At 71.3% G+C, this 56,394-nt stretch carries 52 protein-coding genes, 1 tRNA gene and 1 pseudogene (2 of these 54 cut by a window edge); 23 read left to right on the top strand and 31 right to left on the bottom strand.

Translation table 11 applies throughout. The annotated features are described in order from the left end of the window. Positions 1-25: the beginning of an MFS transporter gene (locus N7925_RS30040; protein WP_274345725.1), read on the bottom strand. It extends 1,235 nt beyond the left edge of the window; the window shows 25 of its 1,260 coding nt (coding positions 1-25); the start codon lies at positions 23-25; its stop codon lies beyond the left edge, outside the window. A 133-nt stretch (positions 26-158) separates the two neighbouring features. Here N7925_RS30040 and N7925_RS30035 point away from each other — a divergent pair, with 133 nt between their 5' ends. Then, positions 159-1,193: a LacI family DNA-binding transcriptional regulator gene (locus N7925_RS30035; RefSeq protein WP_274345724.1), complete on the top strand. Its 1,035-nt coding sequence runs from the start codon at positions 159-161 to the stop codon at positions 1,191-1,193. 57 nt (positions 1,194-1,250) lie between these two features. On the opposite strand, the gene prcA is transcribed toward N7925_RS30035, so the two are convergent. The 6 genes and pseudogenes from prcA to arc form a co-directional block, all read right to left on the bottom strand. Then, positions 1,251-2,063 (bottom strand): proteasome subunit alpha, encoded by an 813-nt coding sequence (gene prcA / locus N7925_RS30030; RefSeq protein WP_265602520.1) that lies wholly within the window; start codon positions 2,061-2,063, stop codon positions 1,251-1,253. A 56-nt stretch (positions 2,064-2,119) separates the two neighbouring features. Beyond that, positions 2,120-2,965: a proteasome subunit beta gene (gene prcB / locus N7925_RS30025; RefSeq protein WP_265602519.1), complete on the bottom strand. Its 846-nt coding sequence runs from the start codon at positions 2,963-2,965 to the stop codon at positions 2,120-2,122. Then, positions 2,917-3,109: pseudogene (locus N7925_RS30020) on the bottom strand (endonuclease domain-containing protein); the annotation flags it as partial. The pseudogene N7925_RS30020 and the gene prcB, both read right to left, overlap by 49 nt. Positions 3,110-3,270: 161 nt before the next feature. Next, positions 3,271-3,489, bottom strand: coding sequence for a ubiquitin-like protein Pup (locus N7925_RS30015; RefSeq protein ID WP_018515354.1), 219 nt, complete (start codon positions 3,487-3,489; stop codon positions 3,271-3,273). A 130-nt stretch (positions 3,490-3,619) separates the two neighbouring features. Next, complete coding sequence (gene dop / locus N7925_RS30010; protein WP_265602518.1) at positions 3,620-5,131, bottom strand: depupylase/deamidase Dop; 1,512 nt, start codon at positions 5,129-5,131, stop codon at positions 3,620-3,622. 237 nt (positions 5,132-5,368) lie between these two features. Beyond that, positions 5,369-7,135 (bottom strand): proteasome ATPase, encoded by a 1,767-nt coding sequence (arc, locus tag N7925_RS30005; RefSeq protein ID WP_274345723.1) that lies wholly within the window; start codon positions 7,133-7,135, stop codon positions 5,369-5,371. A 240-nt stretch (positions 7,136-7,375) separates the two neighbouring features. Between arc and N7925_RS30000 the strand changes: the two genes are divergently transcribed. Further along, entirely contained in the window at positions 7,376-7,687 is a 312-nt protein-coding gene (locus tag N7925_RS30000; protein ID WP_265602516.1) for a ferredoxin, read from the top strand. Between the two features lie 51 nt (positions 7,688-7,738). Here the strand turns inward: N7925_RS30000 and N7925_RS29995 are convergent, their stop codons facing one another. The 3 genes from N7925_RS29995 to N7925_RS29985 form a co-directional block, all read right to left on the bottom strand. Then, positions 7,739-8,320: a hypothetical protein gene (locus tag N7925_RS29995; RefSeq protein ID WP_265602515.1), complete on the bottom strand. Its 582-nt coding sequence runs from the start codon at positions 8,318-8,320 to the stop codon at positions 7,739-7,741. A gap of 178 nt (positions 8,321-8,498) precedes the next feature. Continuing rightward, positions 8,499-9,416: a tRNA (adenine-N1)-methyltransferase gene (locus tag N7925_RS29990; RefSeq protein WP_265602514.1), complete on the bottom strand. Its 918-nt coding sequence runs from the start codon at positions 9,414-9,416 to the stop codon at positions 8,499-8,501. 72 nt (positions 9,417-9,488) lie between these two features. After that, entirely contained in the window at positions 9,489-10,739 is a 1,251-nt protein-coding gene (locus N7925_RS29985) for a site-2 protease family protein (RefSeq protein WP_274345722.1), read from the bottom strand. A 177-nt stretch (positions 10,740-10,916) separates the two neighbouring features. Here N7925_RS29985 and N7925_RS29980 point away from each other — a divergent pair, with 177 nt between their 5' ends. Both N7925_RS29980 and N7925_RS29975 read left to right on the top strand, forming a co-directional pair. Continuing rightward, positions 10,917-11,762, top strand: coding sequence for a RecB family exonuclease (locus tag N7925_RS29980; protein ID WP_322784846.1), 846 nt, complete (start codon positions 10,917-10,919; stop codon positions 11,760-11,762). 9 nt (positions 11,763-11,771) lie between these two features. Continuing rightward, positions 11,772-12,443, top strand: coding sequence for a response regulator (locus tag N7925_RS29975; protein WP_265602511.1), 672 nt, complete (start codon positions 11,772-11,774; stop codon positions 12,441-12,443). 121 nt (positions 12,444-12,564) lie between these two features. On the opposite strand, the gene N7925_RS29970 is transcribed toward N7925_RS29975, so the two are convergent. The 3 genes from N7925_RS29970 to metH all read right to left on the bottom strand — a co-directional run bounded on the left by N7925_RS29970 (position 12,565) and on the right by metH (position 18,862). Beyond that, on the bottom strand, positions 12,565-14,163 hold the full coding sequence (locus N7925_RS29970; protein ID WP_274345720.1) for an ABC transporter substrate-binding protein: 1,599 nt from the start codon (positions 14,161-14,163) through the stop codon (positions 12,565-12,567). Positions 14,164-14,488: 325 nt separating this feature from the next. Continuing rightward, positions 14,489-15,199 carry an HAD family hydrolase gene (locus tag N7925_RS29965; RefSeq protein ID WP_274345719.1) on the bottom strand — a complete coding sequence of 237 codons (711 nt, stop codon included), beginning with the start codon at positions 15,197-15,199 and terminating at the stop codon, positions 14,489-14,491. 144 nt (positions 15,200-15,343) lie between these two features. After that, positions 15,344-18,862 (bottom strand): methionine synthase, encoded by a 3,519-nt coding sequence (gene metH, locus N7925_RS29960; RefSeq protein WP_274345718.1) that lies wholly within the window; start codon positions 18,860-18,862, stop codon positions 15,344-15,346. 239 nt (positions 18,863-19,101) lie between these two features. Between metH and N7925_RS29955 the strand changes: the two genes are divergently transcribed. From N7925_RS29955 to N7925_RS29935, 5 genes are all read left to right on the top strand, one after another. Continuing rightward, on the top strand, positions 19,102-19,866 hold the full coding sequence (locus N7925_RS29955) for an IclR family transcriptional regulator (protein ID WP_265602507.1): 765 nt from the start codon (positions 19,102-19,104) through the stop codon (positions 19,864-19,866). A gap of 339 nt (positions 19,867-20,205) precedes the next feature. Continuing rightward, positions 20,206-20,997, top strand: a complete 792-nt coding sequence (locus N7925_RS29950; RefSeq protein WP_265602506.1) for an MIP/aquaporin family protein — start codon at positions 20,206-20,208, stop codon at positions 20,995-20,997. A gap of 55 nt (positions 20,998-21,052) precedes the next feature. Continuing rightward, the gene (gene glpK, locus N7925_RS29945) at positions 21,053-22,597 is read left to right on the top strand and encodes a glycerol kinase GlpK (RefSeq protein ID WP_265602505.1); all 1,545 of its coding nucleotides are present in this window, start codon (positions 21,053-21,055) and stop codon (positions 22,595-22,597) included. A gap of 14 nt (positions 22,598-22,611) precedes the next feature. Next, positions 22,612-24,222, top strand: coding sequence for a glycerol-3-phosphate dehydrogenase/oxidase (locus N7925_RS29940; protein WP_265602504.1), 1,611 nt, complete (start codon positions 22,612-22,614; stop codon positions 24,220-24,222). A gap of 198 nt (positions 24,223-24,420) precedes the next feature. Next, a complete protein-coding gene (locus N7925_RS29935) occupies positions 24,421-25,473 on the top strand; it encodes a PAC2 family protein (RefSeq protein ID WP_265602503.1) in 1,053 nt (350 codons plus the stop codon). An 88-nt stretch (positions 25,474-25,561) separates the two neighbouring features. Here the strand turns inward: N7925_RS29935 and mshC are convergent, their stop codons facing one another. The 4 genes from mshC to N7925_RS29915 form a co-directional block, all read right to left on the bottom strand. Next, positions 25,562-26,791, bottom strand: a complete 1,230-nt coding sequence (gene mshC / locus N7925_RS29930) for a cysteine--1-D-myo-inosityl 2-amino-2-deoxy-alpha-D-glucopyranoside ligase (RefSeq protein WP_274345717.1) — start codon at positions 26,789-26,791, stop codon at positions 25,562-25,564. A gap of 121 nt (positions 26,792-26,912) precedes the next feature. After that, positions 26,913-27,752, bottom strand: a complete 840-nt coding sequence (locus N7925_RS29925; RefSeq protein ID WP_265602501.1) for an SCO1664 family protein — start codon at positions 27,750-27,752, stop codon at positions 26,913-26,915. After that, on the bottom strand, positions 27,716-28,306 hold the full coding sequence (locus N7925_RS29920; RefSeq protein ID WP_265602500.1) for a DUF3090 domain-containing protein: 591 nt from the start codon (positions 28,304-28,306) through the stop codon (positions 27,716-27,718). Before N7925_RS29920 ends, N7925_RS29925 begins: the two co-directional genes overlap by 37 nt. A 70-nt stretch (positions 28,307-28,376) precedes the next feature. Next, positions 28,377-29,099 carry a histidine phosphatase family protein gene (locus tag N7925_RS29915; RefSeq protein ID WP_265602499.1) on the bottom strand — a complete coding sequence of 241 codons (723 nt, stop codon included), beginning with the start codon at positions 29,097-29,099 and terminating at the stop codon, positions 28,377-28,379. 63 nt (positions 29,100-29,162) lie between these two features. Here N7925_RS29915 and corA point away from each other — a divergent pair, with 63 nt between their 5' ends. Then, positions 29,163-30,146: a magnesium/cobalt transporter CorA gene (gene corA, locus N7925_RS29910; RefSeq protein ID WP_265602498.1), complete on the top strand. Its 984-nt coding sequence runs from the start codon at positions 29,163-29,165 to the stop codon at positions 30,144-30,146. A 106-nt stretch (positions 30,147-30,252) separates the two neighbouring features. On the opposite strand, the gene N7925_RS29905 is transcribed toward corA, so the two are convergent. Both N7925_RS29905 and N7925_RS29900 read right to left on the bottom strand, forming a co-directional pair. Beyond that, entirely contained in the window at positions 30,253-31,041 is a 789-nt protein-coding gene (locus tag N7925_RS29905; RefSeq protein WP_274345716.1) for a ferritin-like domain-containing protein, read from the bottom strand. A 236-nt stretch (positions 31,042-31,277) separates the two neighbouring features. Beyond that, positions 31,278-32,327, bottom strand: coding sequence for an LLM class F420-dependent oxidoreductase (locus tag N7925_RS29900; RefSeq protein WP_265602496.1), 1,050 nt, complete (start codon positions 32,325-32,327; stop codon positions 31,278-31,280). Positions 32,328-32,466: 139 nt separating this feature from the next. Between N7925_RS29900 and N7925_RS29895 the strand changes: the two genes are divergently transcribed. Together N7925_RS29895 and N7925_RS29890 are read left to right on the top strand one after the other, a co-directional pair. Further along, positions 32,467-33,450, top strand: coding sequence for an aldo/keto reductase (locus tag N7925_RS29895; protein ID WP_265602495.1), 984 nt, complete (start codon positions 32,467-32,469; stop codon positions 33,448-33,450). Continuing rightward, entirely contained in the window at positions 33,447-35,804 is a 2,358-nt protein-coding gene (locus N7925_RS29890) for a helix-hairpin-helix domain-containing protein (protein ID WP_274345715.1), read from the top strand. The genes N7925_RS29895 and N7925_RS29890 overlap by 4 nt, the downstream gene beginning before the upstream one ends. A gap of 90 nt (positions 35,805-35,894) precedes the next feature. Here N7925_RS29890 and N7925_RS29885 read toward each other — a convergent pair whose 3' ends face one another. Beyond that, positions 35,895-36,560, bottom strand: a complete 666-nt coding sequence (locus tag N7925_RS29885) for a hypothetical protein (protein ID WP_265602493.1) — start codon at positions 36,558-36,560, stop codon at positions 35,895-35,897. Between the two features lie 47 nt (positions 36,561-36,607). Here N7925_RS29885 and N7925_RS29880 point away from each other — a divergent pair, with 47 nt between their 5' ends. Then, entirely contained in the window at positions 36,608-36,796 is a 189-nt protein-coding gene (locus N7925_RS29880) for a DUF5703 family protein (RefSeq protein ID WP_003970138.1), read from the top strand. 73 nt (positions 36,797-36,869) lie between these two features. Here the strand turns inward: N7925_RS29880 and N7925_RS29875 are convergent, their stop codons facing one another. The 3 genes from N7925_RS29875 to N7925_RS29865 all read right to left on the bottom strand — a co-directional run bounded on the left by N7925_RS29875 (position 36,870) and on the right by N7925_RS29865 (position 39,498). Beyond that, on the bottom strand, positions 36,870-37,637 hold the full coding sequence (locus N7925_RS29875) for a chaplin (RefSeq protein ID WP_274345713.1): 768 nt from the start codon (positions 37,635-37,637) through the stop codon (positions 36,870-36,872). A gap of 139 nt (positions 37,638-37,776) precedes the next feature. Further along, the gene (gene chpH, locus N7925_RS29870; protein ID WP_018959554.1) at positions 37,777-38,010 is read right to left on the bottom strand and encodes a chaplin ChpH; all 234 of its coding nucleotides are present in this window, start codon (positions 38,008-38,010) and stop codon (positions 37,777-37,779) included. A 153-nt stretch (positions 38,011-38,163) separates the two neighbouring features. Beyond that, the gene (locus N7925_RS29865; RefSeq protein ID WP_018959555.1) at positions 38,164-39,498 is read right to left on the bottom strand and encodes a M20/M25/M40 family metallo-hydrolase; all 1,335 of its coding nucleotides are present in this window, start codon (positions 39,496-39,498) and stop codon (positions 38,164-38,166) included. 184 nt (positions 39,499-39,682) lie between these two features. Here N7925_RS29865 and N7925_RS29860 point away from each other — a divergent pair. Continuing rightward, positions 39,683-39,770: transfer RNA gene (locus N7925_RS29860), tRNA-Leu, on the top strand. A gap of 62 nt (positions 39,771-39,832) precedes the next feature. Continuing rightward, positions 39,833-40,771 carry an RluA family pseudouridine synthase gene (locus tag N7925_RS29855; protein ID WP_274345712.1) on the top strand — a complete coding sequence of 313 codons (939 nt, stop codon included), beginning with the start codon at positions 39,833-39,835 and terminating at the stop codon, positions 40,769-40,771. Positions 40,772-40,783: 12 nt separating this feature from the next. On the opposite strand, the gene N7925_RS29850 is transcribed toward N7925_RS29855, so the two are convergent. From N7925_RS29850 to N7925_RS29840, 3 genes are all read right to left on the bottom strand, one after another. Further along, a complete protein-coding gene (locus N7925_RS29850; protein WP_265602491.1) occupies positions 40,784-41,413 on the bottom strand; it encodes an MBL fold metallo-hydrolase in 630 nt (209 codons plus the stop codon). Then, on the bottom strand, positions 41,413-42,498 hold the full coding sequence (locus tag N7925_RS29845; protein ID WP_274345711.1) for an S-(hydroxymethyl)mycothiol dehydrogenase: 1,086 nt from the start codon (positions 42,496-42,498) through the stop codon (positions 41,413-41,415). The genes N7925_RS29850 and N7925_RS29845 overlap by 1 nt, the downstream gene beginning before the upstream one ends. A 71-nt stretch (positions 42,499-42,569) precedes the next feature. Then, positions 42,570-43,271, bottom strand: a complete 702-nt coding sequence (locus tag N7925_RS29840) for a FadR/GntR family transcriptional regulator (protein WP_274345710.1) — start codon at positions 43,269-43,271, stop codon at positions 42,570-42,572. 150 nt (positions 43,272-43,421) lie between these two features. Between N7925_RS29840 and N7925_RS29835 the strand changes: the two genes are divergently transcribed. Next, positions 43,422-43,931, top strand: a complete 510-nt coding sequence (locus tag N7925_RS29835; protein WP_274345709.1) for a gluconokinase — start codon at positions 43,422-43,424, stop codon at positions 43,929-43,931. An 11-nt stretch (positions 43,932-43,942) separates the two neighbouring features. After that, positions 43,943-45,340, top strand: coding sequence for a GntP family permease (locus tag N7925_RS29830; RefSeq protein WP_274345708.1), 1,398 nt, complete (start codon positions 43,943-43,945; stop codon positions 45,338-45,340). Positions 45,341-45,418: 78 nt separating this feature from the next. Here the strand turns inward: N7925_RS29830 and N7925_RS29825 are convergent, their stop codons facing one another. Together N7925_RS29825 and N7925_RS29820 are read right to left on the bottom strand one after the other, a co-directional pair. Further along, positions 45,419-46,990 (bottom strand): APC family permease, encoded by a 1,572-nt coding sequence (locus tag N7925_RS29825; RefSeq protein ID WP_274345707.1) that lies wholly within the window; start codon positions 46,988-46,990, stop codon positions 45,419-45,421. Positions 46,991-47,083: 93 nt separating this feature from the next. Then, positions 47,084-48,055 carry a hypothetical protein gene (locus N7925_RS29820; protein ID WP_265602485.1) on the bottom strand — a complete coding sequence of 324 codons (972 nt, stop codon included), beginning with the start codon at positions 48,053-48,055 and terminating at the stop codon, positions 47,084-47,086. Between the two features lie 204 nt (positions 48,056-48,259). Here N7925_RS29820 and N7925_RS29815 point away from each other — a divergent pair, with 204 nt between their 5' ends. After that, on the top strand, positions 48,260-48,685 hold the full coding sequence (locus N7925_RS29815; RefSeq protein WP_274345706.1) for an ASCH domain-containing protein: 426 nt from the start codon (positions 48,260-48,262) through the stop codon (positions 48,683-48,685). A gap of 107 nt (positions 48,686-48,792) precedes the next feature. Here the strand turns inward: N7925_RS29815 and N7925_RS29810 are convergent, their stop codons facing one another. Continuing rightward, positions 48,793-50,448 carry an FAD-binding dehydrogenase gene (locus N7925_RS29810; protein ID WP_274345705.1) on the bottom strand — a complete coding sequence of 552 codons (1,656 nt, stop codon included), beginning with the start codon at positions 50,446-50,448 and terminating at the stop codon, positions 48,793-48,795. 145 nt (positions 50,449-50,593) lie between these two features. On the opposite strand from N7925_RS29810, the gene N7925_RS29805 reads away from it, so the two are divergent. The 3 genes from N7925_RS29805 to N7925_RS29795 all read left to right on the top strand — a co-directional run bounded on the left by N7925_RS29805 (position 50,594) and on the right by N7925_RS29795 (position 51,933). Further along, on the top strand, positions 50,594-51,148 hold the full coding sequence (locus N7925_RS29805) for an NUDIX domain-containing protein (RefSeq protein WP_265602483.1): 555 nt from the start codon (positions 50,594-50,596) through the stop codon (positions 51,146-51,148). A 78-nt stretch (positions 51,149-51,226) separates the two neighbouring features. Further along, complete coding sequence (locus N7925_RS29800; protein ID WP_215106810.1) at positions 51,227-51,622, top strand: YidH family protein; 396 nt, start codon at positions 51,227-51,229, stop codon at positions 51,620-51,622. Then, positions 51,619-51,933 carry a DUF202 domain-containing protein gene (locus tag N7925_RS29795; protein ID WP_265602482.1) on the top strand — a complete coding sequence of 105 codons (315 nt, stop codon included), beginning with the start codon at positions 51,619-51,621 and terminating at the stop codon, positions 51,931-51,933. The genes N7925_RS29800 and N7925_RS29795 overlap by 4 nt, the downstream gene beginning before the upstream one ends. A gap of 193 nt (positions 51,934-52,126) precedes the next feature. On the opposite strand, the gene N7925_RS29790 is transcribed toward N7925_RS29795, so the two are convergent. Both N7925_RS29790 and N7925_RS29785 read right to left on the bottom strand, forming a co-directional pair. Continuing rightward, entirely contained in the window at positions 52,127-53,062 is a 936-nt protein-coding gene (locus N7925_RS29790) for an NADP-dependent oxidoreductase (RefSeq protein ID WP_265602481.1), read from the bottom strand. A 116-nt stretch (positions 53,063-53,178) separates the two neighbouring features. Beyond that, positions 53,179-54,468, bottom strand: a complete 1,290-nt coding sequence (locus tag N7925_RS29785) for an enolase C-terminal domain-like protein (RefSeq protein ID WP_274345704.1) — start codon at positions 54,466-54,468, stop codon at positions 53,179-53,181. 165 nt (positions 54,469-54,633) lie between these two features. Between N7925_RS29785 and N7925_RS29780 the strand changes: the two genes are divergently transcribed. After that, entirely contained in the window at positions 54,634-55,656 is a 1,023-nt protein-coding gene (locus tag N7925_RS29780) for a phosphotransferase family protein (RefSeq protein WP_265602479.1), read from the top strand. Positions 55,657-55,661: 5 nt separating this feature from the next. After that, a protein-coding gene (locus N7925_RS29775) for an acyl-CoA dehydrogenase family protein (protein ID WP_274345703.1) crosses the window boundary here: on the top strand, positions 55,662-56,394 show its 5' portion. 482 nt of this gene lie beyond the right edge of the window; the window shows 733 of its 1,215 coding nt (coding positions 1-733); it begins with the start codon at positions 55,662-55,664; its stop codon lies off the right edge, out of view.

The following is a 56,394-nucleotide window of genomic DNA, read 5'->3' as shown; positions in this document are numbered from 1 at the left end:
GGATGTCCAGATATCCCGCGGCCATGTCCGCCCCTCTCCGCCCCGGCCGGCTGCGCCGCCCGAGGTGTTACGTATAACGTCGAGGTTCATACGTACCATGTGCGCAGTTCGCGGGTCCACCTCGCGGCGTTACGGAAACATCCCGCACGGAGGCACGAGTGACCAGCGCGCAGCAGCCCGTCCCCGCCCGGCCCACCAGCCGCGACGTGGCCCGTGCGGCGGGCGTCTCCCAGGCGACGGTCTCCCTGGTGCTCGGCGAGAAGTGGCCGGGCAGGGTGTCGGAGACCACGGCCCAGCGGGTCCGCGACACCGCGGCGGAGATCGGCTACCGGCCCAATCTGGCGGCGCGCAGTCTGCGGCTCGGCCGCACCAGGACCGCGCTGCTGGTGGTGCCCGCGCTCACCAACGAGTTCTTCGCGCGGGTGTACGCCGGGGCCGCGGAGCTCGCCGCCGGGCACGGCTTCGGCGTGGTGCTCTACCCCTCGCCCGACGGCACGGGCCCGGCCCGCGACCCGTTCGCCTCGGCCCGCGCCGCGCTCGACGGGGTCATCGCGTCCTCGATGGCAGCCGACGCGCTGGGAGCGCTGCACGGAGCCGATCTGCCGCTGGTGATGCTGGACAGCGACCCGTCGGACACCGGGCCCGCCGCCCATGTGAACCTCGACATCGCCGACGGGATGAGGCAGGTGACGGACCATCTGCTGGGGCTCGGCCACCGCCGCTTCCTGCATCTGGCGTCCGCCGTGGACACTTGGACCTTCGCGGTGCGCGCCCGGGCGCTGCACGGCGCGCTGGGAGCGGCGGGGGACGCGACGGTGCGCACGGTGCGCGCCCCGCTGGAGGTACGGGCGGGGCGCGAGGCGGCCGAACAGGCCCTGTCCGTCTCCGGTGACCGGCCCACCGCAATCATCTGCGACGACGACATCCTGGCCGCCGGGGCCTGCAAGGCGGCCCGCAGGCTCGGCCTGCGGGTGCCGGACGAACTGTCGGTCACCGGATTCGACGACCTGGCCCTGGCCACCGCGCTGGAGCCGGAGCTGACCACCGTGCGGCTGCCGGCGGAGCAGGTCGGGGAGCGCGGCATGGAGGCGCTGCTCGCGGTGCTGGACGGCCGCCCCGTCGAGCGGGGCGGTCTGCCGGTCCGGCTCGTCGTACGCGGCTCCACGGCGCCGCCGCCCGCCGCCCGGACATGACGGTGCCCCCGGGCCGGGACCCGGGGGCACAGCGCCCCGAGGGGCGCCGCTCGTCCCCTACTTGTCCGTCTCCTCCGTGGAGTCGGGAGCGTTGTCGGCACGGTCCGTGCCGTCCGCGATGTCGGTGTCCTCGGTGTCGGACGGGGCGTCCGTCGGCGTGCTGCCGGCGGCCTCCGTGTCCAGCAGCCGGGCCAGCTGGCGGCCGACGATCCGCTTGAACTTGCGCTGCTGGGGGCGGGTGCGGTCCAGGACCGCGACCTCCAGGCGCTCCGCGGGGATCTCCCGCTCGCCGCCGCCCGGCTCCCGCGAGAGCGCCTGGACGGCCAGCTTGAGCGCCTCGGCCAGCGTCATGCCGTCGCGGTGGCGCTGGTCGAGGAAGGTGCTGATCTGTTCGGAGTTGCCGCCGACCGCGACCGAGCCGTGCTCGTCCACGATCGAACCGTCGTGCGGCAGCCGGTAGATCTGGTCGCCCTCGGCCGCGCTGCCGACCTCGGCGACCACCAGCTCCACCTCGTACGGCTTCTCGGCCGCGCTGGAGAAGATGGTGCCGAGCGTCTGGGCGTAGACGTTGGCCAGCCCACGGGCCGTCACGTCGTCCCGGTCGTAGGTGTATCCGCGCAGATCGGCGTAGCGCACTCCGCCGATGCGGAGGTTCTCGTACTCGTTGTACTTGCCGGCGGCCGCGAAGCCGATCCGGTCATAGATCTCGCTGAACTTGTGCAGTGCGCGGGACGGGTTCTCGCCGACGAACACAATGCCGTCGGCATACTGCAGCACAACGAGGCTGCGACCACGGGCGATGCCCTTGCGGGCGTATTCCGCCCGGTCGGCCATGGCCTGCTGGGGTGAGACATAGAACGGCGTCGACACCGGCTATCCGTCCCTTTCTGTCAGTGACGAGTGCGTCTGGAGGCTAGGGGTCCGGATCAGAGCAGCGCGGCGCGCGGGCCGTCGGGCTGCTCGAGTCGGCGTTCCAGGATGGAGCGCGCGATCTCGGAGGACTCCTGGTCGGTCAGCCTCCGGAAGCCTTCGTCGGTGATGACGGTGACGATCGGATAGATGCGGCGGGCCACGTCGGGGCCGCCGGTCGCCGAGTCGTCGTCCGCCGCGTCGTACAGCGCCTGCACGACCAGGGTGAGGGCCTGCTCCTCCGTCAGGTCCTCGCGGTAGAGCTTCTTCATCGCGTTGCGGGCGAAGATCGACCCGGAGCCGGTGGCCGCGTAGCCGCTCTCCTCGCTGCGCCCGCCGGTGACGTCGTAGGAGAAGATGCGGCCCTTCTCGCGGTCGACGTCGTAGCCGGCGAAGAGGGGCACCACGGCGAGGCCCTGCATGGCCATGGCGAGGTTGCTGCGGATCATGGTGGAGAGGCGGTTGGCCTTGCCCTCCAGGGAGAGCTGGGCGCCCTCGACCTTCTCGAAGTGCTCCAGCTCCAGCTGGAACAGCTTGACCATCTCCACAGCCAGTCCTGCGGTGCCGGCGATGCCGACCGCGGAGTACTCGTCGGCCGGGAAGACCTTCTGCATGTCGCGCGAGGCGATCATGTTGCCCATGGTGGCGCGCCGGTCGCCGGCCAGGACCACGCCACCGGGGAAGGACGCCGAGACGATGGTCGTCCCGTGCGGCGCCTCGATGGCCCCCTGGAGCGGCGGCAGGCTCCGGTTGCCCGGGAGCATCTCGGGCGACTGGTCGGACAGGAAGTCCATGAACGAGGACGAACCCGGCGTCAGGAAGGCAGCTGGTAGACGCCCGGTGCTACGAGTGTTGGCTTCCACGCGTTTCCCTCCAGGTATGCGGTGGCCCTGCGCAGGAGAGTCAGGATCATCCCCCGACTTGCCGATGGCCGGATTGCCGTTGAAGCAAGTACGTACGCCACGGACCCTACCCGCCCGACGGGAGTGATCCACATGTTCGGAGGGGGTTATCCGCACCGATCCGGCGGGACCGGGAAACGGCCCCCGGATCGGCGGGCGGGGGGTGGCGACGCACGCCGTGGCGAACGCCGGCACCCCCTCCCCCGTTGTCTGCGCGTATGTCCGCGTGAGCTCCCGGAACACATCCGGGCGTTCACACTGACGAACTACTGTCCACCCTTTTGAACGAACGACCGAACGAAGTCCTCGGCGTTCTCCTCCAGGACGTCGTCGATCTCGTCCAGGACCGAGTCGACGTCGTCGCTCAGCTTCTCCTGGCGCTCCGCGAGGTCCTCGGACGCCTGCGCGTCCTGCGCCTGCTCCTCGGTCTCCTCGGTGGAACGTGTCGCCTTCTGCTGTCCGCCGCCGGTGTCCTTGGTCGCCATGTAGCTCACCCCGCTCGGTTCGAAGCAATCGAAGCTCTTGATCAGACCCTACCCACGGGGTCCGACATTTGACCCGGTAGTTGAGGCAACGCCCGCGCCTCAGGTGATTGATTCCCAGCCCGGAGGCCTTTCAGCCGCCCGACAGCACCCGGACCAGCTCCTCCGCCGTCCGGCACCGGTCCAGCAGGTCCTTGACGTGTTCCTTCGTGCCGCGCAGCGGTTCCAGGGTGGGCACCCGCTGCAGGGAGTCGCGATCCGGCAGGTCGAAGATCACCGAGTCCCACGAGGCCGCCGCCACATCGTCGGCGTACTGCTCCAGGCAGCGCCCGCGGAAGTACGCCCTGGTGTCCTCCGGGGGCTTCGTACGGGCCCTGGTGACCTCGTCCTCGTCCAGGAGGCGCTTCATCTTCCCGCGGGCCGCCAGACGGTTGTAGAGGCCCTTGTCGGGCCGTACGTCCGCGTACTGGAGGTCCACCAGGTGCAGCCGGGACGCGTCCCAGTCCAGCGCGTCGCGGCGGCGGTAGCCCTCCATGAGCTCCCGCTTGGCGATCCAGTCCAGCTCGCCCGACAGGCTCATCGGATCGGTCTCCAGCCGGTTGAGGGTGTCCTCCCAGCGGACCAGGATGTCCTTGGTCTGCTCGTCGGCGTCCGCCCCGTACCGCTCGTCGACGTACTTGCGGGCCAGCTCGAAATACTCCATCTGGAGCTGGACCGCGGTGAGCGTCCGGCCGCTGCGGAGCGTGATCAGCTGCCGGAGGTCCGGGTCGTGGGAGACCTGGTGCAGGGTGCGCACGGGCTGGTCGACCGCGAGGTCGACATTGATGAAGGCGTCCTCGATCATGGCCAGCACCAGGGACGTGGTGCCGAGCTTGAGATAGGTGGAGATCTCCGAGAGGTTGGCGTCGCCGATGATCACATGGAGCCGGCGGTACTTCTCGGCGTCCGAGTGCGGCTCGTCCCGAGTGTTGATGATGGGACGCTTGAGCGTGGTCTCCAGCCCGACCTCGACCTCGAAGTAGTCGGCGCGCTGACTGATCTGGAAGCCGTGCTCCTTGCCGTCCTGACCGATGCCGACCCGGCCCGCGCCCGTGACGACCTGGCGCGAGACGAAGAACGGCGTCAGATGGCGCACGATGTCCGAGAACGGCGTCTCCCGCTGCATGAGGTAGTTCTCGTGCGTGCCGTAGGAGGCGCCCTTGTTGTCGGTGTTGTTCTTGTAGAGGTGGATCGGCTGCGCGCCGGGGATCGCGGCCGCCCGCTCGGCGGCCTCCGCCATGATCCGTTCCCCGGCCTTGTCCCAGAGCACCGCGTCACGCGGATTGGTGATCTCCGGGGAGCTGTACTCGGGGTGCGCGTGGTCGACGTACAGCCGGGCGCCGTTGGTGAGGATGACATTGGCCAGGCCGATGTCCTCGTCGGTCAGCTGACTGGAGTCGGCGGTCTCGCGGGCGAGGTCGAAGCCTCGCGCGTCACGCAGCGGGTTCTCCTCCTCGAAGTCCCAGCGGGCGCGGCGCGCCCGGTGCATCGCCGCCGCGTAGGCGTTGACGATCTGGGACGAGGTGAGCATGGCATTGGCGTTGGGGTGGCCGGGGACGGAGATCCCGTACTCCGTCTCGATGCCCATTACTCGCCGTACGGTCATGCGGCCCTCCTTGCCCGGCGTCGGCCCCCTGCGGGGACGACGCTCAAGTACCGCTGCTGTGTCCGGTGCGTGTGTGCGGTGCCCGTCACCGCACTGCGCGACTCGGCGGTACCGCAGAGCCTAGAGCGCCTCTGCGCCGGTGGGGAGCTCCATTACGACATTGCTCCGGCACGGCCGGAACGGGGGAATGAAACCGGCTGCGGAGGCCCCTGGGGGCTTCCGCAGCCGGTCCGCGTATTACAGGTACTGGCCGGTATTGGCCACCGTATCGATGGAACGGCCGGTGTCCGCACCCTGCTTTCCGGTGACGAGTGTGCGGATGAAGACGATCCGCTCACCCTTCTTGCCGGAAATCCTGGCCCAGTCGTCCGGGTTGGTCGTGTTCGGCAGGTCCTCGTTCTCCTTGAACTCGTCCACGCAGGCCTGGAGGAGATGAGCGACCCGCAGCCCCTTCTGGCCCTGTTCCAGGAATGCCTTGATGGCCATTTTCTTTGCCCGGTCGACGATGTTCTGAATCATCGCGCCGGAGTTGAAGTCCTTGAAGTACAGAACTTCCTTGTCGCCGTTGGCGTACGTGACCTCCAGGAAGCGGTTCTCCTCGGACTCCGTGTACATCCGCTCCACGACGGACTGGATCATGGCGTGGGCGGCGGCCGGCCGGGAGCCGGTGTGCTCGGCCAGATCGTCCGCGTGCAGCGGGAGCCCCGGGGTCAGGTACTTCGCGAAGATGTCCTTCGCCGCCTCGGCGTCCGGACGCTCGATCTTGATCTTCACATCGAGACGGCCGGGCCGCAGGATGGCGGGGTCGATCATGTCCTCGCGGTTGGAGGCGCCGATGACGATGACGTTCTCCAGGCCCTCCACACCGTCGATCTCGGCGAGCAGCTGCGGGACGATGGTGTTCTCCACGTCCGAGCTGACGCCGCTGCCGCGGGTGCGGAAGAGGGACTCCATCTCGTCGAAGAAGACGATGACGGGGGTGCCCTCGCTCGCCTTCTCCCTCGCACGCTGGAAGACCAGGCGGATGTGCCGCTCGGTCTCGCCGACGTACTTGTTGAGGAGCTCGGGGCCCTTGATATTGAGGAAGTAGCTCTTCCCCGTGGGCTGCCCGGTGACCTCGGCGACCTTCTTGGCGAGCGAATTGGCGACGGCCTTGGCGATGAGGGTCTTGCCACAGCCGGGCGGACCGTAGAGCAGGATGCCCTTCGGCGGGCGGAGCTCGTGCTCCTTGAAGAGGTCGGGGTGCAGGTACGGAAGCTCGACCGCGTCGCGGATCAGCTCGATCTGGTCGCCCAGGCCGCCGATCTTGTCGTAGTCGATGTCCGGGACCTCTTCGAGGACGAGCTCCTCGACCTCGCTCTTGGGGACCACCTCGTAGACGTAACCCGACCTGGAGTCCAGGAGCAGGGCGTCGCCGGAGCGGATGGTGATGTCCAGCAACGGCTCGGCGAGCCGCACCACCCTCTCCTCGTCGGTGTGCCCGACCACCAGGGCGCGCTCGCCGTCCTCGAGGATCTCCTTGAGGGTGACGATGTCCCCGGCGCGCTCGAACTGCATGGCCTCGACCACGTTGAGCGCTTCGTTGAGCATGACCTCCTGGCCGCGCCGGAGGCCCTCGAGCTCGACACTGGGGCTGACGTTCACCCGGAGCTTGCGGCCCCCGGTGAAGATGTCGCAGGTGCCGTCCTCGTTGGCCTGGAGGAAGACGCCGAAGCCGGCCGGCGGCTGCGCCAACCGGTCGACCTCTTCCTTGAGGGCCACGATCTGGTCACGCGCCTCACGGAGCGTGTTGGCGAGCCGCTCGTTCTGTGCGGACACGCCTGCCAGGTTCGTCTGCAACTCGACGATCCGCTCTTCGAGAATCCTCGAGTGACGCGGAGAGTCGGCGAGCTTACGTCGCAGGACGGCGATTTCCTGCTCGAGATAGGCAACCTGGCCGGCAGGGTCCTCTGACCCTCGCGCGGGCCGGATGCCGCGGTTGATGTCGTCGTCGTGGGCTGCCACGGTCCTCACCTCCTCCATGGGGAGCTGGACGCTTCCTGACCCTACCTGGGTGGGTGGTGATTGAAACCCCTAGATCACAAAGACTGCGGGGTGTGTCCGATCTTCACCCTTGCGCTCTCCCTCACGTCAAGGGAATACCCACCCTTCGGCACCGGAAAGCCGCCGGTTGTATCGTCGAACTGTTCAACACCCGTCAGGGCTGGCTCCAATTGGTTCAGATACGCAGGAACGGCAGGACACATGACCGTGCAGCAGGACTCGCCGGGCGACAGTGACACGCAGGACCTGGAGGTCTGGATCGACCAGGACCTCTGTACGGGCGACGGCATCTGTGTGCAGTACGCCCCCGACGTCTTCGAGCTGGACATCGACGGCCTGGCATACGTGAAGAGCGGCGACGACGAGCTCCTGCAGAGCCCGGGGGCGACCACTCCGGTGCCGCTGCCGCTCCTCCAGGACGTCGTCGATTCGGCCAAGGAGTGCCCCGGGGACTGCATCCACGTGCGGCGCGTCAAGGACAGCGTCGAGGTGTACGGGCCGGACGCCGGCTAGCCGGCACGGGGGTTCGCGTCCCGACGTCGGCCGGAGCCTCGCAGTGCGCGCTCAGACGCTGCGCGCGAGCTCCCCGGAGGTGCGGACGAACGCCTTCCCCTTCCACCGCCAGGAGGCCTGTTCCTCCTGGTCGGGGCAGCAGCGGGGCACGTCGAGCGAGGAGTAGCCGAGCAGGGTCGCCGAGACGAGGCCGTCGCGTACGGCGAACTCCCCGACGGTCTTCCTGTCAGCGGGGTCCACCAGGGTCGCCACGACCCGGGGCGCGGCCCCGCTGCTCCGTGTCAGGACGTAGATGCCACCGGGCGGGGTCCCCGATCCGGCGGCGCAGTGCACCACGGCGACGGTTTCCGGCCGTCCGTCGCCGTCGAGGTCCCCGGAGGCCTTCTTCGCGACGGTCGTCCCGGCGCCGCCGCACTCCAGCGGGAACTCCACGCCGGCCGGGTCGGGAGCGGGCACGGGGGCGCCGTGCTGCGTGGTGGTCCGCTGCTCGGGGGCCGTGGCGGTCGCGGTGGCCGTACGGGGCTGGAGCAGCCCGGCCAGCGCGACGACCCCGGCCATCGCCGCGGCCGTGGCGAGCCAGTGCACCGGCTTGGCGGCGGTGTGGGCGAGGTCCGGGAGCGCGGGGGTCTGCACGCGGTCTGTCTCCTGATGGTTCCTGGAAGCCCGGTGAGGGGTGGGAACACCCTGAGGGGTGGCCAGCATCGTGCCACACCTCACATCCGGGCGGAACGGCGGGGCGACGAAAAGGCGCCGCCGCGCGGTTCCCCGGTCGGTCGGGGAACTGCGCGGCGGCGCCGGTGCGTTGGACGGATCAGCCGCGGTCGGCGGCGGGGCCTCCACGGCTCTGGCTGCCGGGTCCGTCGTAGTCGTCGCCGTAGGCGCCCTTGGACGGGCGGCGGCGGCGCAGCGGCGGCTCGACGCCGTCCGCGAGGCGGCGGGCGGTGACCAGGAAGCCGGTGTGGCCGATCATCCGGTGGTCGGGGCGGACGGCGAGGCCCTCCACGTGCCAGTTGCGGATCATCGACTCCCAGGGCTGCGGCTCGGCGAAGCAGCCGATCTCGCGGATGGACTCGACGGTGCGCGAGAGCTGGGTGGTCGTGGCGACGTAGGCGCAGAGGATGCCGCCGGGCACCAGGGCCTTGGAGACGGCCTCCAGGCACTCCCAGGGGGCGAGCATGTCCAGCACGACGCGGTCGACGTCGGTGTCGGAGAGGTTGTCCTGGAGGTCGCCGACGGTCAGCTGCCAGGCCGGGTGCGGGGAGCCGAAGTAGCGCTCGACGTTCTGCTGGGCGATCTCGGCGAAGTCCTCGCGGCGCTCGTAGGAGTGCAGCATGCCCTGCTCGCCGATGGCGCGCAGCAGGAAGGTGCTGAGCGAGCCGGATCCGACCCCGGCCTCCACGACGCGGGCGCCGGGGAAGATGTCGGCGAAGGCCAGGATCTGGCCGGCGTCCTTGGGGTAGACCACGGCGGCGCCGCGGGGCATGGACAGGACGTAGTCGGGGAGCAGGGGGCGCAGCGCGAGATAGGCGACGTTTCCCGTGGTGCGGACAACACTGCCCTCGGGAGCACCGATCAGCTCGTCGTGCGGGAAAGAACCCTTGTGGGTGTGGAAGTTCTTTCCGGCTTCGAGCGTGAAGGTGTAGTGACGGCCCTTGGGGTCGGTGAGCTGTACCTGGTCCCCGACCTTGAAGGGCCCACGTCGGCGGGCGGCACCGGTCGGTTCAGACATGTGACCAGCCTACCGGTGATTCCCGGGCCGCCGACCGCCCGGGCCGCGGCCGTCGAGCGCCCGGGAGGGCCGTCAGGCGCCGGGGCGGGCCATGGCCTTGACGAAGGCGCGCTCCACGTCGGCGGTGGAGAGGACTCCGTAGATCTCGCCGGTCTCCTCAAGGACCAGGTACTCGGTGGCGGGGGTGGCCTTGAGCCGGTCCAGGAGGGCTTCGCCGGCCAGTTCCGCGGGGACCTTCATGCCGTCGGTGAGGTCCTGGGCGAGGCCGCTGACGGCGACCCAGGGGCGGCGGTGTTCGGGGACTCCGACGATGGCGGCCTCGCGGACGACGCCCTTGGGGTTGCCCTGTCCGTCGACGACGACCAGGGCGCGGGCGCCCGCCTCGTTGGCCCGGCGCAGCGCTTCGGAGAGCGGGGTGGCGGACTCGACGGGGACGGCGCGGCGGGTCAGGGTGCGGGCCCGGAGGTCGGGCAGGTGCTCGCGGAGGCGGGCCATGCGCAGGCTGTTCCCGGCGCCGGTCCAGATAATGCCCGCGAGGATCGCGGCGAGCAGCGCGTCCATGACGGTCTCGACGCCGCCGATGTTCTGGGCGGTGCCGCCGAGTGCTCCGGTGTGGGTGAGCAGCGGCAGTCCGACGAGGACGACGACGGCGAGGCCGCGGCCGACCCAGGCGGCGGCGATGGTGCCGCTCATGGGCTTGCCGGTGATCTTCCAGACGACGGCGCGGAGCATCCGGCCGCCGTCCAGCGGCAGGCCGGGCAGCAGGTTGAAGGCGGCCACGATGAGGTTGGAGATCATCAGGCCCGCGACCAGGACGCCGGGGACGGTGCCGGGCTCGACGAACTGCATCGCGCCGTAGAAGACGCCGCCGAGGACCAGGGACAGGAGCGGTCCGACGAAGGCGAGGACGAACTCGCGGCCGGGTGTCTCGCTCTCCTTCTCGATCTCCGAGACGCCGCCGAAGAACTGGAGCTGGATGCGGCGGACCGGGAGCTTGTAGCGCAGCGCGACGACCGTGTGGGCCAGCTCGTGGACGAGCACGGAGGCGTAGAAGGCGATGGCGAAGAACAGGGCGACGAGGTAGCGGGCGGCGCCCAGCTCGGGCAGCACGCGGTCGAGCTGGCCGCCGAACACCCAGGTGATCAGCGCGGCGACGACGAACCAGCTGGGGGCGACGTAGACGGGCACGCCGAAGGGCCGGCCCATGAGCAGGCCGCCACCCGGCTCCGCGGGGCGTTTCGGCTTGCCGTTGTCGGGATCGGCGCCGGGGGCCGTTCCCCCTGCGCCGGGCTGCGGCCGCCCGTTGTCGCCGCTGTCGTCCACGGGGTCCCTTCGGTTCGGTGAGTGGCGTTTGCCACGATCATGCAGTGTGCGAGGGTCTGCCGTCGATGGTATGCCGCTCGTTGTCAGTGGCGGGCCGTAGGGTCTTCAGACATGACTTCCGTACCGCGGCCGCCCCAGCCGCCCTCGTCCCTGTCGCCGTCGCGGGCGAGCGATTTCATGCAGTGTCCCTTGCTCTACCGCTTCCGGGTCATCGACAAGCTGCCGGAGAAGCCCAGCGAGGCGGCTACCCGCGGCACACTTGTCCATGCGGTGCTGGAGCGGCTCTTCGACGCACCGGCGGCCGACCGGACGGCGCCGCGGGCGCGGGCGCTGATTCCCGGCCAGTGGGACCGGCTGCTGGAGTCGAAGCCGGAGCTGACCGGGCTGTTCGCCGGGGACACCGAGGGGGAGCGCCTGACGCGCTGGCTGGGTGAGGCGGAGCGGTTGGTGGACCGGTGGTTCTCGCTGGAGGACCCGACGCGGCTCGAGCCGGCGGAGCGTGAGCTGTTCGTCGAGACGGAGCTGGAGTCGGGGCTGCGGCTGCGCGGGGTGATCGACCGGGTGGACGTCGCGCCGAGCGGCGAGGTCCGGATCGTCGACTACAAGACGGGGAAGGCGCCGCGTCCGGAGTATTCCGACGGTCCGCTGTTCCAGATGACGTTCTACGCGCTGGTGATCTGGCGGCTGAAGGGCGTGGTGCCGCGCCGCCTCCAGCTGGTCTATCTGGGCAGCGGGGACGTGCTGACGTACGACCCGGTGGTGGCGGACCTGGAGCGGGTGGAGCGCAAGCTGCTGGCGCTGTGGGACGCGATCTCGCTGGCGACGGAGACCGGTGACTGGCGGCCCCGGCCGACGAAGCTGTGCGGCTGGTGCGACCACCAGGCGGTGTGTCCGGAATTCGGCGGGACTCCCCCGGTATACCCGCTGTCGGTCCGCCCTGCGGATTCGGGTGAGGATGGCCAGGGCAGAATGGGACCGGTCCAGGCCGAGGCCGGCCGTGCCGTGGCCCTTGAGGGCCCTTAAGGAGTTCCTGTGGCGATCCGCGTCCTTCTGGTCGATGACCAGCCTCTGCTGCGCACCGGTTTCCGGATGATTCTGGAGGCCGAAGGCGATCTGGCGGTGGTCGGTGAGGCCGGTGACGGTCTGCAGGCCATCGATCAGGTGCGGGCGCTGCAGCCCGATGTGGTGCTGATGGACATCCGGATGCCGCGGATGGACGGCGTGGAGGCCACGCGTCAGATCAGCGGCCCCGGGAAGGACGGACCGGCGAAGGTGCTGGTGCTGACGACCTTCGATCTCGACGAGTACGTGGTGGAGGCGCTGCGCGCGGGGGCGAGCGGCTTCCTGCTGAAGGACGCTCCGGCGGTGGAGCTGGTGCAGGCGATCCGGGTGGTGGCGGCGGGCGAGGCGATGCTCGCGCCGAGCATCACGCGCCGGCTGCTGGACAAGTACGCGGATCACCTGCCGTCCGGTGAGGACCCGGTGCCGGACGCCCTGCACACGCTGACGGACCGTGAGGTCGAGGTGCTGAAGCTGGTGGCGCGGGGCCTGTCCAACGCGGAGATCGCGGCGGATCTGTTCGTCAGCGAGACGACGGTCAAGACACATGTGGGCCATGTGCTGACGAAGCTGGGGCTGCGCGACCGGGTGCAGGCCGCGGTGTACGCGTACGAGAGCGGGCTGGTGCGCCCCGGCGCGCAGTAGCGGCCCGGCACACCCGCCCGCACCACCACACGCACACGCACACGCACACGACGAAGCCGTCCGGCCCGTCCCCGTCCTGGAAACAGGAGAGGGGCGGGCCGGACGGCTTTCCGGCCGGGTATCAGACGCTGGGCCGGTTGAGCTCCCAGAGCTGGAGTTCGGAGGTGGCGCTGACGGAGCGCTCCACGCCGGCGATCCCGTCGCGGGAGGCCACGTACTGCTTGCCCTGCCAGATCGGCAGCACCGGAACATCGGTCGCGACGATGTCCTGGAGCTTCTCGTAGGTGGCGCCGGCGGCGGCGCGGTCGGTCTCGCGGCGGGACTGCGGGATGAGGACCTTCTGCGCCTCGCGCGACCGGTAGGGCGAGTTGAGGAAGTTGTTCTCGTCCAGGAAGGGCGCGGTGTAGTTGTCCGGGTCCGGGAAGTCGGGGAACCAGCCCATGCCGTAGGCCGCGTAGTCGCCGCGCTTCTGCTCGGGGCGGTACTGCGACCACTCCTTGCCCTGGACGGAGACGTCGAAGAGGCCCGAGCTGTTCAGCTGCTGCTGGATCGCCTTGAACTCCTTGGCGGTGGCCGGGCCGTAGTGGTCGCTGGTGTAGTGCAGGGTGAACTTGACCGGCGTCTTGATCCCGGCGTCGTCGAGGATCGCCCGGGCCTTGGCGGTGCTGGGCTCGCCGTACTTGTTGAAGAAGGCGTTGGTGTGCCCGGCGATGCTGGACGGGATCAGGGAGTAGAGCGGTTCGGCGGTGGTGCCGTACACCTTGCCCGCGATCGCGCCCCGGTCGACGAGCTGCGCCATGGCCTGCCGGACGGGCTTGCTGACCGAGGGGTCCTTGGTGTCGAACCCGACGTAGCTGATGGCCAGGCCGGGCAGCTCGGTGAGCTCGATGCCCTCCTCCGGCTCCACGAGCATGTCGCGGGCCTGCTGGGGCGACATCGCCCGGGTCATCATGTGGATCTTCTCCTCGTCGAGCGCCTTGCCCATGGCCTCGGCGTCGGGGAACAGGTCCATCTCGACCTTGTCGTTGAGGACCTTGAGCTCGCCCTTGTACGAGGGGTTCTTGGTGAACGCGATCCTGACGACCCGGCCGTCCTCGACCCGCGGCTTCATGGTGTACGGGCCGGAGCCGTTCACCTGGAAGCCGGTGCGCCCCTCCTTCGCCGGGTACTGCGCCTTCGGGACGATGCCGGCGGCGGGGGTGGCGAGCTTGTACGGGAAGGTCGCGTCGGGGGTGTTCAGGTGGAAGATCACCTGGTCGTCGCCCTTGGTCTCGATCATGTCGATGTTGGCGAGCAGGCCGACCGGCCCGCTGTCCGCGTCGATGTCGATGACGCGCTGGATGGAGTGCTTCACGTCCTCGGCGGTGACGGCCGTCCCGTCGGCGAAGGTGAGGCCCGCCCGCAGGGTGCAGCGGTAGCTCTCGTTCGCGGTGTCGGTGAAGGTGCAGCTGCGGGCGGCCTCGGGCACCGGCTCGCCGCCGCCGCCCGGCACCGTGGTCAGGGTCTGCACGGTCTGCCGCAGGACGTTCCAGACGCCCGCCTCGTAGCCGATGGCCGGGTCGAGCGGCGCGGGGTTCTCCTTGGAGGCCACGAGCTGGTCCGTGGTGCCGACGACGATGGCTCCGTTGCCACCGGCGCCGCTGTCCGTGCTGCCGCAGGCGGCGAGCACGGGGGCGAGCAGGCCGACGACGGCCGGCAGCACCAGGGTCTTGCGGTTCATCTGGGCGTTCTCCCTCGTCCCGGCAGGTGAGGAATCAAAGCTAGTAGCCGCGGGTGGTGCCTCCGACCGTCCGGCGGACGGCTCCCGTTCCCCCGGCGACCGGATGGAGCGACATACGCTCACCATTACGGACAGCTCGCCCGATCCCGGCGGCCCACCGGAGGCCCACAGGTGAGGAAGGTCACCTGTCGGGCCTCTTCACAGATGAGCCTCGCAGCTGATCCACATCCACGGAACGTTGTCGGAACGCACACGGGGACGACCAGAAAATCCGCTGTTCGTTCACAAGTGCGCGCGCCGGGCGCGGGTGCGCGCCCGGCGCGGGTCAGCCCGTTCCGCCCGCCTGGGTGATGAGCTTGCGCAGGAAGGCGAGGTCGACCTCTTCGAGGGAGCCGACGACCACGCGTCCGGCCGCGGGCGCGATCGGGGCGACGGACGGCACGGCGACGACCCGGCAGCCGGCGGCCTCGGCGGCGGCCACCCCGGTCGCCGTGTCCTCGATGACGGCGCAGCGCCAGGGATCGGCGCCGAAGCCCGCGGCCGCGGTGAGGTAGGGCTCGGGGTGGGGCTTGGTCCGGGCGACCTCGTCCCCGGCGACGGTGAGAGCGAAGTGGTGGTGGCCCACCGATTCCAGCACCCGGTCGATGATCCGGCGGTGGGAGGCGGAGACGAGCGCGGTGGGCACCTCGTACGCGGCCAGCTCGGCGAGCAGCCGCTCGGCGCCCGGCATCAGCGGCACCCCCCGCTCGATGCGCTTCTCGAATCCGTCGTTGAGCAGCACCGTCAGGTCGTCCAGCCGGATGTCGGCGCCGGTGACGTCGATGAGATAGCCGGCGCTGCGGGTCATCGGGCCGCCGACGACCACGTCCCGCCAGGCCTCGTCCAGCTGGTGCCCGAGACCTGCGAAGACCTCCTTCTCGACGTCCCACCAGAAGCCCTCGGTATCGACCAGGGTTCCGTCCATGTCGAGAAGGACCGCCTGCAGGGCGGCGCCTTCGGCCGTGCGGGTCAAGGACGCGGGGACCGTACTGGTCATCCGGCACACCTTCCGTAAGGGACGAGAAGGCCGGCCGCCATTCCCGGAAAACGGGAGGGCGACCGGCCTGCACTGGACCGACCAGTGTACGACGTGTCCGGCCGCGGCGCGCGGAGGGCGCGAGGCCGCGGAGGGAATACGGAGTCAGCGCGCGTTGAAGTACTTCGCCTCGGGGTGGTGGATGACGATGGCGTCGGTGGACTGCTCCGGGTGGAGCTGGAACTCCTCGGAGAGGTGCACGCCGATCCGTTCCGGCTGGAGGAGGTCGGCGATCTTCGCCCGGTCCTCCAGATCCGGGCACGCCCCGTAACCGAGCGAGAACCGTGCGCCGCGGTACTTCAGCGCGAACATGTCCTCGACGTCCGCCGGGTCCTCCCCGGCGAAGCCGAGCTCGCTGCGGACCCGCGCGTGCCAGTACTCGGCGAGCGCCTCGGCGAGCTGGACGGAGAGGCCGTGCAGCTCCAGGTAGTCGCGGTAGGAGTTGGCGGCGAACAGTTCGGCGGTGGCCTCGCCGATCCGGGAGCCGACGGTGACGATCTGGAGGCCGACGACGTCCTTCTCGCCGGATTCCTCGGGGCGGAAGAAGTCGGCGAGGCAGAGGCGGCGGCCGCGGCGCTGGCGCGGGAAGGTGAAGCGGGTGCGCTCGGAGCCGTCCTCATGGAGGAGGACCAGGTCGTCGCCCTTGGAGACGCAGGGGAAGTAGCCGTAGACGACGGCCGCTTCCAGGAGGTTGTTGGACTGGAGGTGGTCGAGCCAGCCGCGCAGGTGCGGGCGTCCCTCGGTCTCCACCAGCTCCTCGTACGTCGGCCCGTCGCCGGTCCGGGCCTGCTTGAGGCCCCACTGGCCCTTGAAGAGCGCGCCCTCGTCGAGCCAGGAGGCGTAGTCCTTGAGCGGGATGCCCTTGATCACGCGGGTGCCCCGGAACGGCGGCTCGGGGACGGGGTTGGTGGTGGAGACGTCCGAGCGCACCGAGCCCTCGGGCTCCTCGACCTCCAGCACCGCGGTGTCGGTGTTCTTCTTGGGTACCCTGCGCTGCTTGAGCTCGGGCAGGGCCGCTCCGGGCACGCCGCGCTTGACGCCGATGAGCGCGTCCATGAGGCGCAGGCCCTCGAAGGCGTCCCGGGCGTAGCGGACCTCGCCCTCGTAGATCTCGTGCAGGTCCTGCTCGACGTAGGCCCGGGTCAGCGCGGCGCCGCCGAGGATCACCGGGAAGTCGGCGGCCATCTTGCGCTGGTTGAGCTCCTGGAGGTTCTCCTTCATGATCACCGTCGACTTCACCAGGAGGCCGGACATGCCGATCACATCCGCGCGGTGCTCCTCGGCGGCTTCCAGGATCGCGGAGACGGGCTGCTTGATACCGAGGTTGACGACGGTGTAGCCGTTGTTGGAGAGGATGATGTCGACGAGGTTCTTGCCGATGTCGTGGACGTCGCCGCGGACGGTGGCGAGCACGATCGTGCCTTTGCCGTCGTCGTCGGTCTTCTCCATGTGCGGCTCGAGATGGGCCACCGCGGTCTTCATGACCTCGGCGGACTGGAGCACGAACGGCAGCTGCATCTGGCCGGAGCCGAACAGCTCGCCGACCACCTTCATGCCTTCCAGCAGCGTGTTGTTGACGATGTCGAGGGCCGGGGTGTCCTGGAGGGCCTCGTCGAGGTCGGCCTCCAGGCCGTTCTTCTCGCCGTCGATGATGCGGCGCTGGAGGCGCTCGTCCAGCGGGAGCGCCATCAGCTCCTCGGCCCTGCCCGCCTTCATCGACTTCATGTTGACGCCCTCGAACAGCTCCATGAGCTTCTGGAGGGGGTCGTAGCCCTCGGCGCGGCGGTCGTAGATCAGGTCGAGGGCGACCTTGACCTGCTCCTCCTCCAGCCGGGCGATCGGCAGGATCTTCGAGGCGTGCACGATCGCCGAGTCCAGGCCGGCCTTGACGCACTCGTCGAGGAAGACGGAGTTCAGGATGGTCCGGGCGGCCGGGTTCAGACCGAAGGAGATGTTGGAGAGGCCCAGCGTGGTCTGGACGTCCGGGTGACGCTGCTTCAGCTCGCGGATCGCCCCGATGGTGGCGATGCCGTCGCCGCGGGACTCCTCCTGACCGGTGCAGATGGTGAAGGTCAGGGTGTCGATGAGGATGTCGGACTCGTGGATGCCCCAGTTGGTGGTGAGGTCCTCGATCAGCCGCTCGGCGATGGCCACCTTGTGCTCGACCGTACGGGCCTGGCCCTCCTCGTCGATCGTCAGCGCGATCAGCGCGGCCCCGTGCTCGGAGGCCAGCGCACTGACCTGCGCGAAGCGGGACTCGGGGCCGTCGCCGTCCTCGTAGTTCACCGAGTTCAGCACGGCCCGGCCGCCGAGCTTCTCCAGGCCGGCGCGGAGCACGGGCAGCTCGGTGGAGTCCAGCACGATCGGGAGGGTGGAGGCGGTCGCGAAGCGGCCGGCCAGCTCCGCCATGTCGGCGACGCCGTCACGGCCCACGTAGTCGACGCAGAGGTCGAGCATGTGCGCGCCCTCGCGGATCTGGTCGCGGGCCATCTCCACGCAGTCGTCCCAGCGGGCCTCCAGCATGGCCTCGCGGAACTTCTTGGAGCCGTTGGCGTTGGTGCGCTCCCCGATCGCCAGGTAGGCGGTGTCCTGCCGGAAGGGGATGGTCTGGTAGAGGGAGGCCGCGCCGGGCTCGGGACGCGGGTCCCGCTCGGTCGGCGTGAGCCCCCGGGTCCGCTCGACGACGGCCCGCAGGTGCTCGGGCGTCGTACCGCAGCAGCCGCCGATGAGGGAGAGGCCGTAGTCCCGGACGAAGTGCTCCTGGGAGTCGGCGAGACCGTCGGGGCCGAGCGGGAAGTGCGCGCCGTCCTTCGTGAGGACGGGCAGGCCGGCGTTGGGCATGCACATCAGGGGCGTACGGGAGTGGCGGGCGAGGTAGCGCAGGTGCTCGCTCATCTCGTCCGGGCCGGTCGAGCAGTTCAGACCGATCAGGTCGATGCCCAGCGGCTCCAGGGCGGTCAGGGCGGCGCCGATCTCGGAGCCGAGCAGCATGACGCCGGTCGTCTCGAAGGCGAGGGAGCAGATCAGCGGCACGTGGACGCCGAGGGCGTCCATCGCCCGGCGCGCGCCGATGATGCTGGACTTGGTCTGCAGCAGATCCTGGGTGGTCTCGACGATCAGGGCGTCGGAGCCGCCCGCCAGGAGGCCCTCGGCGTTCCTCTGGTAGCCGTCGCGCAGGACGTCGTAGGTGATGTGGCCGAGCGAGGGCAGCTTGGTGCCGGGGCCGATCGAGCCGAGGACCCAGCGCTGCCGGCCGTCCTTGGCGCCGAACTCGTCGGCGACCTCGCGGGCGATCCGGGCGCCCGACTCGGAGAGCTCGAAGATCCGGTCGGCGATCTCGTACTCGTTCGCGGCGGAGTGGTTCGCGCCGAACGTGTTCGTCTCGACGCAGTCGACGCCGACCGCGAAGTACTCCTCGTGGACCGAGCGCACGATGTCGGGCCGGGTGATGTTCAGGATCTCGTTGCAGCCTTCGAGGTTCTCGAAGTCCTCCAGCGTGGGGTCCTGTGCCTGGAGCATGGTGCCCATCGCCCCGTCGGCCACCACCACACGGGTGGCGAGTGCTTCTCGGAGTGCGTCTGCGCGGGTCCGGCTGTCGGCGGCGGATGTCGGCAACGAGGCCATGGATGATCTCCCAGGGATGCGACGGCTGTCGGCTTTGCGTCCTTCTTGGGGAAGGCGCACCTCGTCAGCGTAGCCGGACACCGCCCGGGACCGTAGGGGCGTCCATGAGACGGACTGCATGCTGTGCGGGTGCGGCGCGTGGGGCCGGGTGGCGGGAACTTTCCCCCGGAGCCCGACGAAGGTCGGCATCGACCGATAGTGTTCAGCATTGTCGAACCGAGGTGGAGGAGTACGGCGCGATGGCCAAGAACATCCAGTCGCTGGAGCGGGCGGCCGCGATGCTGCGTCTGCTGGCGGGCGGCGAGCGCCGGCTCGGGCTCTCCGACATCGCCTCCTCGCTGGGGCTGGCCAAGGGCACCGCGCACGGCATTCTGCGCACGCTCCAGCTGGAGGGCTTCGTCGAGCAGGACGCGGCGTCGGGGCGCTACCAGCTGGGCGCGGAGCTGCTGCGGCTGGGCAACAGCTATCTGGACGTCCACGAGCTGCGGGCGCGCGCCCTGGTCTGGACGGACGACCTGGCCCGCTCCAGCGGCGAGAGCGTCCACCTCGGAGTCCTGCACCAGCACGGCGTACTGATCGTCCACCACGTCTTCCGGCCCGACGACAGCCGCCAGGTGCTGGAGGTCGGGGCCATGCAGCCGCTGCACTCCACGGCGCTGGGCAAGGTGCTGTCCGCGTACGACCCGGTGGCCCACAGCGAGGTCATGGAGGCGGACCGCCGCTCCTTCACCGGGCGCACCGTCACCGCCGCCGACGCCTTCGAGTCGATGCTCGACCTGATCCGGGCCCAGGGCTGGGCCGCCGACGCCGAGGAGACCTGGGAGGGCGTGGCCGCGGTGGCCGCCCCGATCCACGACCGGCGCAGGATGCCCGTCGGCGCGGTCGCCGTGACGGGCGCGGTGGAGCGGGTGGCCCCGGGCGGCACGCTGCGGCCCGAGCTGATCGCGGCCGTGCGCGACTGCGCCCGCGCGGTCTCCCGGGATCTGGGCGCCGGCCGCTTCTGACGGTCCGCACGGCCCGTCCCGCCCCTCCCCGTGCTCGGTTCCGAGCGGCGCCCGGCCATGCCCGGGACTCCCGGCGCCTCGCGGTAACGATCGCGTCGCGCACCGAGTCGTGGACCACAGAACCCTTGACGCTTCGTTCACTCGGGGGAAACACTGCCGTTCAACGGTCGGCATTGTCGAACGCCTAACGGCAATACGCGTTAGGGTGTGATGGTGCCAAGGGCCGGTCAAGCCCTTACAGGTGGGCTGCCCACGCTTCGTGGATACCCATCTGGGGCGCGGATCACCGGCGGGACCGGTGCTCCGCTCTCCCCTGGACGAAGGACAAAGGAGTCGCGGGTGTCCAGCTCCGACATTTTCATCGGCGAGACCATAGGTACCGCCGTACTCATCCTGCTCGGCGGCGGTGTCTGTGCCGCCGTCACGCTGAAGAGCTCGAAGGCCCGGGACGCGGGCTGGCTGGCCATCACCTTCGGGTGGGGTTTCGCCGTGCTGACCGGCGCCTATCTCGCCGGCGGCGTATCGGGCGCCCATCTCAATCCCGCGGTCACGGTCGGCCTCGCCGTCGAGGGCGGCACCGCGTGGGGCGACGTTCCCCTCTACCTCGGCTCGCAGCTGCTCGGCGCGATGATCGGCGCCCTGCTCGTCTGGGCGGTCTACTACGGCCAGTTCCACGCCCACCTGACCGACCCGGAGATCGTCGCGACCAAGTCCACCGACGAAGGCATGGTCGACCGGGCCGCCGCCCCCAAGGCGGGCCCGGTGCTCGGGATCTTCTCCACCGGTCCGGAGATCCGCAACGGCGCCCAGAACGTGATCACCGAGATCATCGCGACCGTCGTGCTGGTCCTGGCGATCCTGACCCAGGGCCTCAACGACGAGGGCAACGGACTCGGCACGCTCGGCGCGCTGATCACCGCCCTGGTCGTCGTCTCCATCGGCCTCTCGCTCGGCGGCCCGACCGGCTACGCCATCAACCCGGTCCGCGACCTCGGTCCGCGCATCGTGCACTCCCTGCTGCCGCTGCCGAACAAGGGTGGTTCGGACTGGGGCTACGCGTGGGTACCCATCGTGGGTCCGCTCATCGGTGGCGCACTCGCCGGCGGGCTCTACAACCTCGCCTTCGCGTAGACACCCTCCAGTCCGAGCCGCACCTCTTCACTTCACAGACTTCCGGGAGCACACCGTGACCGACGCACACACCACCGGCACCCACGGCACCGGGCCGTTCATCGCGGCCATCGACCAGGGCACCACCTCCAGCCGCTGCATCGTCTTCGACAAGGACGGCCGGATCGTCTCCGTCGACCAGAAGGAACACGAGCAGATCTTCCCGAAGCCGGGCTGGGTCGAGCACGACGCGACCGAGATCTGGGAGAACGTCCAGGAGGTCGTCGCCGGCGCCATCGTCAAGGCCGGCATCACCTCCGCCGACGTCAAGGCGATCGGCATCACCAACCAGCGCGAGACCACCCTGATGTGGGACAAGCACACCGGTGAGCCGGTGCACAACGCGCTGGTCTGGCAGGACACCCGCACCGACGCGCTCTGCAGGGAGCTCGGCCGCAACGTGGGCCAGGACCGGTTCCGCCGCGAGACCGGGCTGCCGCTCGCCTCGTACTTCGCCGGCCCCAAGGTCCGCTGGCTGCTCGACAACGTCGAGGGGCTGCGCGAGCGCGCCGAGGCCGGCGACATCCTCTTCGGCACCATGGACTCCTGGGTCATCTGGAACCTGACCGGCGGCACCGACGGCGGGGTGCACGTCACCGACGTCACCAACGCCTCCCGCACCCTCCTGATGAACCTGCACACCATGGCGTGGGACGCGAAGATCCTCTCCTCCATCGGCATCCCGGCCGCGGTGCTCCCCGAGATCCGCTCCTCCGCCGAGGTGTACGGCCACGCCAAGGGCGGCATCCTCGACGGCATCCCCGTCGCCTCCGCGCTCGGCGACCAGCAGGCGGCGCTCTTCGGCCAGACCTGTTTCGCCGAGGGCGAGGCCAAGTCCACGTACGGCACCGGCACCTTCATGCTGATGAACACCGGCGGTACCCCGGTGAACTCGTACAACGGGCTGCTCACCACCGTCGGCTACCAGATCGGCGACAAGCCCCCGGTGTACGCGCTGGAGGGCTCCATCGCGGTCACCGGCTCCCTGGTGCAGTGGATGCGCGACCAGATGGGCCTGATCAAGTCGGCCGCCGAGATCGAGACGCTGGCCTCCTCGGTCGAGGACAACGGCGGAGCGTACTTCGTGCCCGCCTTCTCCGGTCTCTTCGCCCCCTACTGGCGCCCCGACGCCCGTGGGGTGATCACCGGTCTCACCCGCTACGTCACCAAGGCGCACATCGCCCGTGCCGTCCTGGAGGCCACCGCCTGGCAGACCCGCGAGATCAGCGACGCCATGACGAAGGACTCCGGCGTCGAGCTGGCCGCGCTCAAGGTCGACGGCGGCATGACGTCCAACAACCTGCTGATGCAGACGCTCGCCGACTTCCTGGACGCGCCCGTGGTGCGCCCCATGGTCGCCGAGACCACCTGCCTCGGCGCCGCCTACGCCGCCGGTCTCGCCGTCGGCTTCTGGCCGGACACCGACGCGCTGCGCGCCAACTGGCGCCGGGCCGCCGAGTGGACACCCCGCATGGACGCGGACACCCGTGCCCGCGAGTACAAGAGCTGGCTCAAGGCCGTCGAACGGACCATGGGCTGGGTCGAGGACGAAGAAAGCTGACGAGGAGCATCACCATGACCACCCTGCAGAGCGTTCCCGCCCTCGGAACGCACCCGGCCTCCGGCTCGCTGCCGAGCCGCGCCGAGACCCGGGAGCAGCTGTCCCGGGCCACGTACGACCTCCTGGTCATCGGCGGCGGCATCCTGGGCATCTCCACCGCCTGGCATGCCGCGCAGTCCGGGCTGCGGGTGGCTCTGGTGGACGCCGGCGACTTCGCCGGCGCCACCTCCTCCGCCTCCTCCAAGCTTCTCCACGGCGGCCTGCGCTACCTCCAGACCGGCGCGGTCAAGCTGGTCGCGGAGAACCACTTCGAGCGCCGCGCGGTCTCCCGCGAGGTGGCCCCGCACCTGGCCAACCCGCTCACCTTCTACCTGCCGGTCTACAAGGGCGGCCCGCACGGCGCGGCCAAGCTCGGCGCGGGCGTCTTCGCCTACTCCGCGCTCTCCGCGTTCGGCGACGGCGTCGGCCATGTCATCTCCCCGGCCAAGGCGCAGCGCGACGTCCCCGAGCTGCGCACCGACAATCTGAAGGCCGTCGCGGTCTACGGCGACGACCAGATGAACGACGCCCGCATGGCCCTGATGACGGTCCGCGCGGCCGTCGACGCGGGCGCGGTCGTCCTGAACCACGCGGCGGTCACCGGGCTGCGCTTCACCCGGGGCCGGGTCACCGGCGCCGACCTGAAGGACAGCGCGGACGGCACCGAGTTCGGCGTCACCGCCCGGCTCGTCCTGAACGCCACCGGCCCCTGGGTCGACCACCTGCGGAAGATGGAGGACCCGAACGCGGCCCCCTCCATCCGCCTCTCCAAGGGCGCGCACCTGGTCCTCAAGCGGACCCGGCCGTGGCGGGCGGCGCTGGCCACCCCGATCGACAAGTACCGGATCACGTTCGCCCTCCCCTGGGAGGACATGCTGCTGCTCGGCACGACGGACGAGGAGTACGAGGGCGACCCGGCGGATGTCGCGGTGACCGAGGCGGACACCGCGCAGATCCTCGACGAGGCGGCGTTCTCGATCAAGGACCAGCAGCTGTCGCGTGACCTGATCACGTACTCCTTCGCGGGTCTGCGGGTGCTGCCCGGCGGTCCCGGCGACACCTCCAAGGCCAAGCGCGAGACGGTCGTCACCGAGGGCCGCGGCGGGATGCTCTCGGTCGCCGGCGGCAAGTGGACGACGTTCCGCCACATCGGCCGCACCGTCATGAACAAGCTGGCCGCCCTGCCCGGGCACCCGCTGGCCGAGGACATGGAGCCGATGAACCGGCTGCCGCGGAAGCTCCCGCTGCCCGGTATCGCCAACCCGAACGCGGTGGCGCACCGGCTGCTGATCGACGGCGGCACACCCGGCCCCCGGATGGCACCGGACACCGCCCGGCACCTGGCCACGCACTACGGTTCGCTCGCCTTCGACATCGCCCGGCTGGCGAACGAGAGCCCGGAGCTGGCCGAGCGCGTCCACCCGGACGCCCCGGAGATCTGGGCCCAGGTCGCCTACGCCCGGGACCACGAGTGGGCCGAGACGGCGGACGACGTGCTGCGCCGCCGGACCACGCTGACGATCCGTGGCCTGGCGACGGACGGTGTCCGCGCCGGCGTCGAGAAGCTGCTGGCCGAAAGGGACTGACCCACACGTCCGAGGACGGGGCGGCTCCCCGGGGGAGCCGGCCCGTCGGCGCGGTCGCGGGGGCCATGATGCACCGATCCGCCCGATGATCCACTCCTGGTGGCAGGGTTCACCCGGCCGTGCAAGAGGGCTGCGGTGGGGGCCCCCGGAAGCCGTAAGGTTGCTCCGTACGTATGGAGACATCGGAAGGAGGCCCGGGTGATCGAGCTCGAGTCGGTGCCCGAGCTGATCGACCCGGTCATGGTGGCCGCGTTCGAAGGCTGGAACGACGCCGGGGACGCCGCCTCCACAGCGGTCGGTCATCTGGACCGGGAGTGGAAGGGCGAGGTGTTCGCGGCACTGGACGCCGAGGACTACTACGACTTCCAGGTCAACCGGCCCACGGTGTGGCTGGACGGCGGTACGCGGAAGATCACCTGGCCGACGACGCGGCTGTCCGTGGTGCGGGTGGGCGGGGAGAAGCCCCGGGACCTGGTCCTGGTGCGCGGCATCGAACCCTCCATGCGCTGGCGGTCGTTCTGCAACGAGATCCTCGGCTTCGCCCATGAGCTGGGCGTCGAAATGGTCGTCATCCTGGGCGCGTTGCTCGGCGACACCCCGCACACCCGGCCGGTGCCGGTGAGCGGGGTCACCTCGGACGCGGACCTGGCGCGGACGATGGACCTGGAGGAGACGCGGTACGAGGGGCCCACGGGCATCGTCGGGGTCCTGCAGGAGGCGTGCACCCACGCCGGGGTGCCCGCGGTCAGCCTGTGGGCGGCGGTCCCGCACTATGTGTCGCAGCCGCCGAACCCGAAGGCGACGCTGGCCCTGCTGAACCGTCTCGAGGACCTGATCGGACTGCGGATCCCGCTGGGCGAACTGCCCGAGGACGCACGGGCCTGGCAGGTCGGGGTGGACCAGCTGGCCTCGGAGGACAGCGAGGTCGCCGAGTACGTGCAGACGCTGGAGGAGGCGCGGGACACCGCGGAGCTTCCCGAGGCGTCCGGCGAGGCCATCGCCCGGGAGTTCGAGCGCTATCTGCGACGCCGGGACGGCGGCCCCGGACAGGGGCCGGGCGGCCATGCGACGGAGTCCGGGGAGGTGCCGTATCTGCGCGACCCCTCCAGCGGCCGCACCCGCCCGCCGAAGCCGCCGCGTCCGGAGCCGGGGCGGGGAGGAACCGCCGACGACCAGGGCGCCAAGGGCCCTGACGAGACACCGGGGAACGACCCCGGCGAAGGCTCCGGGGACACCCCCGACAAGGACTGACCGGGCGCCGGTGGCGCACAGCGGAGCGCCGCACGGGAGACGATCCCGTGCGGCGCTCCGTTCGTGTGTCCGAAAGCCGCGCTTGGTCCTAGAGTGCGACGCCCAGCAGGGCGTCGACCGTACGCGAGACGACGCCGGGCGCACCCTCGTCCGTGCCGCCCTCCGCGCCCTGGAGCACGGCCCAGCGGTCCACCGCGGCGAGCGCCGCAGGGCTGTCCAGGTCGTCCGCGAGGGCCTCGCGGACCTCTTCGACCAGCGCGTCGGCGGACGGTCCGTCGGGACGCGAGACGGCGGCCCGCCAGCGCGCGAGGCGCTCGACGGCGTCGGCCAGCACCTGGTCGGTCCACTCCCAGTCGGACCGGTAGTGGCGCGAGAGCAGGGCGAGCCGGAGGGCCGCCGGGTCCACGCCGTCGCGGCGCAGCGTCGAGACGAAGACCAGATTGCCGCGCGACTTCGACATCTTCTCGCCGTCCAGGCCGACCATTCCGGCGTGGACGTACGCCTTGGCGAACGGGTGCTCACCGGTCAGCGCCTGGGCGTGGGAGGCGCCCATCTCGTGGTGCGGGAAGGCGAGGTCGGAGCCGCCGCCCTGGATGTCGAAGCCCATGCCGAGGTGGTCGAGCGCGATGGCGACGCACTCGATATGCCAGCCCGGGCGGCCCTCGCCCAGGGAGGCCCCGTCCCAGCTCGGCTCGCCCGGGCGGGCGGCCATCCAGAGCATCGGGTCGAGGGGGTTCTTCTTGCCGGGGCGCTCCGGGTCGCCGCCGCGTTCGGCGGAGAGCAGGCGCATCGCCTCGGCGTCAAGGCCGGAGACCTCGCCGAAGTGCGGGTCGGCGTCGACGGAGAAGTAGACGTCGCCGTCCAGGTCGTAGGCGGCGCCCGCGTCCCGGAGGCGTTCGACGAGGGGCACGATGCCCGGTATCGCCTCGACCGCTCCGATGTAGTGCTGCGGGGGCAGCATCCGCAGGGCGGTCATGTCCTCGCGGAAGAGCGCCGTCTCGCGCTCCGCCAGCTCGGTCCAGTCCTGACCGTCGCGCACGGCCCGCTCCAGCAGCGGATCGTCCACGTCGGTCACGTTCTGGACGTAGTGGACCTGCCGCTTGGTGTCGAGCCACACGCGCTGAACGAGGTCGAACGCGTTGTAGGTCGCCGCATGACCCATATGGGTCGCGTCGTACGGCGTGATGCCGCAGACATAGATGCGGGCGACGGGACCGGGGTCAAGGGTGATCCGTCCGCCGGTCGCGGTGTCGTGGATCCGAAGGTCGCGGCCCTTGCCAGGCAGGGCGGGGACCTCAGAAGCGGGCCAGGCATGCATGTCATGAGCGTAACCGGACGATGCTTCCGGATACGAACCGGCACCGGAAACCTGTCCGAAGAGACCCTCTTGCGTGAGACCCGGGGCAGGCGGTACGGCCTGGCCCGGACGCGAGGGGCTCTCAGACCGGCGGCCAGGGAATGGGCGGCCACTGGCCGCTCGGCTGCGGGTGCACGGCGCTCTTGACCAGCCCGGCGACCCGCTGCCGCAGGGCCTCCAGTTCGGCCGGTGTGATGAGTTCGGCCATCCGGGTGGCGAGAGCGGTCCCCGGCGCCAGCTCACCGGTGAGCAGGCCCAGCACCGCCAGCGCCTCCTCGGTCAGCGGCTCGCCCGCCCAGCCCCAGAGCAGGGTCCGCAGCTTGTCGTCCGCGTTGAAGGTGACGCCGTGATCGATGCCGAAGAGCCGTCCGCCGGGGGCGGGCAGCAGGTGTCCGCCCTTGCGGTCGCCGTTGTTGATCACGGCGTCCAGCACGGCGAGCCGCCGCAGCCGGACGTCGTCGGCGTGCACCAGCAGCGCGGTCTTCCCCTCCCCGACGTCCGCGAAGCCCACGGCCTTCCAGCCGTCACCGGGCTCCTCGCCCTCGACGAGCGCCAGCAGCTCGGGGGCGTCCTCGTCGGACGCGGGGCCCTCGATCCAGAGCTGGCACATGCCCTGCCCGTACGGCCCCTCCCGCAGCACGGTCGGCGGCACGAGGTCCCAGCCGGTCGCCCGGGAGATCTCATACGCGGCGACCTCCCGCTGGGCGAGGGTCCCGTCGGGGAAGTCCCACAGCGGCTGCTCCCCCGCGACCGGCTTGTAGGCGCAGGGGCGCTCCTCGCCCTCGTACGCCACCGTGCAGTGCAGCACCGCGTTGGACGCGCCGCCGACCTGCCCGAGGACGGTGATCGTGCCCTCGGTGAGCAGGGTGAGCAGGTCCGTGTCCGTCAGGCTCCGCGACGGTATCCGTTCTGGCGCGGGCATACGTGTCCTTCCGGATCAAGGGGCAAGCTGCACAACGGACACGGCGGGCGGCCGGCGTTGACGACGTCCAGGGCCCGCTTGGCGAAGGCGCGGGCCTGGGCGCCGCTGAGCCGGACACGGAGCATCGGCGGGCCGTTCTCCTCGTCCTGGAGGAGCTTCTCCTCGGCCTCGGCGAGGTCGTCCTCGGAGCCGGCGTCGAGTTCGACGAGGGCCTGCGCCTCGACGATCATGCGCTGCTCCTCGCCGTCCCAGGCCAGGGCCATGGTGCCGACCCGGAACTCCTCCTCGACGGGCACGTCGAGCGGCGCGGTGTCAAAGACGTCGGTGGGGGCCACCGCGGGCACCGGGGAGTTGCCCCCGGTGCGGCGTACGACCTCGTCGAGCAGTTCGTCGATCCGCTCGGCGAGAGCGGTGACCTGGGCCTTCTCCAGGGCGACGCTGGTGACCCGGCCCTGGGAGGACGCCTGGAGGAAAAACGTACGGCGGCCAGGCAACCCGACCGTACCGGCCACGAATCGGTCCGGTGGGTCGTAGAGGAACACCTGACGGGACACGTCCTGCTCCCTTGAGCTTCGATGGTGGTTGGGCGGCGCTACGGCGCGTCCACCCTACTGCCCGGAGCGATCACGGCGCGCCCGCACCGCCCCCGACCGCCGCGTCCGCCGAGCCGTCGCCGGTGGGGGTCGCGGCGGCGTCCGCCCCGACGGAGTGCTCGCGGGGGGCCAGGGAGGCGAGGTCGCCGGTGTCGCCGAGCCTCAGGATGAAGGGGCGCAGCCGGGTGTAGCGGATCGCGGTGACCGAGCAGGGGTCGACGTGGACACGCTGGAAGAGGTCCAGGTGCATGCCCAGCGCGTCGGCGACGAGGGACTTGATGATGTCGCCGTGCGAGCACATGACGTAGGTGGCGTCCTCACCGTGCTCCGCCTCGACCCGGTCGTTCCAGTCGCGTACGGCGTCGACGGCGCGGGCCTGCATCGCGCGCATCGACTCGCCGCCCGGGAAGGCCGCGGCGGAGGGGTGCTGCTGGACGACGGACATCAGGGGCTCGTCGGCCAGTTCGGCCAGCTTCCGTCCCGACCAGTCGCCGTAGTCGCACTCGCTGATGCGGTCCTCGGTGTGCAGGGGCAGGCCGGGGCGGGCGTCGAGGAGCGGCTGGAGCGTCTGCCGGCAGCGCTCCAGGGGGCTGCTGACGGCGAGGACCGGGACCACCGCGGACAGCCGCCCGGGGAGGGCCGTGGCCTGTTCGGCGCCGCGTTCGTCGAGGGAGACACCGGGGGTGCGGCCCGCGAGTACTCCGGCGGTGTTGGCGGTGGAGCGTCCGTGGCGTACGAGGATCAGCGTGGGCATACCCGCCAGGGTAGAGGGACGGGGAAGGTGCGTGATGGGCGGTTCAGAGGGAAGAATGCCGCCGTGATCGTGGACTGTGCCATCTACCGGGACGGGCGCCGCACCGAACGGCCCGACGACTTCTCCGATGCCCTGGACGAGGCGCGGGACGCAGAGGACGCGTTCCTGTGGATCGGGCTGCACGAGCCGACGGAGGAGGAGTTCGACCTCGTACGGGACGAGTTCGGGCTGCACCCGCTGGCCGTGGAGGACGCGCTGCGGGCGCATCAGCGGCCCAAGCTGGAGGTGTACGACGACTCCCTGTTCGCGGTCCTCAAGCCGGTCGTCTACGAACCCGAGAGCGACACGGTCAGCGCCGACGAGCTGATGGTCTTCATAGGCGACTCGTTCGTGGTGACGGTCCGGCACGGTGAGGGAGCCCCGCTGGCGGCCGTGCGCCGTCGGCTGGAGGCCGAGCCCGAGGTGCTGAAGCACGGCCCGACGGCGGTGCTGTACGCGGTCAGCGACGCCGTGGTGGACCACTACATGGACGTCTCCGGTGAGCTCCAGCTCGACCTGGAGGAGTTGGAGGCGCAGGTGTTCGCCCCGAGCGGCGGCGACTCGAAGAACACCGCGGCCCGGATCTACACCTTCAAGCGGCAGGTGCTGGAGTTCCGCCGGGCGGCCGGGCCGCTGACCGCTCCGATGGCCCGGCTCTCGGGGGCGGGCGTGCCCTTCGTCCACGAGCACGCGCAGCCGTTCTTCCGGGACGTGGCGGACCATCTGACGCGCGCCAACGAGCAGGTGGAGGGGTTGGACCGGCTACTTTCGGACATCTTGTCGGCCCATCTGGCGCAGACGAGCGTGCGGCAGAACGACGACATGCGCAAGATCTCCGCCTGGGCGGCCATGGCCGCCGTCCCGACGATGGTGGCGGGCGTCTACGGCATGAACTTCGACCACATGCCGGAGCTGCACTGGGTGTGGACCTATCCGGCGGTGGTCGCGGCGATGGCCTGCGCCGTGTTCGGTCTCTACCGGCTGTTCAAACGGCGCGGCTGGCTCTGAGCGCCCGGCGCCCGCGAGGCGTGTGCGGGCCGGCTCTGAGCGCCCGGCGCCCGCGAGGCGTCTGCGGGCCGGCTCTGAGCGCCCGGCGCCCGCGAGGCGTCTGCGCTCAGGCGTACTCGCGTTCCGGTGCGGCGGGGCTGCCCAGCGCGTCGCGCAGCCGCGGCGTCTCCAGGCTCACCATGCGCCGCCAGCCGACGAGGCGCTCGTACGCGTACACCGCGTGGATGCCCGCGGCGAGAACGGCCGCCTTGGGCCGGGGCCAGCCGAGCACCCGGCCCATGGCGGCCATCACGGCGAGGCTGACATCGCGGTAGACCCGGATCTCGGCCAGGGCGCACTCGCGCATGATCTGCTGGATGGTCCGGCCGTGCCCGGCGCGGGCGAGGCCGAGGAGTTCCTCGTGGCAGTAGGCGAGGTGGTTGTCCTCGTCGTGGGAGATCATCGTCACCGCGCGGCCGATATCGGGGTGGTCGGCGAAGTACCGGCGCAGGAGCCGCATCTGCTCGCAGGCGCGCTGCTCGGTGACACGGCTGTGGGCCAGATAGGTGATGATGTCGCGCTCGGTGAGACGCTGCTCGCCGCGCAGCCGGGAGTGCGCGAGCCCGATGCCCTGCTGTTCCAGGAGCATCGTGTAGTCGGTCTCCGGCGGGACCTCGACGGGCGGCAGTCCGCGCTTCTTCAGGAGCGCGTTGAAGATCCGGCCGTGCTTGTCCTCGTCGGCGCCGTGCCGGACGATCTTGGGAGCCAGGTCGCGGCTGCTCTCCGGGACGAGGGCGGCGATGCGGGCGTTCTCCCAGCCACCCTGGGCCTCGCCGCTCGCGGCGATGGAGCAGAAGAGCCGGTAGGACTCGTCGTTGTCCAGGATCTCCTGGAACAGGGTCCGCGCTGAGAGCATGACGGCCACCTCCGTACCGTTGCCCGCGGAGTCGGGGTCCGTGGAGCAGTAGTGCGCAGCAAGAGTCAAATGCGCCGCAGGGCGGTCGGCAACCGGAGCGGCCGGCGGGCGGCGCCCGGCGCGGCGGCGTAACCCTTGGGCGCGCGGCGCGTTGTTCCGGGTGACGGCCGTGGCGGGGAGGACCCCCGAGCCCCCACCACGGCCGTAGTGCTGTCCCGGTTCTGCCGGTGTGTCCGTCAGGCGAGCCCGGAGCGCTCCAGGGCGTCCGTGCCGGCGCGCAGGGCGGTGAGCCGCTCCTCCAGTGTGAAGCCGGCCGGGGCGAGGTTGAGCGTGGTGACCCCGGCGGCGGCATAGGCCTGCATCCGCTCGGCGATCCGCTCGACGGGGCCGAGCAGCGCGGTCTGGTCGATCAGCCGGTGCGGCACGGCCGCGGCGGCCCCCGCCTTGTCCCCGCCGAGGTACTTGTCCTGGATCTCGGCGGCCTCCTTCTCGTACCCCATGCGCTGGGCGAGCTGGTTGTAGAAGTTCTGCTTCCGGCTGCCCATGCCGCCGACGTACAGGGCGGTGTACGGGCGGAACATGTCGGCGAGGCCGGTCACGTCGTCACCGACGGCGAGCGGCAGCGTCGGGCTGACGTCGAAGCCCTCCATCGTCTTCCCGGCCTTCTCCCGGCCCGCGCGCAGCGGCTGGATCGCGGTCTCCTCCAGGTGTTCGGCGGAGGGGAAGATCAGCAGGGCGCCGTCGGCGATCTCGCCGGTCTGCTCCAGGTTCTTGGGGCCGATGGCGGCGATGTAGAGCGGGATGTGCTCGCGCTGGGGGTGCACGGTGAGCTTGATCGGCTTGCCCGGACCGTCGGGGAGCGGCAGCGTCCAGTGCGCCCCCTCGTACGACACGCGCTCGCGGGTCATCGCCTTGCGGACGATCTCCACGTACTCCCGGGTGCGGGCCAGCGGCCTGTCGAACTTCACGCCGTACCAGCCCTCGGAGACCTGCGGGCCCGAGACCCCGAGGCCGAGGCGGAAGCGGCCGCCGGACAGCGAGTCGAGGGTGGCGGCGGTCATCGCCGTCATGGTGGGCTGGCGGGCCGGGATCTGCATGATCGCGGAGCCGACGTCGATCGACTCGGTCTGGGCCGCGACCCAGGTCAGCACGGTCGGGGCGTCGGAGCCGTACGCCTCGGCCGCCCAGCAGACGTCGTAGCCGAGCCGGTCGGCCTCCTGCGCGACGGCGAGGTTGTCGCCGTCCATGCCGGCGCCCCAGTAACCGAGATTGATGCCGAGCCGCATAACCGCTCCCCTTACTGATCAGTAACGTCCCTTTCTCCGGACTCTAGCGCGGGTGACGGGGATCCGGCAGGCCCGGCGGACCTCCGGTTGTCCACAGGCCCTCCACCCGGTGGGGCCATGGCCAGTAATCTCAGCGCCCATGGAGCAGAGGCATCTCGGCCGTACCGGCCTTCGCGTGTCCCGGATCGGGCTCGGCACCCTCACCTGGGGCCGGGACACGGACGAGCACGACGCCGCCGACCAGCTCAAGGCCTTCTGGGACGCGGGCGGCACCCTGGTGGACACCGCCGATGTGTACGGGGGCGGCGAGGCCGAATATCTGCTCGGGCGGCTCGTCGGGAGCCTGGTCCCCCGTCAGGACCTGGTCCTCGCCACAAAGGCGGGCAACGTCCCGGACCCCTATCGCCGCTTCAACGGTTCGCGCGGGCACCTCCTGGCCGCCCTGGACGCGTCCCTGGAGCGGCTCGGCACGGATTACGTGGACCTGTGGCAGGTCCATGCCTTCGACCCGGGGACCCCGTTGGAGGAGACCCTCCAGGCGGTGGACCTCGCCGTGTCCTCCGGCCGCGTGCGGTACGCGGGCGTGTCGAACTTCTGCGGCTGGCAGCTGGCGAAGGCCGCCACCTGGCAGCTCGCCGCGCCCGGGGTGCGCACCCGGCTCGCCAGTACGCAGATGGAGTACTCGCTGCTCCAGCGGGGCATCGAGCGCGAGGTGCTGCCGGCCGCGCTGGACCTCGGGGTCGGGCTGCTGCCGTCCTCGCCGCTGGGACGCGGGGTGCTCACCGGCAAGTACCGCCAGGGCACCCCGTCCGACTCCCGGGGCGCGTCGACACGGCTCGCCCCGTTCGTGGAGCCGTATCTCGACGACGCGGCGGCCCGCATCACCGACGCGGTGGCGACGGCGGCGGACGGGCTGGCGACGAGCCCGCTCCAGGTGGCGCTCGCCTGGGTACGGGACCGGCCCGGGGTGGCCGCGCCGATCGTCGGTGCGCGCAACGCCGGGCAGCTCGCGGAGGCTCTGTCAGTGGAGGCGCTTAGTCTTCCCTACGAGATCTGCCAGGCGCTCGACGATGTGTCGGCGCCCGTGCACCGCTATCCCGACCAGGACTGGAGCACGCTGTGACTGCGCTTCCCGGGGAGACCCCCGGCACCGTCGGCACGGACACACCACAGGGCACCGTGTCCCCGCCGGAGCCCGGTGCCGAGGGCTCCGAGCACGCCGAAGCGCCCGATGCGTCCGACGCGCCCGATGCGCCCGATGCGCCCGATGCGCCCGACGATCCTGAGGCGTCTGAAGGCACCGGGCCGTCGGGCACTTCGGCGGACGTCGAGGAGGACACGCGCGAGGACGCGGAGGGCGATGCGGAGGGCGATGCGGGGGACGGGGAGGCCGAGGCGACCGCTGACGCCGTGCCCGCCGAAGCGGCGCCCGCCGCCGAGCTCTCGGAAGCGCAGGCCGAGCTGGCCGCCCAGCGCGAGCTGCGGGAGCGGATCGAGAAGCGGAAGGCGGAGAAGGCCGCGCCCATCGCCGCCGGCACGGGACTGAGCGGCACGGCCGCCGATCTGCTCGCGGCCGTCCGCGCCGTGGAGAGCGGTGAGAAGGCGGGCACCGCGTTCTTCGACACGCCCGCCCCGGCCCCGGCCGCCCGGCGTCCCGCACCGGGCGCCGCACAGCCGACCCGGGCCCCCGCGCCCGCCGCCCCGGCGGCACAGGCCGCCTCCCCCGAAGCCCTGGACGCGGTGCGCGCGGTGCTCACGGAGGGCGGGGCCCCCGAGGCGCTGGCCCGCCCGGCCGTCGGCGCGCTGGGCGAGCAGGCCGCCGAGCTGCTGCGCACCGACCCCTGGCAGCTGCTGACGGTTCCCGGGGTGCGGCCCGAGCAGGCGGACGGCTTCGCACGGGCCCTGCTGGGCGCCGGATGCGGCCCGGACGACGGCCGCAGGACGTCGGCCCTGGTCGGCTGGGTGCTGGAGCGCGCCGCCCTCCAGGGCCACACGGCCCTGGACGCCCCGACCGTACGGGCGGCGCTCGCCGAGCGGGCCGTCGGCGACCCGGAAGCGGCGGTGCGGGACGCCGTCGAGGAGGGCGTCGCCCTGGTCTTCGGGGAAGCCGACGAGCCGGCGCCGGACGACGCCGACCCGGCGGACGGCGAAGCGGACGGAGCGGGCCTCGCGGAGGAGGCCGACGTCGTGCGGGAGCCGGTCCAGGTGCTGCTGGGCCTGGACCGCTACGCCCTGGCCGAGGAGAGCCTCGCCGACGGCCTGGGCCGGCTGGTCAACGCCTGCGAGAAGGCCGCCGACTGGACGGAGGCGGCCGCCGCCGCCCCGAGCCCGTCGGCCGCCGAGCTGATCCGTACGGCCGCCGCGGCCGGACTGGTCGCGCACAGCGGCGGCGAGGCGGCCCGGGCCGAGCCGGCTGCCCTGATCGCGGCGGCGCGCGGCCTGGGGCTGCGGGCGCTGGGCGCCACCCACAGCGAGGACGGCCGCCGGAGGCTCGCGGCGGCCACCGGTGATCCGGACACGGCGGTCACGCTGGCCGGCCTGCTCTCCGGTGCGCAGGGCCCCGGCCGGGACGAGGACGGGGCGCTCGCCCTGGACCTGCTGGTCGTGCTGGACGCCCCGCAGCTGGACGTGGAGGGTGCGGCGGTCCTGGTCGAGGCGCTGGCCGACGGCGCCCGGCTGGTGCTGAGCGGCGACCCGGGCGTGCTGGGCTCGGCGGGAGCCGGGCGGGTGTTCGCCGATGTGCTGGCCTCCCACGCCTGCCCGCAGGTCGTCTCCCGCACCCCGGACCCCGGGCCGATCGGCGAGCTGGTCTCCGGTATCGGCATCGGCGAGCTGCATCAGGTCGACGCTCCGGGCAAGGAGGTGGTGATCGTCCCGGTCCGCGACGCGGGCGAGGCCGTCCACCGCACCGTGCAGTTGGTCGCCGACTCGGTGCCCCGGGCGTTCTCCATCCCCGCCGAGGAGACCCAGGTGATCACCGTGGGCCATGGCGGGGCCGCCGGGACCAGGGCGCTGAACGAGGCGCTGAAGCAGCGGCTCAACCCGGGCCCCGGCCGGTTCGGTGGCTTCGACCCGGGCGACCGCGTGGTCCATGTGCCCGCGCCCGGCCGGGCGGTGCCCGGGGTGGTGCGTTCGGCCGACGCCGAGGGGCTGCGGCTGGACTGCGGGGGCGTCCCCGTCCTCGTACCGCAGGATCGGGTGGAGTCGTCGGTACGGCACGGCTGGGCCCTCAGCGCCCATCAGGCGGCCGGGATGCGCTGGCCCGCCGCGGTCGTGGTGCTGCCGGGCGACGCCGCGCAGGGGCTGAGCAGACCCTGGGTGTACACCGCGTTCGGCCGGGGCGAGCGGCATCTGTCCGTGGTGCACGGGGTGGACCAGGCGCTCCCGCACGCGGTGGCGCAGGTTCCGGCCCAGGAGCGGACGACACGGCTGCGCGCGCTGCTGGAGGCGCTGCCGACGCCCGACGCGTCGTCCTGAGCGTTGAGCTGATCCGGACAGCGGTGAGGCCCCGGTGCGCTGTGCGCCGGGGCCCCGCCGTCACGTCCGGTGCGGGAGGAGGGAGAGGGGTCAGAGGCCGCCCACCGAGGGCCCGGCGAACTCCTCGTCCGACTCGTCCTCCTCGTCGAAGACCGCGCTGACGTCGAAGCGGCAGACCACCAGCTCGGGGTCGGCGTCCTCGAACGGGGCACCGAGCCACTCCCCCGGCTCCGGCGGCGCTTCCCCGGCCGAGACCCAGAGGGTGGAGTCGCCCTCCTCCAGGCCGAACTCCTTGTGCCGCGAGGCGATCTCGTCCGGTTCGTACTCGCCGAAGATCACGCCGAGCGCGGCGTGGACGCTGGTGCCGACCACCGGGGCCGTGTCCTGCTCCCCGCCCGGCCCCTCGTCGAGGTCGGCGAGGCGCTGAGCCTGGGCGAGCAGCCGCGGGGGCTCCGCGACCACGTAGTCGCGCCGGATCAGGACGCTGAGCGCACTGGGCTCGGCGGGACCGGCGTAGGGAGGCAGGGAGTCGTCGGCGCCGGGGATCTCGAAGGGGGTGACTTCGTCGTAGCGCTCGTAGAGGAGTTCGTCGTAGACCTCGGCGGCAGCGGCAAGGGCGTTGAACGCGTCGTAGACGGCGGGGTCGTCGTCCCCGGTACGGCGTTCGACCGCGTCGAGGTGACGGTCGATCGCGGTTTTGACCGCCTCGGCGGCGGCACGTACCTCGGCAGCGGTGGGCTGCGCAGCATCAGACATAGTGCAGACGCTATCCGTACCGGGGCTCTGCCCGCACAATAGATGCGATGCCGGAATACGAATTCGTCGACGTGTACGTGCCGCGCGGGGTCTCCCGCAAGGAAGCGGCCCGACTCCTGACCGACCACGCCGAGTACGGACACTGGGAACTGGACCGCCTGACACTCCGCAGGGACGGCAGCCGCAGGGTGCGGCTGCGCAGACGGATCATCCGTCAGCTACGGGCCACCTGGTGACGACGGAGCGGGCCCCGCGGTCGCGGGGCCCGCTCTGTGGTCCGGGCTGTGGTCCGGACTGTGGGCGCCCGGATCAGGCGGCGCTGCGCGAGCGGCGGTAGAGAACCGATCCCGCACCGGCGAGCAGCAGTCCGGCACTGGCCGGGATGAGCAGTTCGAGCCCGCCCCCACCGGTCTGCGCGAGCTGCTCCCCGGGGATGTGCTGGGTCTCGGGAGCGTTCGGCTCGGGCGGCTGGTTGGCCGGCGGGGTGACCGGCGTCTCCGGCGTGACGGGGGGCTTCTCCGGCTGCTCGGGCGGCGGGGGCGGAACCTCGGCCTCGTTGGAGCAGCCGTTGCCGAAGGTTGGATTCAACAGCCCGATCACGGAGACGCTGTTGCCGCAGATGTTCACGGGGACGCTGATCGGAGCCTGGATCGTGTTACCGGAGAGAATGCCGGGTGAGCCCTGCGCGACCCCTTCCGCACCGGCGCCGCCGGCCCGGTGCCGACCCGTTCCGGGCTCGCCGTGCCGGTCCGTCGCGGAGGCGTCCCCGGCCTGCGCCGCGTCGCCGGAGCCGCCGGCGCGGTTCTGCGGCCCGGCGCCCCCGCCCGATCCCGTCGGTCCGTTCTCGCAGTCGTTTCCGAACACCGGATTGATGAGGCCGCCGACGGTGCCGGAGTTGCCGCAGACGTTGACCGGGATGTCGATCGGGACCTGGATCAAGTTGCCGGACAGCACGCCCGGTGAGCCGGAGGCGGTACCGGCCGCTCCGGAGTCGGCGTGGGCGTATCCGCCACTCAGCGCGAGCACTCCGCCCGCAGCCGCCATGGTGATCAGGCCTTTACGAGTGACCTGTCGCATAGGTTCGTTTCCTGCCTTCTGGCTTCCGAAAAACCCCCGGACATGACCGTGCGGGAGCCGAATGCCGAACGGTCCCGGAGTGCATGGAGTGCACTCCGGGACCGGTCGAGCTCAAACCCTTACGGGTTGACGGTCAACGTCAGGCGTTGACGCAGGTGTTGCCGAAGGCGGGGTTCAGCAGACCGATCACGGAGATCGTGTTGCCGCACACGTTGATCGGCACGTGGACCGGAACCTGGACGACGTTGCCGGAGAGCACGCCGGGGCTGCCGATGGCAGCACCCTGGGCGCCCGCGTCGGCGGAAGCCATGCCCGCACCCGCGAGAACGAGGCCACCCGTAGCAGCCGCAACTGCGACGACCTTCTTGATCATGATTCCTCCTAGTTGGAAAATGCGGTCCCAGCCGCGGACCGCAAACCTTGTAACGAGGAGGATTTGGCGGGGCTACGTGTGAACGGCTCGTTTCACTCGTTCGGACATGTCCGTACAGGTGGACGAATCAACCGTGAATCGGTCAGGGAGCGGTCAGGAGTGGTCGATGAACCGGTCGAGCACCCGCACGCCGAACTGCAGACCGTCGACCGGGACCCGCTCGTCGACGCCGTGGAACATCCCGGCGAAGTCCAGCTCCGGCGGCAGCTTCAGCGGGGCGAAGCCGAAGCCCCGGATGCCGAGGTCGTCGAAGGACTTGGCGTCGGTGCCGGCCGAGAGCATGTAGGGCACGGCACGGGCGATGGGGTCCTCGGCGACCAGGGCGGTCTGCATGGCGTCGACCAGCGCGCCGTCGAACGTGGTCTCCAGGGCCTTGTCCGCGTGCACGTCCTCGCGCCGGACGTTGGGCCCGAGGATCCGGTCCAGGTCCGCCAGGAACTCCTCCTCGTACCCGGGGAGGTAACGGCCGTCGACGTGGGCGGTCGCCTGGCCCGGGATGACGTTGACCTTGTAGCCGGCGCCGAGCTGCGTGGGGTTGGCGGTGTTCTGGAGGGAGGCGCCGATGAGCTTGGCGATGCCGCCCAGCTTGGCGAGCGTCTCGTCCATGTTCTCCGGGTCCAGCTCGGTGCCCAGCGCGTCGGAGAGCTCGTCCAGGAAGTGCCGCAGCGTCTTGGTGACCCGCACCGGGAACTTGTGCCGGCCCAGCCGGCCGACCGCCTCGGACAGCTCCGTGATGGCGTTGTCCTTGTGGATCATCGAACCGTGTCCGGCAGTGCCGTCCACGGTCAGCTTCATCCAGTGCATGCCCTTCTGGGCCGTCTCCACCAGGTACAGCCGCAGGTTCTCGTTGACGGTGAAGGAGAAGCCGCCGACCTCGCTGATCGCCTCGGTGACGCCCTCGAAGAGCCCGGGGTGGTTGTCGACGAGGTAGCGCGCCCCGTACGTCCCGCCGGCCTCCTCGTCCGCGAGGAAGGCGAGCACGATGTCGCGCGGGGGCTTGCGGCCGGTCCGCATGCGCTCCCGGACGACCGCGAGGGTCATCGCGTCCATGTCCTTCATGTCGACCGCGCCCCGGCCCCAGACGCAGCCGTCCGCGATCTCCCCGGAGAACGGGTCGTGCGTCCAGTCCGCCGCGTTGGCCGGGACGACGTCGGTGTGCCCGTGGATCAGGAGCGCCGGGCGGGAGGGGTCCTCGCCCTCGATCCGGGCGACCGTGGAGGCCCGCCCCTTGTGCGACTCGAAGATCTTCGGCTCCAGGCCGACCTCCGCGAGCTTCTCCGCGACGTACTCGGCCGCGAGCCGCTCACCGGGGCCGGAGTGGTCGCCGTAGTTGCTGGTGTCGATCCGGATCAGGTCACGACAGAGGTCGACGACCTCCCTCTCGGCGTTGCCTCCGGTGACGGCCTTGCCCGTGCTGCTCTCGCTCACGCTGGTTCCTTCCACTGTCGCTGTGGTGCTCCCCCTCATCCTCCCGCGCCCACGGCCCGCACCCAAGGGCGCGCACCCCCCGTCACGCACCGTTCACAGCGATCGGGGGCGTGATCGAGCACCCTCGAATGTTTGCTATGGTTTTCCACGTCGGAACGGGCACGGCCCGCGAGACAGACACCTTGTCCGGGTGGCGGAATGGCAGACGCGCTAGCTTGAGGTGCTAGTGCCCTTTATCGGGCGTGGGGGTTCAAGTCCCCCCTCGGACACCAGCAGGAGCCCCACTTCGGTGGGGCTCTTTTGCGTCACCGGGCGACCGCGGAGAGGGGCGACCATGCGAGGCCGCAGGAAGCCGTCTCCCCCGCCGCTCCCCCAGCGGCACGGGATCGACGCGGTGCGGGTGCGGTTGCCGGAGGATCCCGGAGGGCTCTGGGGCTGCGTCGGGGAGCATCTCGCCGGGCGGTTCGGCGGGGCGATCGGGGCGGCCCGGGTCGCGGAGATGCTGGAGGCGGGGCGGTTCGTGGGGGCCGACGGGGTCGCCGTGCGGGGCGACGAGCCGTATGCCGCGGGGCGGTGTCTCTGGTTCCACCGGGACTTCGCACCGGAGGAACCGGTGCCGTTCCCGGTCGGCGTCGTGTACCGGGACGAGCGGCTCGTGGTCGCCGACAAGCCGCACTTCCTGGCGACCACGCCCCGGGGGCGGCACATCACCGAGACCGCGGTGGCCCGGCTGAGGAAGGAGCTGGAGCTGCCCGCGTTGCAGCCCGCGCATCGGCTGGACCGGCTGACCGCGGGGCTCGTGCTGTTCGTGGTGCGGCCCGAGGACCGGGGCGCGTACCAGACGCTGTTCCGGGACCGGCTGGTGCGGAAGGAGTACGAGGCGGTGGCTCCGTACGATCCTGAGCTCGTCCTCCCCCGGACCGTGAGGAGCCGGATCGTGAAGGAGCGCGGGGTGCTCGCCGCCCGCGAGGAGCCGGGTGAGGCGAACAGCGAGAGCCGGGTGGAGCTGGTGGGGCACCGGGGCGGGACCGGGCGCTACCGGCTGCTGCCCGCCACCGGGCGGACGCATCAGCTGCGGGTCCACATGAACGCGCTGGGGGTGCCGATCGTCCACGATCCGCTGTATCCGGTGGTGGAGGAGGAAGGGGCCGCTGACGATTTCTCGCGGCCGTTGCAGTTGCTGGCCCGGGTGCTGGAGTTCACCGATCCGGTCGGCGGGGAGCCGCGCCGCTTCGAGAGCGGGCTGCGGCTCTCCGCCTGGCCGGAGGGGTGAGGCGCGCGGCGCTCAGTGGCCGCGCTTGATCCACTCGTCGAGCCCCGGGGCCTCCGCGCCGATGGAGGTGGGGTCTCCGTGGCCGGTGCGGACGGCGGTGTCGCCGGGCAGGGTGAGCAGCCGGTCCCGGATCGAGTCGATGATCGTCGGGAACGACGAGAAGGACCGGCCGGTGGCGCCGGGGCCGCCCTGGAAGAGGGTGTCGCCGGTGAAGACCGTGGCCAGCTCGGGGGCGTACAGGCAGACCGCTCCGGGGGCGTGGCCCGGGGTGTGCAGGACCGTGAGCGTGGTGCCCGCGACGGTCAGTTCCTGGCCGTCGGTGAGGGTGCCGTCCGGGGTGCGGTCCGGGTGGGTCTGCTGCCAGAGCGGCAGGTCGTCCGGGTGGAGCAGGATCGGGGCGCCGGTGGCGTCCGCGAGGGCGGGGGCGGCGTCGATGTGATCGTTGTGCGCGTGGGTGCAGACGATGGCGCGCAGGGCCCGGCCGCCGAGCGCGGCCTCGATGGCGGCGGCGTCGTGGGCGGCGTCGATGACGATCGCCTCGGTGTCGTCGCCGACGATCCAGACGTTGTTGTCGACGTCCCACTCGCCGCCGTCGAGGGCGAAGGTGCCGGAGGTGACCAGATGGTCGACGCGGGCGGACATCAGAAGACCACCACCGAGCGGAGGACGTCGCCGTCGTGCATCCGGGCGAAGGCCTGCTCGACGTCGCCGATGCCGATGGTCTCCGTGACGAAGGCGGCGAGGTCGAGGCGGCCCTGCTGGTGGAGGTCGACGAGCATCGGGAAGTCGCGGGAGGGCAGGCAGTCGCCGTACCAGGAGGACTTGAGCGAGCCGCCGCGGCCGAAGACGTCCAGGAGCGGCAGTTCGAGCTTCATGTCCGGGGTGGGGACGCCGACGAGGACGACCGTTCCGGCGAGGTCGCGGGCGTAGAAGGCCTGCTGGTAGGTCTCCGGACGGCCGACGGCCTCGATGACGACGTCGGCGCCGTTGCCGTCGGTGAGGGCGCGGATGGCCTCGACCGGGTCGGTGGAGCGGGAGTTGACGGTGTGGGTGGCGCCCATCTTCTTCGCCGTCTCCAGCTTGCGGTCGTCGATGTCGACCGCGATGATCTTCGCCGCGCCGGCCAGCCGGGAGCCGGCGATCGCCGCGTCGCCGACGCCGCCGCAGCCGATGACGGCGACGGAGTCGCCCCGGCCGACCTGGCCGGTGTTGATGGCGGCGCCGATGCCCGCCATGACGCCGCAGCCGAGCAGTCCGGCGACGGCCGGGGAGACCTCGGGGTCGACCTTGGTGCACTGGCCGGAGGCGACGAGGGTCTTCTCGGCGAACGCGCCGATGCCGAGCGCGGGCGACAGCTCGGTGCCGTCGAGCAGGGTCATCTTCTGCTTGGCGTTGTGGGTGTCGAAGCAGTACCAGGGGCGGCCGCGCAGACAGGCACGGCACTGGCCGCACACGGCACGCCAGTTGAGGACGACGAAGTCGCCGGGGGCGACGTCCGTGACGCCCTCGCCGACCGACTCCACGACGCCCGCGGCCTCGTGGCCGAGGAGGAAGGGGAACTCGTCGTTGATGCCGCCCTGCTTGTAGTGCAGATCGGTGTGGCAGACGCCGCACGCCTGGATCTTCACGACCGCCTCGCCGGGGCCTGGGTCCGGAATCACGATCGTCTCGACCCTGACCGGCTCGTTCTTCCCCGGTGCGATGACCCCTTGCACCTGCTGCGCCATAACCGTGCTCTCCCTGCTCCTGAGCTTTCGCGAAGATCGATCGCGCACAACCGTACGCCTTGGGAGACCCGCTACGGAGCGAGCACGTCCAGTTCGTGCAGGGCGCCGACGGCGATCTCCTTGGTGATCCGTTCGGCGGCCTCCGCCTCGCCCTCGCGGACCGCCTCGGCGAGGCGCACGTGCAGGGTGACGGCGGCCGGGTCGGGGTCCTCGAACATCACCTGGTGGTGGGTGCGGCCCGCGAGGACCTCGGCGACGACGTCCCCGAGCCGGGCGAACATCTCGTTGCCGGAGGCGTTGAGGACGATCCGGTGGAAGGCGATGTCGTGTTCGAGGTAGCCCTCCAGCTGCTGGCCGCGCGAGGTGGCGACCATGCCGAGGGCGCGCTCGGTGAGCTCGGCGCACTGCTCGGCGGTGGCGTGGCGGGCGGCGAGGGACGCCGCGACGGGTTCGATCGCGGAGCGCAGCACGGTGAGGGAGCGCAGCTGGCGGGGGCGGTCGGCGCCGGCGAGGCGCCAGCGGATGACCTGGGGGTCGTAGACGTTCCAGGTCTCGGTGGGGCGGACCGTCACGCCGACGCGGCGGCGGGATTCGACCAGGTGCATCGATTCCAGGACGCGGACCACTTCGCGCACGACCGTACGGGAGACGTCGAAGCGCTGGGCGAGCTCGTCGGTGCGTAGGACGCTGCCGGGCGGGCACTGGCCGGAGGAGATCTCCAGACCCAGGGTGTCCAGCACATGTGTATGCAGCCCCTGGCTCTGTGTGGTCATGGGGCAAGCCTACGGGGCACCCCTCGGGAACAATAAGTACGACGTTTACGTCACAGACTCTTGAATAAGTCGTACCTAATAGGTTTCAGTAGCGCGACGGACCGATGTCGAAGAAGACAGCGAGACACCTCCATGAACACCGCACCCCCCATGAGCGCCCCCCACGTCGTCGTGGTGATGGGCGTAGCAGGAACCGGCAAGACCACGATCGGTCCCCTGCTCGCCGCAGAGCTCGGCGTTCCGTACGCCGAGGGCGACGACTTCCATCCCCCGGCGAACATCGCCAAGATGTCGGCCGGCACCCCCCTGGACGACGACGACCGATGGCCCTGGCTGGACGCCATCGGCGCGTGGGCGCACGGGCGGGCGGGGCTCGGCGGGGTCGTCTCCAGCTCCGCGCTCAAGCGCGTCTACCGGGACCGGCTGCGGGACGGGGCGCCGGACGCCGTCTTCCTGCATCTGACCGGTGACCGGGCGCTGATCGAGGAGCGGATGGCGGACCGCAAGGGCCACTTCATGCCCACCGCGCTGCTCGATTCGCAGTTCGCGACGTTGCAGCCGCTCCAGGCCGACGAGGCCGGGGTGAGCGTCGACGTGTCCGGCACTCCTGAGGAAATCACCCGGCGAGCCGTCGCAGCGCTGCGCCGGCTCGAGAATTAAGGACCATCACCGTGACCAGTCTCAGCGTCGAGATGCTGGCAGCGGAAGCCGCCGAACCGATCACCTCGGCAGGCAACGCTCAGTTGGGCATCGCCGTCCTGGCGGGCATCGCCGTCATCGTTCTCCTCATCACCAAGCTCAAGATGCACGCGTTCCTGGCGCTGACCATCGGTTCGCTGGCGCTCGGCTCCTTCGCGGGAGCCGCCCCGGCCGACACGATCCTCAGCTTCACCGCAGGCCTCGGCTCCACCGTCGCGGGTGTGGGCGTCCTGATCGCGCTCGGCGCGATCCTCGGCAAGCTGCTCGCCGACTCGGGCGGGGCCGACCAGGTCGTCGACACCATCCTCGCGAGGGCGAGCGGCCGGGTCATGCCCTGGGCGATGGTCCTGATCGCCTCGATCATCGGTCTGCCGCTGTTCTTCGAGGTCGGGATCGTGCTGATGATCCCGGTCGTGCTGCTCGTCGCCAAGCGCGGCAACTACTCCCTGATGCGGATCGGCATCCCGGCGCTGGCCGGTCTCTCCGTGATGCACGGGCTGATCCCGCCGCACCCCGGCCCGCTGGTCGCGATCGACGCGCTGGACGCCAACCTCGGCGTGACGCTGGCGCTCGGCGTGCTGGTCGCCATCCCGACGGTGATCATCGCCGGCCCGGTGTTCTCCCGTTACGCCGCGCGCTGGGTGGACATCAAGCCGCCGGAGAACATGATCCCGCAGCGCCCCTCCGAGGACCTGGACCGCCGTCCGAGTTTCGGCGCGACCCTGGCGACCATCCTGCTGCCGGTCGTCCTGATGCTGTTGAACGCGCTCGTCGAGATCGTGGTCGACAACCCCGAGAATGGTCTCCAGAAGGTCACCACGGTCATCGGCTCGCCGCTGATCGCCCTGCTCGCGGCCGTCCTCGTCGGGATGTTCACGCTCGGCCGGGCCGCCGGGTTCACCAGGGACCGCCTCGCCGGCACCGTGGAGAAGTCCCTCGCCCCGATCGCCGGAATCCTGCTCATCGTCGGCGCGGGCGGCGGCTTCAAGCAGACGCTGATCGACGCCGGGGTGGGCCAGATGATCCTGGAGTTCTCCGAGAACTGGTCGATCCCGGCCCTGCTGCTCGGCTGGCTGATCGCCGTCGCGATCCGTCTCGCCACCGGCTCGGCCACCGTCGCCACCATCTCGGCCGCCGGTCTGGTCGCCCCGCTGGCCGCCGACATGTCGGCCTCGCACGCGGCCCTGCTGGTGCTGGCCGTCGGCGCCGGTTCGCTCTTCTTCAGCCATGTGAACGACGCCGGGTTCTGGCTGGTGAAGGAGTACTTCGGCATGGACGTCGGCCAGACCGTCAAGACCTGGTCGGTGATGGAGACGATCATCTCCGTGGTGGCCATGGCCTTCATCCTGCTGCTGTCGCTGTTGCTGTAGCCCTTCCCTTACGGCAACGACGAAACGCCCGCCCCGGTACGGCACCGGGGCGGGCGTTTCGCGTGACTACGGGAGGCGTCAGCGGCGGGCGGACTCGCTCTCGGCCGCCTTCTCCAGCTGGAACGCCTCGTTGCCGAGGCCGATCCGGGCGTGCACCTCGGGTTTGACCGAGCGCAGTACCGCCCCGTACACGAGACCTCCGACGAGCGCGAGGATGATCACGCCCGGCAGCAGCCAGCTGAGGGCCGAGCCGGGGCCGGAGCCGACGAGGACGTCGAAGTCGCGGACGGTGAAGACGGCGATCGTCAGGAGCGCCAGTCCGGCGAGGCCGGAGGCGACCAGGCGCGGGGCCTGTGCGCGGCCCGCGCCGCGCTTGACGAAGAAGGCGATGACGGCGAAGGAGGCGGCGGCCATCAGCAGGATGACTCCGAGCGCGCCGACATTGCCCATCCAGGTGAACAGCCGCAGGACGGGGGCGGTGGGGTCGCCGACCGGCTTGTCGTCGGTGAACGCGAACGCCAGGATGATCACCACGGAGACGACGGTCTGGAGCAGCGAGCCGGTGCCGGGGGCGCCGCTCGCCCGGTTGGTGCGGCCGAAACGGGCGGGCAGCAGGCCCTCGCGGCCCATGGCGAACGCGTAACGGGCGACGACGTTGTGGAAGCTGAGGAGCGCGGCGAACATCCCGGTGACGAAGAGGACGTGCAGCACGTCGGTGAAGGTGGAGCCGAGCCGCGCCTCAGTGAGGCCGAACAGCATGCCGGGGCCCTCCTTGAGGGAGGTGTCGGCGATGGAGCCGGGTCCGGCGGCGACGGTGAGTGCCCAGGAGCTGATCGCCAGGAACAGCGCGGCGTAGCCCACCGCGAGGAACATCACCCGGGAGACCACGATCTGCGGGCGGCTGGTCTCCTCCGCGTACACCGGGGCCTGCTCGAAGCCGACGAACGCGGCGATGCAGAAGCAGAGAGCGGTGCCGAGCCCCGCGCCGGTGAGGGTCTCGGGGTTGAAGGCGTGCAGCGACAGGCCCTCGGGGCCCGGCTTGCTCACGGCGGCGATGTCGAAGATCACGACGAGGGCGCACTCGATGACCAGCAGGACGCCGAGCACCTTGGCGTTGAGGTCGATCTTGAGCCAGCCGAGGACGCCGACGACGGCCGCCGCGGCCAGGGCCGGTATCCACCAGGCCAGTTCGATGTCGAGATACGTGGCGAAGATGCCGGAGACCTCGAAGCCGAGGATCCCGTAGATGCCGACCTGCATCGCGCTGTACGCGACCAGCGCCACCAGCGAGGCTCCGGCGCCGGCGGTCGGGCCGAGCCCGCGGGCGATGTACGCGTAGAACGCGCCGGCGTTGTGGACGTGCCGGCTCATCTCCGCGTAGCCGACGCTGAACAGCATCAGGACGACGCCCAGGATGAGGTAGAGCAGCGGCTGGCCGACGATGCCCATCACGCCGAAGACCGTGGGCATCACTCCGGCGACCACCATCAGGGGGGCGCTGGCCGCGATCACCGACAGCAGGAGTCCGGGGGTGCCGAGCCGGTTCGCCCGCAGGGCTCGTTCCTCGCCCTTGTAGGTGTTGATCCCGCCGGTATCGGCCGTCCCCCTCGTGCTGCCGGTCTCGCTGGAAATTGAACTGCCCCTCGACATGGCGGGATGGGTCCCTTCTTCGTGGTGAGGTGGTGCCCTTCGTGGATCACTGGGTGCTTCACGGGCGCTTCACGGGCGCTTTCACGGGCGCTTTCACGGGGTGCCGAGCGCGTAGGCGCGCGCGGCGACGAATGCGGCGTGGGGCTCCCGTCCGGAGTACGACCAGGGCGCGGCGGTGGCGTACGGGCCGATGCGGTGGAACAGGGCGGCGGCCTCGGCGGGCCGGCCCTCGCAGACCTTGGCGTGGGCCAGGAAGTTCAGATCGAGGCGGTGACGCGGATGGTCCTCGCGCTCCCATTCCAGCCACCAGTCGAAGGCGGCCTTCATCACCTGGCGGGCCCGGCGTCCGGACCAGTACTCGGAGAGCGCCGGGTCGCCGGGCTCGATGCCGGCGGCGACCAGGACGCGGTAGCGCTCGGCGTGGGCGATGACCGGGAGAACGGACAACGGGGAGTCGGCGGGGGCCAGTTCGGCGGCCCAGGCGGCGAAGTCGTACACCTCGTGGAGGGGGTCGTGTCCGCTGGCGGGGTTGCTCTCGGCCAGCAGAGCGGTCATCACGTGGTGGGCGTGATGGTGGTCGGGATGGCGGGAGCGCACTTCCTCGAAGAGCCGGCCGGTCTCGTCCGCCCCGTCGTCGCGGCCCCGGTCCAGGAGGAGCAGCGCGAGCCAGGGGGTGGGGTCGTCGGGGAGAAGACGGGCGGCGGCCAGGCAGGCTTCCCGGGCGCGGGCGGCGTCGTTCGCCTTGGCCCTGGGCCGCAGCGCACGGGCGACCCGGGCGCAGCCGAGGAGGGTGGCCGCGTCGGCGCTCTCGGGTTCGACGAGCAGCCAGTCACCGGCCCAGTCCACGGCCGACGGGGTCTCGGCGAGGGCCAGCAGACGATGTCCCCGGCGGTCCCAGTCCCGCCCGGTGCCCACGAGCAGGGTGCGGGCCTCGGACCATCTGCCCTGAACGAACCGGCCTCGTGCGGCGATGAGTTCATCGTCGTCGAGGGCCAGGTCGAAGACGTGGTCCGAGCGGCTGCCCCGACGGCGGGAGCGGCCCAGGGGCGGCGGAGGCGGGGGCATGCCGCAGGCTTCTTTCGATGCGGTGTGCGAGCAGATGATCGCGCACAGCAAAGCGGTAGGCCATGCTCCCCGTCAAGGGGCGCCTGATGTCAACTCTGTTCACTTTTTGGCTACTTGGCTGGATTGCACCCCGTCGGGTGGGGCGTTCGCGCAGCGTGCGGCGGGGTCGGGGGGGCGCTGAGTGGCGCCTGACACACTGAGGAGATGAAACCTCGCGAACCCCTCAGCCCTTTCCTTCTCGCCTTTCCCGGGCCGTTGCGCGACCAGCTGGTGGCGGCGGTCCTCTCCGGCGAAAAGGTGTCCACCTCCGGGCTGTTGGCCGAGTACGAACGGGAGCAGGAGGAGCTTCCCCCGGTGGGCGAACGGTCCGCGCTGATCGACTCGGAAGGGCGGGAGGTGGCGGTGCTGGAGCTGATCGACGTACGGGTGCTGCCCCTGGGGGAGGTGGATCTCCAGCATGCGCTCGACGAGGGCGAGGGGTATCGGTCGGTGGCCGAATGGCGGGCGGGGCACGAGCGGTTCTGGCACAGCGAGGAGATGCGGGAGGCGCTGGGGGATCCGGGGTTCACGGTGAACGACGGGACGCTGATCGTCGCGGAGCGGTTCCGGGTGGTCGAGCGGTTGGGGTGACTTCGGGGCTCCGCCCCGGGCCCCGCTCCTCAATCGCCGGAGGGGCTTGAGGAGCGGGGCCCGGTTCGTCCGCGGGGTGAGGGCGGGGCCTGGTCTCGGTGCGGTGCTTACACCGCCTGCGCCGCCGCCCGGCCCGCCGCTCTGCCGGAGAAGATGCAGCCGCCCAGGAACGTGCCCTCCAGGGAGCGGTAGCCGTGGACTCCGCCGCCGCCGAAGCCCGCGGCCTCGCCCGCCGCGTACAGGCCGGGGAGCGGGGCGCCCTCGGGGTCGAGGACGCGGGAGGACAGGTCCGTCTCCAGGCCGCCCAGGGACTTGCGGGTGAGGATGTTGAGCCGGACGGCGATCAGCGGGCCCGCCGCCGGGTCCAGGACGCGGTGCGGTTTCGCGGTGCGGATGAGGCGGTCGCCCAGGTAGGCGCGGGCCCCGTGGACCGCGGTGACCTGGAGGTCCTTGGTGAAGGGGTTGGCGATCTCGCGGTCACGGGCGGTGATCTCGCGGCGCAGGCTCTCCTCGTCGATGAGGTCGTCGCCGGTGACCGCGTTCATGCCCCGGACCAGGGCGCCGAGGTCCTTCTCGACGACGAAGTCGACGCCGTGGTCCATGAACGCCTTGACCGGTGCGGGCACGTCCGCGCGGGCCCTGCCGATCACCTGGCGGACCGACTTGCCGGTCAGGTCCGGGTTCTGTTCGGAGCCGGAGAGCGCGAACTCCTTGCCGATGATGCGCTGGTTGAGCACGAACCAGGTGTAGCCGTGGCCGGAGCCCATGATGTGTTCGAGGGTGCCGAGCGTGTCGAAGCCGGGGAAGAGCGGGACCGGCAGGCGCTTGCCGCGCGCGTCCAGCCAGAGGGACGAGGGACCGGGCAGGATCCGGATGCCGTGCTTGGCCCAGATCGGGTTCCAGTTCTCGATGCCCTCGGTGTAGTGCCACATCCGGTCGCGGTTGATGTGGTGCGCGCCCGCCTTCTCGGCGATGCCGAGCATCAGTCCGTCGACGTGCGCGGGCACCCCCGACAGCATCTTCTCCGGCGGGGTGCCCAGGCGTTCGGGCCACTGGGCGCGGACCAGTTCGTGATTGCCGCCGATGCCGCCGGAGGTGACGATCACCGCCTGCGCCTTCAGCTCGAAGGGGGCCGTGACCTCCCGGCTGCTCGCGGTGCCTCGCTCGGCGGCGCTGGGCTCCAGGATCTCGCCGGTGACCGTGTCGAGCGCCCCGGCGGTGCGGGCGAGACCGGTGACGCGGTGGCGGAACCTCAGCTGGACGAGCCCCTTGGCGACGCCCTCGCGGACCCGCCGTTCGAAGGGGGCGACGACGCCGGGGCCGGTGCCCCAGGTGATGTGGAAGCGGGGCACGGAGTTGCCGTGGCCCATCGCGTCGTAGCCGCCGCGTTCCGCCCAGCCGACGACCGGGAAGATGCGCAGCCCCTGCTGGTGCAGCCAGGAGCGCTTCTCACCGGCGGCGAAGTCGACGTACGCCTCGGCCCACTTCCGCGGCCAGCGGTCCTCGGTCTCCCGGTCGAAGCCCGCCGTGCCGTACCAGTCCTGGAGGGCCAGCTCCCGGCTGTCCTTGATCCGCAGCCGGCGCTGTTCGGGGGAGTCCACGAGGAAGAGGCCGCCGAAGGACCAGTGCGCCTGGCCGCCGATGGACTGCTCGGGCTCCTGGTCGAGGAGGATCACGGAACGGCCGGCGTCGACCAGTTCGGCGGTGGCCACGAGCCCGGCGAGTCCTGCCCCGATCACGATCACATCAGCGTCGTACGCCATGGGTTCCATCCTGTCGGGGTGGCTCGGGGGGCGGGCGGGGAAGGTCGGCCCACCGGGCCGGCGAAACGTTCAAGTTGCTCGTGCGTCAGATCTTGGGTACCCGCCGGGGCCACGTCAACCGTCCGGGTGCTGTTGGATGAGACGTATGACGCCCTCCGACGAGATCCTGGACATCGTCGACGAGAACGACGAGGTCATCGGGCAGGCCCCGCGTGGCGAGGCGACCGCGCGGAGGCTGCGGCACCGCTGTGTGTTCATCGAGGCTCGCGACGCCGACGGGCGGGTGTTCGTCCATCGGCGTACGCCCACGAAGCTGGTCTTCCCCTCGCACTACGACATGTTCGTCGGCGGGGTGGTGGGGGCGGGCGAGTCGTACGACGAGGCGGCGCTGCGCGAGGCGGAGGAGGAGCTGGGGGTCTCGGGGCTGCCGCGGCCCGAGCCGCTGTTCCGGTTCCTCTACGCCGACCCGGACACCGGGTACACCTGGTGGTCCGCCATCTACCGGGTGCGGTGCGAGCTGCCGGTGGCCCCGCAGGTGGAGGAGGTCGCCTGGCACACGTTCCTGGACGACGCGGAGCTGGAGCGGCGGCTCGACGAGTGGCCCTGGGTGCCCGACGGGGTGGAGGCGTACCGGCGGCTGCGGGAGTTCCGGGCGGCCCGACCGGGCTCGGACGCCCCGTACGGAGCCGACCGGGGTTGACCGGGGCTCGGCCTTCCCCGACCGGTTTCGAGCGGGGCTGACCGGGCCTGATCGGCGCGTACGGCCTAGGGTTCCAGTGTGAACAAGATCGTGCAGAGCGTACGGCTGTGGTTCGCGCCGCAGCGGATCCGGGACGAGGGGGACACCCCCGACTACCGGTTCTCGCTGGCCAACGAGCGGACGTTCCTCGCCTGGATCCGGACGGCGCTGGCCCTGATCGGCGGGGGTTTCGCCGTCGACCAGTTCCTGCCGGAGCTGGTGTGGGGCGTCCGGGCCGGGCTCGCGCTCGGGCTGCTCGCGGCCGGGGTGCTCTGCGCGCTGCGGGCGGTCAACCACTGGGTGCGGTGCGAGCGGGCGATGCGGCGGGGCGAGGACCTGCCGGTGTCCCGGTTCCCGACGCTGCTGAGCCTCGTGGTCGCCGTCGTCGCCGTGGCGATGGTGGTGGTGGTCCTCTTCGGCTGGGAGGGCGTGTGACGGCGCCGGCGGACCGGGACCCCGGGCTCCAGCCCGAGCGGACCCGGCTGGCCTGGCGGCGTACGACGCTGTCCGCCACGGTCGTCGCGCTGCTCGCGGTGCGGCAGGCGCTGCACGCCGGGGCGACCCCGGCCGCGCTGATCGCGGTGGCGCTGAGCGCGGCGGCCTGGCTGGGTTTCCTGGTGGTGGCCCACCGCCGGGTGCTGCGGATGGAGGCGGCGCGGCCCGAGCCGCTCGCCCCGCGCGGGGCGCTGGCGGCGACGCTGTGCACGGTGGCGCTGGCGGTGTTCGCGGCGGCGATGCTCTTCTGAGAGCCGGGCCGGACGGGCCGGACGGGGGCGCGATGCCGCTTGAGCCGGGCCGGACGGGGGCGGCCGGGCTGTTGCGAGCCGGGCCCGGACGTACTGGCCAGGCTCTTCTCTGAGCCGGGCCCGGACGCCCGCCGGCCAGGCTCTTGCGAGCCGGGCCCCGACGTGGGCGGCCGGGCTGTTCCGGCGGGGCTCCTCAGCCGTCCCAGTCCACCGTCACCACGATCTTGCCGCGGGTCCGCCCCTCCTCGTTGAGCCGGTACGCGTCGGCGGCCTGCTCCAGCGGGAACACCCGGTCCACATGGACGGTGACGATGCCGCGCTCGGCCAGTTCCGCGAGTCGGGCCAGGTCGTCGGCGTCGGGGCGCACGAAGGCGTAGCGGCCGCCGTAGGAGAAGACCTCGCCGTCCGCGATGGAGGCGAGCCGGCCGCCCGGGGCGAGGGTGTCGGCGCTGGCCCGCAGCGCGTCGCCGCCCACCGTGTCGAAGGAGGCGTCGAAGCCGTCCGGGACCAGTGCGCGCAGCCGGTCGACGAGGCCCTCGCCGTACTCCACGGGCTCCGCGCCGAGGCTGCGGAGGTGCTCGTGGTTGCGGGGGCTCGCGGTGCCGATCACCCGGCAGCCGGTGTGCCGGGCGATCTGGACGGCGAGCGATCCGACGCCGCCGGCCGCCGCGTGGACCAGGACGGTGTCGCCCTCGCGGATCTTCAGGGTGCGGTGCAGCACCTGGTAGGCGGTCAGCCCGGCCAGCGGCAGGCCCGCGGCCTCCTCGAAGCTCAGGCTCAGGGGCTTGCGGGCGAGGGTGCGCACGGGGGCGGCGACGTACTCGGCGAACGTACCGCGCGAGAGGAAGTCCTCGCGTACGTAGCCGATGACCTCGTCGCCCACCGCGAACTCGTCCACGGCGATGCCCGGTTGCACGACGACCCCGGAGACGTCCCAGCCGGGGATCACCGGGAAGACGGCTTCGAGGCCACCCTGGAGGTAGCCCTCGCGGGCCTTCCAGTCGACCGGGTTGACGGCGGCTGCCCGTACCTTCACCAGGACCGTGTCGGGGCCGACCTTGGGGTCGGGCCGCTCGCCGTATTCCATGACGTCGGCAGAACCGTACGCGCTGTAGCTGATCGCCTTCATCCCTCGACCTTCCGTGCAGGTCGGGGCTGCCGCAACTCAAGGGGTACGGCCGGGGCCCGCCCCTCTCACAGCGCGGGACCGCCGGCGCCCTCATCGGCGCGGGACCTCCGGCGCCCTCACCAGCGCGGGACCGCCGGCGTCGTCCACTCCGGGTCGGCGGCGCGCATCGCCGCCGCGTCGTCGCGCTCGCGGTGGGTCTCGTCCGCCAGCCAGCGCCGGTGCAGGGCGGACAGGCGCTCACGGTCCAGTTCGACGCCGAGGCCGGGGGCGTCGGAGACGGTCAGCCGGCCGCCGGTGAAGGTGTGGCGCTCGGTGATGACGTCCTCGGTCTGCCAGGGGTAGTGGCTGTCGCAGGCGTGACCGAGGTCAGGCACCGTGGCGGCGACGTGGGTCATCGCGGCGAGGCTGATGCCGAGGTGGGTGTTGGAGTGCATGGAGAGTCCGACGCCGAACGTGCGGCAGATGGCCGCCAGTTCCCGGGTGCGGTGCAGTCCGCCCCAGTAGTGGTGGTCGCTCAGGACGATCTGGACGGCGTCACGGGCGAAGGCCTCGGGGAGCTCGGCGAGGGTGGTGACGCACATGTTGGTGGCGAGCGGGACGTCGGTTCCGGCCGAGACGGCGGCCATGCCGGCCGTGCCGCTGGTGGGGTCCTCCAGGTATTCGAGGACGCCCCTCAGCCGCTCGGCGACGTACAGCGAGGTGGGGACGGACCAGGCGCCGTTCGGGTCCAGGCGCAGCGGGCGGCCCGGGAACGCCTCGGCCAGGGCGTGTATCGCGGCGATCTCCCGGTCGGGCTCGAAGACGCCGCCCTTGAGCTTGAAGGAGCCGAAGCCGTAGGTGTCGGCGAAGCGCCGGGCCTGGGCGACGACGCCGGCCGGGTCGAGCGCCGCGCCCCAGTCGTCCCTCTCGCCGGGGCCGGGGTGGGCGGCCCAGCGGTAGAAGAGGTAGGCGCTGTACTCGACGGTGTCACGGACCTTGCCGCCGAGCAGGGCGTGCACGGGCAGGCCCCGGGCCTTGCCGAGGGCGTCCAGGCAGGCGACCTCGAAGGCGGAGACGACCGAGAGCCGGATCTTCTCCGCGTTCCTGACTCCGCGCAGTCCCCCGGCGTCGACCCGGTCGTCGGCGGCGCGCGATGCGCCGCACACCTCCTCGGCCAGGGCGAACAGCCCGTTCAGATCGGTGACCGCCCGGCCCGGGAGCGCCTCGGCGAGGGAGCGTGCGGGCTCCAGGTAGGCGCCGTCGCCGTAGGTCTCCCCCACGCCGGTGGTTCCGCCCCGGGTGACGGCCTCCACGATCAGGCGTGGGGTGTACGGCTGGTGGACTCCCTGGGTGTTCAGCAGGGGTGGATCGGACACGAGGATCGGGGTGAGCCGGACGCCTTCGATCACCAGATCATCTGTATTCATCCGTGAACCCTATTCACGGATGCGTCTCGCCGCCAGGGTCGGGTCAGCCTCCGCGCCGCCGGATCCCGGGAGGACACTGGACGACATACCGACTGGTCGGCATCATGGTTCCCGATCGTCCAGTCGCCTCGCCCCGCCCTGTTCCGTCGCCCGGAGGTACGCACCATGAGTTCAGTCCCCCCACCAGGTCTCGACCCGGAGCTGCTGCGCGGCCATCTCGACCGCGAGCGGCCGGGGCTGGTGAGCGGACCCCTCGAAGCGCGGCTGATCGAGGGCGGTCGCTCGAACCTGACGTACGTCGTCGGCGACGGGACGGGGCAGTGGGTGGTGCGCAGGCCTCCGCTCGGCCATGTGCTGGCCACCGCGCACGACATGACGCGCGAGCACCGGGTGATCAGCGGCCTGTACCCCACCGCCGTCCCGGTGCCGGAGCCGCTGCTGCTCTGCGAGGACGACAGCGTGATCGGCGCCCCGTTCTACGTGATGGAGTACGTCGAGGGCACCCCGTACCGCACCGCCGAGCAGCTCGCCCCGCTGGGCCCGGAGCGCACCCGGGCGGCGGTCCTCGGGCTCGTCGACACCCTGGTCGACCTGCACGCCGTGGACCCCGGGGCGGTCGGGCTCGGGGACTTCGGGCGTCCCGACGGCTTCCTGGACCGGCAGTTGCGGCGCTGGGGCAAGCAGTTGGACGCCTCCCGCAACCGCGAGCTGGCGGGCATCGACGAGCTGCACGCCTCCCTCGGCCGCGGGCTGCCCTCCTCCCCCGCGCCCACCGTCGTCCACGGCGACTACCGCCTGGACAACGTGCTGCTCGGCTCCGACGACCGGATCGAGGCCGTCCTCGACTGGGAGATGTCCACGCTCGGTGATCCGCTGACCGACCTCGGGCTGCTGGTGATGTACAGCTCCGACCTCGACCTGCCCCGGTCGCCCGTCTCCACCACCAGCGGCGCGGCCGGGCATCCGTCCCCCGCCGAGCTGATCGAGCGCTACGCGGCCCGCTCGGGCCGGGACACCTCCGCCATCTCCTGGTACACCGCGTTCGCGTGGTTCAAGCTCGCCGTGATCCTGGAGGGCATCCACTACCGCTACACCCTCGGTCAGACCGTCGGCGCGGGCTTCGACCGGATCGGCGATCTGGTCCCCGTCTTCATCGAGCACGGCCTCACCACCCTCCAGGAAGGCTGAACCCCATGGACTTCGCATTCGACGCCCGTACCGAGGAGCTGCGGAGCAGGCTGCTCGCGTTCATGGACGAGCACGTGTATCCGGCCGAGGAGGTCGCCGAGGAGCAGCGGGCGCGGCTCGCATCCCCGTGGGACACCCCGGCGGTGGTGGGTGAGCTGAAGGCCGAGGCGCGGCGGCAGGGGCTGTGGAACCTCTTCCTGCCGGACGGGGAGTACGGGGCCGGGCTGACGAACCTCCAGTACGCCCCGCTCGCGGAGATCACCGGACGCTCCCCGCATCTCGCGCCGACCGCGCTGAACTGCGCGGCCCCGGACACCGGGAACATGGAGGTGCTCTTCCAGTTCGGCACCGACGAGCAGAAGAAGCGGTGGCTGGAGCCGTTGCTCGCCGGGGAGATCCGCTCCGCGTTCGCGATGACGGAGCCGGACGTGGCGTCCTCGGACGCGACGAACATCGAGACCCGGATCGCGCGGGACGGCGAGGACTACGTCGTCAACGGGCGCAAGTGGTACATCTCCGGGGCGATGAACCCGGAGTGCGCGGTCTTCATCGTGATGGGCAAGACCGACCCGGACGGCGCGGACATCCGCCGCCAGCAGTCGATGATCCTGGTGCCGCGCGACACCCCGGGCCTCGAAGTGCGGCGCGCGATGCGGGTGTACGGGTACGAGGACCACGCGCACGGCGGTCACGCCGAGGTGGTCTTCCACGATGTACGGGTGCCCGCGGCGAACCTGA

The organism is Streptomyces sp. CA-278952, assembly GCF_028747205.1.
In the GTDB taxonomy this organism is placed as follows: Bacteria; Actinomycetota; Actinomycetes; order Streptomycetales; family Streptomycetaceae; genus Streptomyces.
Note: the sequence above shows the minus strand (reverse complement) of the source record. Positions and strands in the feature narration are given on the sequence as shown.

Coding starts and splice junctions, on each gene's coding strand:
- N7925_RS30015 (WP_018515354.1), bottom strand. CDS start 3,489: ATGGCGACCAAGGACACCGGCGGCGGACAGCAGAAGGCGACACGTTCC.
- dop (WP_265602518.1), bottom strand. CDS start 5,131: ATGACCGTACGGCGAGTAATGGGCATCGAGACGGAGTACGGGATCTCC.
- N7925_RS30000 (WP_265602516.1), top strand. CDS start 7,376: ATGACCGTGCAGCAGGACTCGCCGGGCGACAGTGACACGCAGGACCTG.
- N7925_RS29990 (WP_265602514.1), bottom strand. CDS start 9,416: ATGTCTGAACCGACCGGTGCCGCCCGCCGACGTGGGCCCTTCAAGGTC.
- N7925_RS29980 (WP_322784846.1), top strand. CDS start 10,917: ATGCAGTGTCCCTTGCTCTACCGCTTCCGGGTCATCGACAAGCTGCCG.
- N7925_RS29970 (WP_274345720.1), bottom strand. CDS start 14,163: ATGAACCGCAAGACCCTGGTGCTGCCGGCCGTCGTCGGCCTGCTCGCC.
- N7925_RS29965 (WP_274345719.1), bottom strand. CDS start 15,199: ATGACCAGTACGGTCCCCGCGTCCTTGACCCGCACGGCCGAAGGCGCC.
- metH (WP_274345718.1), bottom strand. CDS start 18,862: ATGGCCTCGTTGCCGACATCCGCCGCCGACAGCCGGACCCGCGCAGAC.
- N7925_RS29955 (WP_265602507.1), top strand. CDS start 19,102: ATGGCCAAGAACATCCAGTCGCTGGAGCGGGCGGCCGCGATGCTGCGT.
- N7925_RS29940 (WP_265602504.1), top strand. CDS start 22,612: ATGACCACCCTGCAGAGCGTTCCCGCCCTCGGAACGCACCCGGCCTCC.
- mshC (WP_274345717.1), bottom strand. CDS start 26,791: ATGCATGCCTGGCCCGCTTCTGAGGTCCCCGCCCTGCCTGGCAAGGGC.
- N7925_RS29925 (WP_265602501.1), bottom strand. CDS start 27,752: ATGCCCGCGCCAGAACGGATACCGTCGCGGAGCCTGACGGACACGGAC.
- N7925_RS29915 (WP_265602499.1), bottom strand. CDS start 29,099: ATGCCCACGCTGATCCTCGTACGCCACGGACGCTCCACCGCCAACACC.
- N7925_RS29905 (WP_274345716.1), bottom strand. CDS start 31,041: ATGCTCTCAGCGCGGACCCTGTTCCAGGAGATCCTGGACAACGACGAG.
- N7925_RS29900 (WP_265602496.1), bottom strand. CDS start 32,327: ATGCGGCTCGGCATCAATCTCGGTTACTGGGGCGCCGGCATGGACGGC.
- N7925_RS29895 (WP_265602495.1), top strand. CDS start 32,467: ATGGAGCAGAGGCATCTCGGCCGTACCGGCCTTCGCGTGTCCCGGATC.
- N7925_RS29885 (WP_265602493.1), bottom strand. CDS start 36,560: ATGTCTGATGCTGCGCAGCCCACCGCTGCCGAGGTACGTGCCGCCGCC.
- N7925_RS29880 (WP_003970138.1), top strand. CDS start 36,608: ATGCCGGAATACGAATTCGTCGACGTGTACGTGCCGCGCGGGGTCTCC.
- N7925_RS29875 (WP_274345713.1), bottom strand. CDS start 37,637: ATGCGACAGGTCACTCGTAAAGGCCTGATCACCATGGCGGCTGCGGGC.
- chpH (WP_018959554.1), bottom strand. CDS start 38,010: ATGATCAAGAAGGTCGTCGCAGTTGCGGCTGCTACGGGTGGCCTCGTT.
- N7925_RS29855 (WP_274345712.1), top strand. CDS start 39,833: ATGCGAGGCCGCAGGAAGCCGTCTCCCCCGCCGCTCCCCCAGCGGCAC.
- N7925_RS29850 (WP_265602491.1), bottom strand. CDS start 41,413: ATGTCCGCCCGCGTCGACCATCTGGTCACCTCCGGCACCTTCGCCCTC.
- N7925_RS29845 (WP_274345711.1), bottom strand. CDS start 42,498: ATGGCGCAGCAGGTGCAAGGGGTCATCGCACCGGGGAAGAACGAGCCG.
- N7925_RS29840 (WP_274345710.1), bottom strand. CDS start 43,271: ATGACCACACAGAGCCAGGGGCTGCATACACATGTGCTGGACACCCTG.
- N7925_RS29835 (WP_274345709.1), top strand. CDS start 43,422: ATGAGCGCCCCCCACGTCGTCGTGGTGATGGGCGTAGCAGGAACCGGC.
- N7925_RS29825 (WP_274345707.1), bottom strand. CDS start 46,990: ATGTCGAGGGGCAGTTCAATTTCCAGCGAGACCGGCAGCACGAGGGGG.
- N7925_RS29820 (WP_265602485.1), bottom strand. CDS start 48,055: ATGCCCCCGCCTCCGCCGCCCCTGGGCCGCTCCCGCCGTCGGGGCAGC.
- N7925_RS29815 (WP_274345706.1), top strand. CDS start 48,260: ATGAAACCTCGCGAACCCCTCAGCCCTTTCCTTCTCGCCTTTCCCGGG.
- N7925_RS29810 (WP_274345705.1), bottom strand. CDS start 50,448: ATGGCGTACGACGCTGATGTGATCGTGATCGGGGCAGGACTCGCCGGG.
- N7925_RS29805 (WP_265602483.1), top strand. CDS start 50,594: ATGACGCCCTCCGACGAGATCCTGGACATCGTCGACGAGAACGACGAG.
- N7925_RS29790 (WP_265602481.1), bottom strand. CDS start 53,062: ATGAAGGCGATCAGCTACAGCGCGTACGGTTCTGCCGACGTCATGGAA.
- N7925_RS29785 (WP_274345704.1), bottom strand. CDS start 54,468: ATGAATACAGATGATCTGGTGATCGAAGGCGTCCGGCTCACCCCGATC.
- N7925_RS29780 (WP_265602479.1), top strand. CDS start 54,634: ATGAGTTCAGTCCCCCCACCAGGTCTCGACCCGGAGCTGCTGCGCGGC.